This window comes from Levilactobacillus angrenensis (genome assembly GCF_003946085.1).
Classification (GTDB): Bacteria; Bacillota; Bacilli; order Lactobacillales; family Lactobacillaceae; genus Levilactobacillus; species Levilactobacillus angrenensis.
Map to the genome: position 1 here is coordinate 1 of NZ_RHOB01000014.1, position 57,671 is coordinate 57,671.

General features: G+C 51.1%; 51 protein-coding genes. 14 read left to right on the plus strand and 37 right to left on the minus strand.

What is annotated here, in order from left to right; genetic code table 11:
* The first annotated feature begins 173 nt into the window (after window positions 1–173).
* The 3 genes from EKM83_RS09065 (at window position 174) to EKM83_RS09075 (ending at window position 1,362) form a co-directional block, all read left to right on the plus strand.
* The gene (locus tag EKM83_RS09065) at window positions 174–485 is read left to right on the plus strand and encodes a helix-turn-helix domain-containing protein (protein ID WP_125576650.1); all 312 of its coding nucleotides are present in this window, start codon (window positions 174–176) and stop codon (window positions 483–485) included.
* A 360-nt stretch (window positions 486–845) separates the two neighbouring features.
* The gene (locus EKM83_RS09070) at window positions 846–1,088 is read left to right on the plus strand and encodes a type II toxin-antitoxin system RelB/DinJ family antitoxin (protein ID WP_125576652.1); all 243 of its coding nucleotides are present in this window, start codon (window positions 846–848) and stop codon (window positions 1,086–1,088) included.
* Window positions 1,081–1,362 carry a type II toxin-antitoxin system YafQ family toxin gene (locus EKM83_RS09075; RefSeq protein ID WP_125576654.1) on the plus strand — a complete coding sequence of 94 codons (282 nt, stop codon included), beginning with the start codon at window positions 1,081–1,083 and terminating at the stop codon, window positions 1,360–1,362. Before EKM83_RS09070 ends, EKM83_RS09075 begins: the two co-directional genes overlap by 8 nt.
* A 144-nt stretch (window positions 1,363–1,506) precedes the next feature.
* On the opposite strand, the gene EKM83_RS09080 is transcribed toward EKM83_RS09075, so the two are convergent.
* The 3 genes from EKM83_RS09080 to EKM83_RS09090 are packed head-to-tail and all read right to left on the minus strand — an operon-like array spanning window position 1,507 to window position 3,395.
* The gene (locus EKM83_RS09080; protein ID WP_125576656.1) at window positions 1,507–2,349 is read right to left on the minus strand and encodes a hypothetical protein; all 843 of its coding nucleotides are present in this window, start codon (window positions 2,347–2,349) and stop codon (window positions 1,507–1,509) included.
* 31 nt (window positions 2,350–2,380) lie between these two features.
* On the minus strand, window positions 2,381–2,812 hold the full coding sequence (locus EKM83_RS09085; RefSeq protein ID WP_125576658.1) for a hypothetical protein: 432 nt from the start codon (window positions 2,810–2,812) through the stop codon (window positions 2,381–2,383).
* 13 nt (window positions 2,813–2,825) lie between these two features.
* Window positions 2,826–3,395 carry a hypothetical protein gene (locus EKM83_RS09090; RefSeq protein ID WP_125576660.1) on the minus strand — a complete coding sequence of 190 codons (570 nt, stop codon included), beginning with the start codon at window positions 3,393–3,395 and terminating at the stop codon, window positions 2,826–2,828.
* 177 nt (window positions 3,396–3,572) lie between these two features.
* Here EKM83_RS09090 and EKM83_RS09095 point away from each other — a divergent pair, with 177 nt between their 5' ends.
* Complete coding sequence (locus EKM83_RS09095; protein ID WP_125576662.1) at window positions 3,573–3,884, plus strand: helix-turn-helix domain-containing protein; 312 nt, start codon at window positions 3,573–3,575, stop codon at window positions 3,882–3,884.
* Here EKM83_RS09095 and EKM83_RS09100 read toward each other — a convergent pair.
* Entirely contained in the window at window positions 3,879–4,106 is a 228-nt protein-coding gene (locus tag EKM83_RS09100; protein WP_125576664.1) for a hypothetical protein, read from the minus strand. The genes EKM83_RS09095 and EKM83_RS09100 overlap by 6 nt on opposite strands.
* A 374-nt stretch (window positions 4,107–4,480) precedes the next feature.
* Here EKM83_RS09100 and EKM83_RS09105 point away from each other — a divergent pair, with 374 nt between their 5' ends.
* Window positions 4,481–5,392, plus strand: a complete 912-nt coding sequence (locus tag EKM83_RS09105; RefSeq protein WP_125576666.1) for a metal ABC transporter solute-binding protein, Zn/Mn family — start codon at window positions 4,481–4,483, stop codon at window positions 5,390–5,392.
* Window positions 5,393–5,725: 333 nt separating this feature from the next.
* Here EKM83_RS09105 and EKM83_RS09110 read toward each other — a convergent pair whose 3' ends face one another.
* From EKM83_RS09110 to EKM83_RS09120, 3 genes are all read right to left on the minus strand, one after another.
* Window positions 5,726–6,136, minus strand: coding sequence for a hypothetical protein (locus tag EKM83_RS09110; protein WP_125576668.1), 411 nt, complete (start codon window positions 6,134–6,136; stop codon window positions 5,726–5,728).
* A 535-nt stretch (window positions 6,137–6,671) separates the two neighbouring features.
* A complete protein-coding gene (locus tag EKM83_RS09115; protein WP_125576669.1) occupies window positions 6,672–7,217 on the minus strand; it encodes a hypothetical protein in 546 nt (181 codons plus the stop codon).
* Between the two features lie 240 nt (window positions 7,218–7,457).
* The gene (locus tag EKM83_RS09120; RefSeq protein ID WP_125576671.1) at window positions 7,458–7,994 is read right to left on the minus strand and encodes a hypothetical protein; all 537 of its coding nucleotides are present in this window, start codon (window positions 7,992–7,994) and stop codon (window positions 7,458–7,460) included.
* A 447-nt stretch (window positions 7,995–8,441) separates the two neighbouring features.
* Here EKM83_RS09120 and EKM83_RS13350 point away from each other — a divergent pair, with 447 nt between their 5' ends.
* Complete coding sequence (locus tag EKM83_RS13350) at window positions 8,442–8,771, plus strand: helix-turn-helix domain-containing protein (RefSeq protein WP_164505637.1); 330 nt, start codon at window positions 8,442–8,444, stop codon at window positions 8,769–8,771.
* A gap of 161 nt (window positions 8,772–8,932) precedes the next feature.
* Here EKM83_RS13350 and guaA read toward each other — a convergent pair whose 3' ends face one another.
* The 4 genes from guaA to helD form a co-directional block, all read right to left on the minus strand.
* A complete protein-coding gene (guaA, locus tag EKM83_RS09130) occupies window positions 8,933–10,474 on the minus strand; it encodes a glutamine-hydrolyzing GMP synthase (RefSeq protein WP_382337441.1) in 1,542 nt (513 codons plus the stop codon).
* 121 nt (window positions 10,475–10,595) lie between these two features.
* Window positions 10,596–11,186 carry a hypothetical protein gene (locus tag EKM83_RS09135; RefSeq protein WP_125576676.1) on the minus strand — a complete coding sequence of 197 codons (591 nt, stop codon included), beginning with the start codon at window positions 11,184–11,186 and terminating at the stop codon, window positions 10,596–10,598.
* A gap of 11 nt (window positions 11,187–11,197) precedes the next feature.
* Window positions 11,198–12,121: a type I pantothenate kinase gene (gene coaA / locus EKM83_RS09140; protein ID WP_125576678.1), complete on the minus strand. Its 924-nt coding sequence runs from the start codon at window positions 12,119–12,121 to the stop codon at window positions 11,198–11,200.
* Window positions 12,122–13,073: 952 nt separating this feature from the next.
* Entirely contained in the window at window positions 13,074–15,368 is a 2,295-nt protein-coding gene (gene helD, locus EKM83_RS09145; RefSeq protein ID WP_125576679.1) for an RNA polymerase recycling motor HelD, read from the minus strand.
* A gap of 579 nt (window positions 15,369–15,947) precedes the next feature.
* Between helD and EKM83_RS09150 the strand changes: the two genes are divergently transcribed.
* Window positions 15,948–17,804 carry a cation:proton antiporter domain-containing protein gene (locus EKM83_RS09150; RefSeq protein WP_125576681.1) on the plus strand — a complete coding sequence of 619 codons (1,857 nt, stop codon included), beginning with the start codon at window positions 15,948–15,950 and terminating at the stop codon, window positions 17,802–17,804.
* Between the two features lie 78 nt (window positions 17,805–17,882).
* The gene (locus EKM83_RS09155) at window positions 17,883–18,539 is read left to right on the plus strand and encodes a histidine phosphatase family protein (protein ID WP_125576683.1); all 657 of its coding nucleotides are present in this window, start codon (window positions 17,883–17,885) and stop codon (window positions 18,537–18,539) included.
* Between the two features lie 736 nt (window positions 18,540–19,275).
* On the opposite strand, the gene EKM83_RS09160 is transcribed toward EKM83_RS09155, so the two are convergent.
* The 11 genes from EKM83_RS09160 to EKM83_RS09210 form a co-directional block, all read right to left on the minus strand.
* Complete coding sequence (locus EKM83_RS09160; protein ID WP_125576685.1) at window positions 19,276–21,327, minus strand: alpha-glucosidase; 2,052 nt, start codon at window positions 21,325–21,327, stop codon at window positions 19,276–19,278.
* Window positions 21,328–21,337: 10 nt separating this feature from the next.
* Window positions 21,338–22,663 (minus strand): hypothetical protein, encoded by a 1,326-nt coding sequence (locus EKM83_RS09165; RefSeq protein WP_125576687.1) that lies wholly within the window; start codon window positions 22,661–22,663, stop codon window positions 21,338–21,340.
* Window positions 22,664–22,666: 3 nt separating this feature from the next.
* Window positions 22,667–23,335, minus strand: a complete 669-nt coding sequence (locus tag EKM83_RS09170) for a transaldolase family protein (protein ID WP_125576689.1) — start codon at window positions 23,333–23,335, stop codon at window positions 22,667–22,669.
* 17 nt (window positions 23,336–23,352) lie between these two features.
* Complete coding sequence (locus EKM83_RS09175; RefSeq protein ID WP_125576692.1) at window positions 23,353–24,783, minus strand: glycoside-pentoside-hexuronide (GPH):cation symporter; 1,431 nt, start codon at window positions 24,781–24,783, stop codon at window positions 23,353–23,355.
* Between the two features lie 12 nt (window positions 24,784–24,795).
* Entirely contained in the window at window positions 24,796–26,163 is a 1,368-nt protein-coding gene (locus EKM83_RS09180; protein WP_125576694.1) for an aldehyde dehydrogenase family protein, read from the minus strand.
* A 942-nt stretch (window positions 26,164–27,105) separates the two neighbouring features.
* Window positions 27,106–28,065 (minus strand): ABC transporter ATP-binding protein, encoded by a 960-nt coding sequence (locus EKM83_RS09185; RefSeq protein WP_125576696.1) that lies wholly within the window; start codon window positions 28,063–28,065, stop codon window positions 27,106–27,108.
* Window positions 28,065–29,165, minus strand: coding sequence for an ABC transporter ATP-binding protein (locus tag EKM83_RS09190; RefSeq protein WP_125576698.1), 1,101 nt, complete (start codon window positions 29,163–29,165; stop codon window positions 28,065–28,067). The genes EKM83_RS09185 and EKM83_RS09190 overlap by 1 nt, the downstream gene beginning before the upstream one ends.
* 13 nt (window positions 29,166–29,178) lie before the next feature.
* The gene (locus tag EKM83_RS09195; RefSeq protein ID WP_125576700.1) at window positions 29,179–30,204 is read right to left on the minus strand and encodes an ABC transporter permease; all 1,026 of its coding nucleotides are present in this window, start codon (window positions 30,202–30,204) and stop codon (window positions 29,179–29,181) included.
* Window positions 30,205–30,215: 11 nt separating this feature from the next.
* Window positions 30,216–31,145, minus strand: a complete 930-nt coding sequence (opp3b, locus tag EKM83_RS09200; RefSeq protein ID WP_125576702.1) for an oligopeptide ABC transporter permease — start codon at window positions 31,143–31,145, stop codon at window positions 30,216–30,218.
* Window positions 31,146–31,345: 200 nt separating this feature from the next.
* The gene (locus tag EKM83_RS09205) at window positions 31,346–32,974 is read right to left on the minus strand and encodes a peptide ABC transporter substrate-binding protein (RefSeq protein ID WP_125576704.1); all 1,629 of its coding nucleotides are present in this window, start codon (window positions 32,972–32,974) and stop codon (window positions 31,346–31,348) included.
* Between the two features lie 761 nt (window positions 32,975–33,735).
* Window positions 33,736–35,361, minus strand: a complete 1,626-nt coding sequence (locus tag EKM83_RS09210; RefSeq protein ID WP_125576707.1) for a peptide ABC transporter substrate-binding protein — start codon at window positions 35,359–35,361, stop codon at window positions 33,736–33,738.
* 338 nt (window positions 35,362–35,699) lie between these two features.
* Between EKM83_RS09210 and hflX the strand changes: the two genes are divergently transcribed.
* Window positions 35,700–36,977, plus strand: a complete 1,278-nt coding sequence (gene hflX / locus EKM83_RS09215; RefSeq protein ID WP_125576709.1) for a GTPase HflX — start codon at window positions 35,700–35,702, stop codon at window positions 36,975–36,977.
* A 122-nt stretch (window positions 36,978–37,099) separates the two neighbouring features.
* Here hflX and EKM83_RS09220 read toward each other — a convergent pair whose 3' ends face one another.
* The 9 genes from EKM83_RS09220 to EKM83_RS09260 all read right to left on the minus strand — a co-directional run bounded on the left by EKM83_RS09220 (window position 37,100) and on the right by EKM83_RS09260 (window position 43,989).
* On the minus strand, window positions 37,100–37,756 hold the full coding sequence (locus tag EKM83_RS09220; protein WP_125576711.1) for an amino acid ABC transporter permease: 657 nt from the start codon (window positions 37,754–37,756) through the stop codon (window positions 37,100–37,102).
* 18 nt (window positions 37,757–37,774) lie between these two features.
* On the minus strand, window positions 37,775–38,413 hold the full coding sequence (locus tag EKM83_RS09225) for an amino acid ABC transporter permease (protein WP_125576713.1): 639 nt from the start codon (window positions 38,411–38,413) through the stop codon (window positions 37,775–37,777).
* On the minus strand, window positions 38,410–39,246 hold the full coding sequence (locus tag EKM83_RS09230; protein ID WP_125576715.1) for a transporter substrate-binding domain-containing protein: 837 nt from the start codon (window positions 39,244–39,246) through the stop codon (window positions 38,410–38,412). Before EKM83_RS09230 ends, EKM83_RS09225 begins: the two co-directional genes overlap by 4 nt.
* Before the next feature lie 21 nt (window positions 39,247–39,267).
* Complete coding sequence (locus tag EKM83_RS09235; RefSeq protein WP_125576717.1) at window positions 39,268–40,008, minus strand: amino acid ABC transporter ATP-binding protein; 741 nt, start codon at window positions 40,006–40,008, stop codon at window positions 39,268–39,270.
* 578 nt (window positions 40,009–40,586) lie between these two features.
* The gene (locus EKM83_RS09240; protein ID WP_125576719.1) at window positions 40,587–41,525 is read right to left on the minus strand and encodes a DUF6681 family protein; all 939 of its coding nucleotides are present in this window, start codon (window positions 41,523–41,525) and stop codon (window positions 40,587–40,589) included.
* 20 nt (window positions 41,526–41,545) lie between these two features.
* Window positions 41,546–42,085 carry a hypothetical protein gene (locus EKM83_RS09245; protein WP_125576721.1) on the minus strand — a complete coding sequence of 180 codons (540 nt, stop codon included), beginning with the start codon at window positions 42,083–42,085 and terminating at the stop codon, window positions 41,546–41,548.
* Window positions 42,086–42,159: 74 nt separating this feature from the next.
* Window positions 42,160–42,618 carry a Fur family transcriptional regulator gene (locus EKM83_RS09250; RefSeq protein ID WP_125576723.1) on the minus strand — a complete coding sequence of 153 codons (459 nt, stop codon included), beginning with the start codon at window positions 42,616–42,618 and terminating at the stop codon, window positions 42,160–42,162.
* A gap of 383 nt (window positions 42,619–43,001) precedes the next feature.
* Window positions 43,002–43,577 carry a nucleoside/nucleotide kinase family protein gene (locus tag EKM83_RS09255; protein ID WP_125576726.1) on the minus strand — a complete coding sequence of 192 codons (576 nt, stop codon included), beginning with the start codon at window positions 43,575–43,577 and terminating at the stop codon, window positions 43,002–43,004.
* Entirely contained in the window at window positions 43,567–43,989 is a 423-nt protein-coding gene (locus tag EKM83_RS09260) for a bis(5'-nucleosyl)-tetraphosphatase (RefSeq protein ID WP_125576728.1), read from the minus strand. Before EKM83_RS09260 ends, EKM83_RS09255 begins: the two co-directional genes overlap by 11 nt.
* 793 nt (window positions 43,990–44,782) lie before the next feature.
* Between EKM83_RS09260 and EKM83_RS09265 the strand changes: the two genes are divergently transcribed.
* From EKM83_RS09265 to EKM83_RS09275, 3 genes are all read left to right on the plus strand, one after another.
* Window positions 44,783–46,174, plus strand: a complete 1,392-nt coding sequence (locus EKM83_RS09265; protein ID WP_125576730.1) for an APC family permease — start codon at window positions 44,783–44,785, stop codon at window positions 46,172–46,174.
* Window positions 46,175–46,735: 561 nt separating this feature from the next.
* Window positions 46,736–49,177 (plus strand): Xaa-Pro dipeptidyl-peptidase, encoded by a 2,442-nt coding sequence (locus EKM83_RS09270; RefSeq protein WP_125576732.1) that lies wholly within the window; start codon window positions 46,736–46,738, stop codon window positions 49,175–49,177.
* Between the two features lie 492 nt (window positions 49,178–49,669).
* The gene (locus tag EKM83_RS09275) at window positions 49,670–50,581 is read left to right on the plus strand and encodes a proline-specific peptidase family protein (RefSeq protein ID WP_125576735.1); all 912 of its coding nucleotides are present in this window, start codon (window positions 49,670–49,672) and stop codon (window positions 50,579–50,581) included.
* A gap of 146 nt (window positions 50,582–50,727) precedes the next feature.
* Here EKM83_RS09275 and EKM83_RS09280 read toward each other — a convergent pair whose 3' ends face one another.
* On the minus strand, window positions 50,728–51,324 hold the full coding sequence (locus EKM83_RS09280) for a L,D-transpeptidase (protein ID WP_125576737.1): 597 nt from the start codon (window positions 51,322–51,324) through the stop codon (window positions 50,728–50,730).
* 99 nt (window positions 51,325–51,423) lie between these two features.
* Complete coding sequence (locus EKM83_RS09285; protein WP_125576739.1) at window positions 51,424–52,977, minus strand: ABC-F family ATP-binding cassette domain-containing protein; 1,554 nt, start codon at window positions 52,975–52,977, stop codon at window positions 51,424–51,426.
* Window positions 52,978–53,161: 184 nt separating this feature from the next.
* Between EKM83_RS09285 and EKM83_RS09290 the strand changes: the two genes are divergently transcribed.
* Window positions 53,162–53,545 (plus strand): VOC family protein, encoded by a 384-nt coding sequence (locus tag EKM83_RS09290; protein WP_125576741.1) that lies wholly within the window; start codon window positions 53,162–53,164, stop codon window positions 53,543–53,545.
* Window positions 53,546–53,560: 15 nt separating this feature from the next.
* The gene (locus EKM83_RS09295) at window positions 53,561–54,262 is read left to right on the plus strand and encodes a CPBP family intramembrane glutamic endopeptidase (RefSeq protein WP_125576743.1); all 702 of its coding nucleotides are present in this window, start codon (window positions 53,561–53,563) and stop codon (window positions 54,260–54,262) included.
* A gap of 124 nt (window positions 54,263–54,386) precedes the next feature.
* On the opposite strand, the gene EKM83_RS09300 is transcribed toward EKM83_RS09295, so the two are convergent.
* The 4 genes from EKM83_RS09300 to EKM83_RS09315 all read right to left on the minus strand — a co-directional run bounded on the left by EKM83_RS09300 (window position 54,387) and on the right by EKM83_RS09315 (window position 57,477).
* On the minus strand, window positions 54,387–54,677 hold the full coding sequence (locus tag EKM83_RS09300) for a helix-turn-helix transcriptional regulator (protein ID WP_164505640.1): 291 nt from the start codon (window positions 54,675–54,677) through the stop codon (window positions 54,387–54,389).
* 145 nt (window positions 54,678–54,822) lie between these two features.
* Window positions 54,823–55,593 (minus strand): ABC transporter ATP-binding protein, encoded by a 771-nt coding sequence (locus EKM83_RS09305; RefSeq protein WP_125576748.1) that lies wholly within the window; start codon window positions 55,591–55,593, stop codon window positions 54,823–54,825.
* Complete coding sequence (locus EKM83_RS09310) at window positions 55,523–56,491, minus strand: ABC transporter permease (protein WP_125576750.1); 969 nt, start codon at window positions 56,489–56,491, stop codon at window positions 55,523–55,525. Before EKM83_RS09310 ends, EKM83_RS09305 begins: the two co-directional genes overlap by 71 nt.
* Before the next feature lie 17 nt (window positions 56,492–56,508).
* The gene (locus EKM83_RS09315) at window positions 56,509–57,477 is read right to left on the minus strand and encodes an ABC transporter substrate-binding protein (RefSeq protein WP_125576753.1); all 969 of its coding nucleotides are present in this window, start codon (window positions 57,475–57,477) and stop codon (window positions 56,509–56,511) included.
* Between the last annotated feature and the right edge of the window lie 194 nt (window positions 57,478–57,671).

A 57,671-nucleotide genomic window follows, 5' to 3' on the forward strand; every position in this document is an offset into this window, starting at 1 on the left:
AGTTTAATGTTTATAACGAGAAGTCTCTGAAGCGGATCCACCGAGGGTTCAAAGGACTCCAGGACACCTTGAAAGCATCATTTATTTAAGTTAGATACATATTATATGTACGAAGGCATTTCATTTACACAAGATTCTTGACGCTACCGCTATTCTGTAACGAGGGTGAACATATGAGCATTGACTTCTTCGGCGAACGGCTAAAAGCTGTCCGTAAATCAAAACGCCTGACACAGTTAGATTTATCCCAACGATTAGAAGTAAGTAAGGGCACAGTTTCTGCCTATGAACAGGGACTGTCCTACCCCTCGTTGGAGACATTCGTTAAAATTTGTGCAATCTTAGACACTTCTGCCGATTATTTACTGGGGGTCTCCGACAATCTCCCCTTCAAGATGGGCGGACTGACCGACTCACAAGTCGAAAGTATCTTACAATTTGTTTCGCTGATTGAACGGGCGAACGAGATTACCCATGAACAGTGATTATTCACCGAGACCCAAAAACACGACTACCTTTGATGGCGGTCGTGTTTTTTATTGTTATCCATGGTCTTCTTGTGGCTCAACACCACTGAACGTATAGGTATTCGCCTTTTCATTGGCAACCCCTTATACACCCGATGCTTGCAATTCCAAATATCCAGCCATTGATAGCTGCAGTGGTGTTGACCATCGCCGGAATTGCCGACACGACGGTTGTGACTCCCAGGACAGTTACCATGAACCTGTCTACGGCAATCAGTTCATTGAGCTTGCGCCGATATTTGCCTCCACAATTCTAGGATGGTAAATTTTCGCTTTTTATGGTACCATATGGTACCATAAAAAGCGGAGGTGTTAGCTATGACTAGCCAAGTGCATTTTAGAATGGACGATAAAGAAAAAAAGGAGTTTGAAATTGTCCTTAAACGTGTGGGTTTAACTCCTGGAGAAGCTTTTCGTATCTTTGCAAAAAAATCCATTGAAGCGGGAGGAATCCCGTTTGAAGTATCTCAACCCACTCCACGGTTGGAAAAAGCGATGAAGAGCCAAGATTACGTTGAATTTAATGATCCTGAGAAAGGATTGGACTGGTTAAATGACTGAATTTGTTTATAAACCTGCTTTTGAACGTCAATTTAAAAAGCACTATAAGACAATTTTAAAAGGCGGCCGTTATAAAAAAGAAGATTTTGAAGCTGTTTACCGTAAACTATTACGAGACGAACCGTTAGAACCGCATTATAACGATCACCCTTTGGTTAATCGAAAACCAGAGCGTGATTTACATATCAAGCCTGATTGGTTATTGGTCTACAAATATGACGGTGAATTCGTACGCTTTATTGACACTGGTTCACATTCAGATCTTTTTAACTAACAAAGCAGGGGCCATTTGCTATAAATGTTTCGCTGATTGCACGGGCTAACGAGATTACCCATGAACCGTGATTATTCACCGAAACCCCAAAACACGACTACCTTTGACGGCAGTCGTGTTTTTTGCTATCTATTTTCTTCTAAATCACTTCACATGCACCGACTTAGTAGCCGTCACCCGAGAAAAATGACCGTGTACATAGTGACCAACGGTGGCGCTCACTCGCTTGGCCTTAGGCGCGTAGATTTTCTTGCTGAACTTGTGTGCCTTCAGCTTGGCGTAACGTGTGCCCTTGTAGGTCTTGATCTTAGCGTAGTTGGCCTTCTTGCTGAGCTTGACTGTTCCCTTCACTTTCACGTACTTCTTCGAGGCCGTCTTCTTCGCGGCCAGCTTCGTGATTTTACTCTTCACTCGGGGAACTCCTGTCACCTTATGTGGCCGGATGTCGGCATTAAAATATTGCTCAAAGTAGTCGCCAAAATCACTAATGACCTCCGAGTCTACCTTGTTTTTACTGATTTGCTGATCAGCAGTATCCGGATATTCACTAAGCACATCTTGGTACATGGGTTCTAAGCGCCCTCTAAACTGATTGTAAAGCACCAGCATCGCGCGATAGTCTTTCTTAAATGCCGAGGTGACCTGTCCTTTCCGGCCCAGTTCACTCACAGCATGAGACGCCAGCGACTGCATGATCTGGGTGAAATACGCTGACATGGTCGCGCCATACGCGTTCACCGGCTTCTTCTCCATCCGCTTGAAGAATGCGCCATTAATCTGTCGCTTGACTGCCGGGCTGGCCTGCTTGACCGCCTTCTTAGCGGCCTTTTCGTCAGCCTTAAACGTTTGGTAGCTGATCGGTGCTTCCTCCAGGTTTTCGGCCTGGGCTGTGATAGTCAACGTGGGGATGGTCGTGGTGACGACCCCGCCGAGTAAGACGCTACTCAGTAGGATGGTCGTGGCTTTGCTGATCCAGTTAAATGACATACTTGTCTCCTCCTAAATAAAATGGTCTACGTTACTTGTTAATTCTGTGGTAATAAGCTTTGTGCGTGAAGGATTGAGTCTTCGATAGCTTTAAGCGGTGATGGCTGAACGTCTTGAGATAATAGTGCACGTGTTTGCCGGAACGGGTAACGCTCTTAACTTCATAGAGGTGCGCACTTAGCTTGCGTGCTGGCACCCGCCACTTTAGTAGAATCGGAATCTTCCGCGTAACTTTCTTGTTCGCGTGGTATGTACGGTATTCATCACTCATGAAATCTTGGGCAATGTCCAGTCGGTGCAAATGATTGTTGACCTTTTTGGTTCGATAAGCCCCTCTAATCTGCTTGGGCATCTTCTTTTGCCACTTGACTGCGGCATTAGCCGTCACTGGTGCGTTCAGAAAGCCGCCGCCCATCATGACTAAGGTGATGGCGATAACAATTGCGAAAAATCTTTTCTTCATAATCTAATTCCTCCTATAGTGATTGATCTTGCGAATCTGAATCAGCAATAAACGTGCCATCCTCACGATAATTAAACGTATAGCCCTCTGGTCCCAGAATCATCAAGTACCGGCCAACGCCCAAAATGACAAACCAAATGGCAAAGGTCCATAAAATAACGTGCCCGAAAATTTTGAACCCAATCTTCATGCCAGCCGCGTCACTCTTGATGGCGTTTTTGGTTTCGCCAAAAGATTGTTCGTGGCTTCGCATGTTCGCGTTAATCATGCGAACTGCCCGGAACTGGGCCTTGTGAAAATCAGCAGCCTGCATTTCCGCGACGTTGTCGAAGATCCCCTTGGCCTGCCGTCCGTGTTCCCACTCGCGGATGACCAGGAAACCGTTAGCCATGGGGTAAAAGATGGCCGCCTGAATGATGACCAGGTACCAGTAAAATGGCATTTGACCGCCCACAAACATTTGCTTGCTCAAGTAAGCAAAAGCTACAGCAGCAAAGATTGAAATGGCGTACCGGGTCACCCAGAAGCGGATATTCAAGCCAAAGTATAGTTGCTTAAAGATATCCAATATTTTTTGAATCATCAAAAATCCTCCTTATCATTTTTCACTTACGTCAATATAAGTGATGCTAATCTAAAGTATACCGCAGTCAGTGATTATTTTCCTTATTATTAATAAAATAGCATCTTTTAATCTCTGTCAAAGATAAGATTCCTCCATTATGGTTAGCTTTAAGACCACAATAGGAGATAGCCAACCATGCAAAATGTTATTAGTAAACTGGTCCATCAGAAACGACAAGCTTTGGACTTAACCATTGAACAACTAGCCGAACGAGCTGGCGTTTCCGTCAGTTTAATCTCACGAATCGAACGTGGTGAACTGACAAATATCAGCGTGAACAAGCTGCAGGCGATTGCCACTGCGCTGCATCTCACCCTCGGCGACTTTTTTGCCAATGACCCGCTGACCGGCGCGCACACTTTGGACCTCATCGCCTATCTCAAATCCCTACCAGAGGCGCAACGCGAGGTCATCGCCGAAAGTATCTTGAAGATTCTCAAGCTATAGCCGATACTTCTGAACGATCAGCTCAGCGACTTCACTGAGTGTCCGGTCCTGCGCATAGGCCTGATACTCAGCCACCAAGTCAATCGTCCGGGTCGGCAACTGGATCTCAAAAATCCGAAATCGGTGATAATCCAGCCGGTGGTCCGTCCCCCGGTCAATCAGAAACTTCAGATCCTGCAAGCACTGCAGGCGACTCAACAATGGATTATCCAACTTTTCCATGTGCTCATCACTCCCAAAAAAATAAGCTAGCCTCAACCAAATTGGTTAAAGCTAGCTTACCGCCGTTTTTAAATTAAAAAAAGACTTGTATTCAGGATGAAATTAATTTTGTATATTTAATTAAGTGGTGCATATAAATTAATTTTAACATGCCTGTCAAGTCCCCCACAGTTTGGATACCAGGACAGCTACTAGCCGGGAAAACTCGCTAGTAGCTGTCCTTTTGACTACAAACTGGCTTGGATGGCTTTTCATGTAGATTTGACTGGCGCTGACCATTATCAGTGAAAATTATCCTTGCCAAATGAAAATAACTTCTGTAATATCTAAATGGTAACCATTACTATTTAGATATTAGAGGAGAGAGAGTAAAGATGTCCCGTTTTAAACGATTTACATTAACCACCTTTGCCCTGGGCTTGTTATTACTAGGAGCCACGGCCTGTAGCCCTACCCAGCCGCAGACGACCACCAGCAAAACCAAGCCGATTCACGTGGTGGCCAGTCTGGATTTTTATGGCGAAGTCGCCCGCACTGTTCTCGGTGACCACGGTACTGTGACCACCATTATCAAGAGTTCGGGCATTGACCCCCACGATTTTGAACCCACCCCCAAAGATGCTACTGCGGTTGCCCGCGCCAACGTGGTTCTCGGTAATGGTCTGGGGTATGACGCGTGGCTTTCCAAGCTCGTCAAGAGTCATCACCATCAGGCGCAGTTGATTCGCGTGGGTGAGGACGTCATGGATAAAAAGCTGGGAGCCAACGAACATATTTGGTACGACCCAGAAACGATGGCGCGGACGGCGACTTATCTTGCTCGGCAATTTGGTAAACGTGCCCCCCGCTATCGGGCAACCTATCAACGCAACGCCGCGGCCTATATCCGCCGCCTCGCACCGCTGCAGGCGCAAATCAAATCCTTAAAGCAACACAGTCAGCAGCAACGCGTGGACGTCAGCGAACCCGTCTTTGACTACGCCCTCACGGCGCTCGGTTACCGACGCAACAATCAGCAGTTCGCCCTGGCCATTGAGAATGGCACCGACCCTGCGCCCACGGCTGTTAAACGTCTTCAGGCTGATCTCCGCCACCGACGGATTGCCTTTCTAGTCAACAACCAGCAGACCAGCAATAAGACTGTTCAGGCGATGGTCCACCTCGCCAAGCAGGAACAAGTCCCCGTTCTAAACGTGACTGAGACCCTACCACAAGGTAAAACCTACCTGACCTGGATGCAGGGACAGTACCGTCAGCTGGCTACCATTCAACGGCAAGCTAAATAACTCATCTGCGTAGCAAGCAACCTGCACGAAAATAATCACAGCTTTATAAAAAAGGTAGGTTTCTCTGCAACCACAGAAAAAACCTACCCTTTTTATCGCTATAACGTTAATTGATCATCAACAAAAAAAGAATTGCAATCGCAACCCTTCTATGACTCATCTCCACAAGCGTGGGGCAAGTAACATTAATATAACCTATTACAGTTATAGTATAGGGTCATCCCCACATACGTGGGGCAGATACTCAAGTCAAAAGTGTATATTATCATATTTTATAAGTAATATCAAGCCTAGACATTATTCTTCTGCCACACTTAATGCACTTGATCTTACTTACAAACATAACCCGGAAAGTAACTCGGTTTGACCAATAACCTCGTACGGGTTATTGCGTTCAAAAACTTCTTGTGGAGTCCCTTGGGCGTTGATTTGTAAAATAATTAGGTCATTGGTCACCGTTACGGACTGAAACGCATTCGTATCAGCCGGTTGGCCATAACGATTAGGTTTCCATGTTGGATATAAGGTGTATGGCCCAATTTCAATCATCGTTAACGGAAAGTCGGTCAACTGCTTGATGAGCTCAGTCGTGCTTAATTGATGCAACGGGTCACGACTCGTCAAACCATGACGCTGCATTTGTAAAGTAAAATCTTGAGTTCGGGGGTCAACCGCCGTTAAGGCTAGCTGACCGGTGATGGTCAATGCGGTATCACCATCATCCCATAAACGACATTTATTCATAACTAACAGTCCAATCTATAGGTTTGGCTATCAGGTGTCACACACTTGTGGCACTGACGACTGAATAACGTAATCGACTGAATAATCGATTACATGAGTGAAATGGGGTGTGGGGCGATTAGCCCCAATTTAGCGATTTGCGTAGGCAAATCGCGGGCCTAAAATGACTCTCCCAGAAAATGGTCGGTTTTAGGTAGACCCCCATTACTAGCTATTGTAGCGGGTGAAATGGAAAAGAACAAGGTGGTTGGATTAGGTTCGTTGAATGGTGAGCTGGTCACTGAAATGAGTAGGTTGCCATTCGTCTAAGTATAATTATCATTTTTTTGATTAATAGACATGACGTAACTGTTTAATTAAATTGGTCGGCTGAAACATAGGTAAATAGGGGTGTGGGGACGAACTTTGTCCCCAATATGTAGCGATTGGCGTAAGCCAATCGCGAGTCCTCACTAAAAGAACGATAACTCTTTAATGAGGTGATGAGACATGAAATATAAGTCAGAAGTAGTTGTTTACTTTGACTTATAAGATGTTATTTGAAAAATGCCTTATTGGTTTCCAGAAATGGTGCAGGGTTACCAAGGGCATCAGTAGCACCACCATCGACTCGATTTCGATAATTCGTGCGACCAGCTTTATTTAACGTTCGATACCATGTGTCAAAATCCGCATCAGTATGCTTAGTGGCTTTATACGTTTTAACCGGCTTCATGTCCGTTAATTTTACCCAGCCACCCTTATGCTTCTTCTTGGTAATCGGCGTCATGTAATAATAGACCATCCAGTTACCCTTGTGTTTGATTTGCGTAATACTGGTGCGAACCCACTTGTTCTTCTTATAATTCTTTAAATAATGGTTAGTTTTGAGCTTAATATTCGTCGCCTTGCCGGTCATCTTATAGGTTTTGCCCTTGGCATTCTTGACCCGATACTTGGCATGGTTCCAAGTCTTCGTCTTATAAATCCGGCTATACCCAGTCTTTTTAGCTGCAGAAGCTTCCACAACTGGTGCAACCGTACCCCCAATCATTGTTAAGGCCATCATCGCGGCCACAAGCATTCGATTCATTTTCATCATTTTAAAGACTCCCTATCTTTTGACCCGGGTTACATTTTCCTACCCGTGGTCTTAATTTTTTCTTTTACATGAATTAAAAGGGGCTTGGGGATGGGCTTTATCCCCAAGCGGGCCATAACGCAAGGCGTTTGGCCATTTGGTGGAGATGGGGTATGGGGGTTTACCCCCAATGGGCGGCCGCGTTAACGGCCGCCTCCCCGTCACTAGGAACTGTCCCAAAGTAACATTGTCACTCACCTCTTAACGCTTTAAGCGCCGATGCCCAAAGTCTAACCATACAACACGAAAACTTGGAACGCTCGCCATGGTATTATAGCGTAATGTCACAATGTCACCGACATTGACATCAACGGCATGCGCATATGCGGCGGGAATTTCATACTTCTTAAAAGGCGAAACTTTGATTAACGGTTCACCCGTTACGGTCGTATCCGCATACAATTTGTAATTACGCAATTTAACGGGTACTTCAATATCGCGATACTTACTTGGCCGTGGATTTTCGGGCCGATTGTGTGAGAGGATAATTGGATTGTTGGGTTCTGTCATATCATAACGGACTTCATCTTCATGGGTTAAATGATTTTCTCGAACTTGATGTTCAGTTAAGGTCACCCGGCGCTCGGGTCCTGTGACGGTGCCTTTGGCCGCCCCGGTCTGCATGACTTGTTGACCAATTAACTCACCACTTACTGTACAAACACCAGCGTTGAAATAATCTTGTCGATAATTAGGGCCACAATGTATTAATAAATGCGGCCCAAGCAGCCTGATCATTTACGCCTTTTATAAGTTTCAGTGCCATTACCGTATTTCCGGCGGCATTAGACAACCCAACACCTGGGTCATCTACGTCTACCCCTTTTACTTGTCTCACACGTGCTCTAAGACGCGCTTTGGTAGTTCCAAGGAGCTGGGCAAGCGTACTATGAGTTTAGTCCTTCCGTTCGATACATATGTATATATACCGCAAGTACATCACCCATCATCGGCCAAACGAAATTGTCATTAGTCTTCGTTTTACTATTAATGACATTCATCACTAATCCCCTCCTTTATTCAAGACTACTTCTAAATCATAATTTAATTGAGGTAATAGTTCAATTAGATTTTACCATATTAGGCTTATTAGTCAGCTTTAATATAAATAATAGGACCAAAAGTACTGTTTCCTTCTTTCCCGATAAATTAACCTTGGTATGTATAGGTAAAGGAGGTACTACATTGGCTTCAGATATAGGACATCAGGTTGCTTCTCGAATTCTTCAGCTGCGGCAGGCTCAAAAAATGACACAAGAACAATTAGCAGAATGCGCAAATATCGATGCTTCCGTAATCTCACGAATTGAGCGAGAATCAAGGACAAATATTCGTCTCGATACATTGAATAAAATTGTTGAAGCTTTAGGTACTAATTACGAAGCAATGTTTTCTTTTACCAATAGTGACTGCGTAAGAGAAAGAATTCAAAGCAAACTTGATCTCATTAAAGACGATGATACGTTAAGTACAATTGAAAAGCTTATCGACCTTTTAACAGCCTCAAAAAAATAGTTCTAACGTCTCACCAAAAAACACGATTACCAATTAAGGTAGTCGTGTTTTTTGGTGGGGATTTTGGTGGGGAACCATGTAAATCCCCACCAACTTAAGTCCTTTTATAACAACCAAAACGCTGTTAAATCAGCATTACGGCTTCAAGTTTTCTATCTGTATTATTCCCATTCAATAGTCGAAGGCGGCTTACTCGTCACATCATAGAGGATGCGGTTCACGTGATCCACTTCGTTTACGATCCGCACGGAGATCTCTTGTAAGACGTCCCACGGAATGCGGGCGAAGTCGGCGGTCATGCCGTCGATGGAGGTTACGGCGCGGATACCCACGGCGTAGTCGTAGGTCCGGCCGTCACCCATGACACCGACACTCTTGATGTTTGGTAAGACCGTGAAGTATTGCCAAATGTCGCGGTCGAGGCCGGCCTTTTTGATTTCTTCTCGCAGAATCAAATCACTATCGCGAACAATTTGTAACTTTTCTGGGGTGATTTCGCCTAAGACCCGAATCCCTAAACCAGGGCCGGGGAACGGTTGACGCCAAACCAAGTCGCTGGGCATCCCCAGCTTTTCACCCAGTTCACGCGCTTCATCCTTGAACAGGGACCGTAATGGTTCGATCAATTGGAAGTGCATGTCTTCGGGCAAGCCCCCGACGTTATGGTGAGACTTGATGGTTTGTGCCGTATCAGTCCCACTTTCGATGACGTCGGTGTACAGGGTCCCTTGGGCCAAGAAGTCGATACCATCGAGCTTTTGGGCCTCGTCGTTAAAGACTTGGATGAACTCGTTACCGATGATCTTTCGTTTCTTTTCAGGTTCGGTGACGCCGGCCAGCTTACTTAAGAACCGGTCCTGCGCGTCGACCTTGACGATGTTCAAGCCGAACTTGCCTTCCAGGCTATCCATGACTTGTTTGGCCTCACCTTTACGCAACAGACCGTGATCAACGAAGATGCTGGTCAGCTGCGTCCCGATGGCCTTGTGCAAGAGCACGCCCACCACGGAGGAGTCGACCCCACCGGACAAGCCGAGGAGCACACGTTTGTCACCGACCATCTCGCGGATGTGGGCAATTTGCAAGTCAATGAAGTCGTCCATTGACCAGTTGGCATCTGCGTGGCAGACGTCAAAGGCAAAGTGCTTCAAAATGTCGTTACCATATTCCGTGTTGCGGACTTCCGCGTGCAATTGAATGCCGTAGAAGTTCCGGTCAACGTCTTGCATGGCCGAAATCGGACAGTTTTCACTCGTTGCCACGCGTTCAAAGCCATCTGGCACTTGGGTGACCAAGTCGCCGTGGCTCATCCACACCGTTTGTTGCTTCGGGGTGCCCGCAAAGAGCTTGGCATCATCGCTTAACACGGTGATTTCTGCCCGTCCGTACTCCCGGTTGTCGGCGGCTTCAACTTTCCCGCCGTCCAGGTCGTAGGCCATCAGTTGCATGCCGTAGCAGATACCTAAGATTGGAATCCCTAACTTGTAGATCTCAGGGTCAACGTTAAAGGCCGAGCTATCGTACACACTGTTTGGTCCCCCGGAGAAGATAATCCCCTTGGGGCCCCAAGCCTTGATTTCGGCGGCACTCATGGTGTGCGCCTTTAATTCAGAGTAAACGCCCATGTCACGAATCCGGCGCGTAATCAATTGATTGTATTGACTTCCGAAGTCCAAGACGATGATTTTATCGAATTTGGACATATCAACGTTTGCCAAGCCATTCACCCTTCCTTTTCTTTTCAACATTGGTTATATCATACAGATTTCTGCCACGCTGGTCAATGCCAATCGGGCTAAATCGCACCAGAATCAGTTTACCCAGTTAGTCAATTACGGGCGTCAGCTTTAACCGCAAATGGTAATAGGTCTGGCGATCTAGTCGGCGGCGCGCCGTGGCCACGAAGCCAAATTCCGCGGCCAACTTAGCCAGCGCGCTACCGGGGCGCACGTCCATGGCAATGACGGGAGCGCCATTCAACCGGGCCCGGTGAATCGCATCGCCTAGCAACCACTCGTCGAACCATTTCTGCTGGTAGGTCTTGCCCTTGGAGCGGTTGCGGACAGTGAGCAAGTCCAGATACCACTCGTCGGGTAACGCCCGCGGGGTCACGACGTCTTGTTGGGGCGGCGTGAGTTGTTGGCGGTCAAACAGATTGGCCCACCGATTGTCCAGCGTCCGTTCGACGGCGGCCGGGTAGCCATACGCCACCCCCACCGCGACGCCCTGGTTTTGGTAAACGCGAGCCTGCGGATAACCGTAGCGAAAAGCCGGTTGATGGTAGCCGACGAATAACATTTGTGATAATTGTTCCTTACTGACGCGGCGTAACCGGCGCAACTGCCGGCGTTCCAGTTCATGGAGCACCAACAGCGCCACGGCATCCGCATCGACACGCGTCGCATCCCGGAGCACCGTCTCACCCCCTAGTATTTCCGCAGCAGCAACCGGTCGATACGGTGATGGAACGTCTTGTGCAAAATCATATCCGCTCGGTTGCGCGTTGGCAAAATGTATTCTTCCAAATTTTTTAAGTCGATGTCACGCCAGACTTGCTTGCCTTTAGCAATGGCCTCCTCGTGACTAACGATGGTATACGGATAATAGTAGTTGGTCGGGTCTTGAAAGGCCGTTTCTAGCAATAACTCGAAGCGTTCCAAAAACCAGCTTTCAATCAGCGTCGGGTCAGCGTCAACGTACAACGAGAAGTCCGTGAAATCACTGACATAAATTTGTTCATTGGTCGGCAATTGCAGGGTATTGATGCCTTCCACGATCAAGACATCCGGGTGCACGATGTACTCAAACTGGTCAGGCACGATATCGTAGACCTTGTGCGAGTACACGGGGGCCTTAATCAGCTCCTGACCGGCCTTGACGTCGTTTAAAAACTGAATCAGGGCCGACATGTCATAACTCTCCGGGAAGCCCTTACGCGCCATGAGATTGCGTTTCTTCAGTTCCTCATTGCTGTACAGGAAACCATCGGTCGTAATCAGCTGGATGCGTTTGCCCTCAAAATAGTGATTCAACAGCACTTCCAGCAGGCGAGCGACGGTACTCTTGCCGACGGCCACACTCCCGGCAATGCCGATGATAAAGGGCACCCGCCGCGGTCGTTGTTGTAGGAAACTGGCCTTGTCGCGCTGCAGCTGACGATAGTGGTCGAATTCTAAGTGTAATAAATGCACCAGCGGAATGTACACGTCTTGAACATCTTGCAGGGAAATGCGGTCGTTGAATGCCTTGATCTGCCGCAAACTCTCCTGGGTCAACGGCAACGTGGCATCGTCGGAAAAAGCCCGCCATTGCGCCCGGGTAAATGCATTGTAATTGATGGGATCACTCATGGAGACACCTCTACTTTGATTTTAAATATCACGCTCGTTGTGAGCCATCTCCCGGGCCGGAATCAGCACGGCACCGGGGAAACGTCAACCAGTTGTGGTCCACAACGCTTGACACAATTAAGTCCTATTATACCGCAGATAAGGCCACGACCAAATAAGTTTTCAGCTGGGGCGTGGTGGTGTGCTGGCCGCCTACCGTTCGTCAACTATGGGACTGATGACGTAAAAATTAGTCGTTTATAGCATCCTAGTGAGGACTGGCCGCCTGCCGTCCACCAACTATGGGTTGGAACGCGGTGGGCGGACCGGACCGAGTCTGAGAAACGGTCTCGGCCTCGCTTTGAGCCGAAAACCGCGTCTCAAAGACGCCAGTTTGCTAAGCGGTGAGAATCGCACCGCTAAGTAAACTCCCACGGCTGAACCCATATTTGGCGGACTCTCGGCTTCAAGTGTGTATGCTAGTAACGATTGGTTTAGCCCCAGCCAGCAGTTGATTTAGCAACTAGTCTTGAACTAACACAATATTGCTGATAATCGTCACTCCTCGCCGGAGGCAGCCAGGGTGGAGCCAGCTGTGACAACGGTGTTGGCTGAGGTTTTGTCTCAGCCTACAGCGTGGGACGACTTGGGAGACTGGCGGGTTTTGCCAGGCTTCAAAGCGAACCGGAAGCCCGTTCCTCAGGCTGGAGGTGTTCCCCATAGCAGGCGGAATCCTGGCTGACGCAGGCCCTGGTTTCACTAGTTCTGGTGGACAAAACGCTGTCGCTCCGGGAGTCAAGACATTAATTCAACTTTCAACCTTTAGTAGTTACACAAAAGGAGTAGCCCAGTCACTAGCAATCGTGACCATAAGCTACTCCTTGAAAATGATTATTTTTTGTCGCTTAGCGTGCCAACTCATCTCTAGCGAACGGCAAAGCGGCCAGCCGCCACAATGTTACAGGCACCTGGTTTAAACCATCTCATACTCATTTTCCGGTACGTCATTCAACAGTGGTGACAGCTCGCCCACGCCAATCACGCTCAGGCGATGCATTGCCCGGGAACAAATGGTGTAGAGCAACTGCCGTTCGTCTTCGGCGTGGTACCGGCTGGCTGAAGCGTGCCAGACGATGACACCGTCGAATTCCAAGCCCTTGGCTAAGAAAGACGGAACCACAATGGTGCCCGGGGCCAGGCGTTGGTTTTCGGATTGAATCAGCGTGACTGCGACCCCGGCTGCCTTCAAGCGTTGCGTCAAGTCGCGACAATCGGCCAAGTCCTTGCCGATGATGGCCGTCGTTTCGTCCTCTTCTTCGTTTTGCTTGATTTGGGCGATCACCTTTTGCAGCGCCGCCTCTTCGTTTTCCGCGACTGCCATGGTGGGCAATTCACCCTCACGCGCAAAGGCCGTGACCGCTTCCCCGTTTTTCAAGATGTGCTTGGTGAAGTCGGTGACCTGTTGCGTAGAACGGTACGACTGCGTTAACTGAACGACCCGCGTTTTGTCGGGATCGAACATGGTGCTCAATTCCTGCAAGAGCGTGCGGCTATTTTCCTTGGTGAAAATGGCCTGGTTCAGATCCCCTAGCATGGTGAACCGCGCCCGTGGGAAGCTGAACTTCAAGAAGGCCAATTGAAAGGCGTTGTAGTCTTGAATTTCATCCATGAAGACGTAACGCATGTCGCGTTCGCCGGACTTACCGGTCATCTTATCGTACAAATACAGGTACGGCGTGGTGTCGACCAGCTGCATGTGGTGATCGCGTAATTTGGCCACGGATTCTTCCACACTGGCGTTCCAATCGGCCACCGTGATGTGGTAATCGCTCAGGTCAATGCGGTTGGGCATGTCGCGCAACATGTGAACGTATTGGTTATTAATGCTCAAGAACCGTGCCCGCACGATGGCCTTACGAATGGGTTCAAAGGCCTTCATGACAATCTTACGCGACAAGAATTGCGTTTCCTTTTCGGACGAATCGAACTCCCGCGGGTCATCCCCGTAGAGCGAATCCAGCTCTTCTTTACTCAGGTCCTGAATAGCGTCTTCCACCCAGCGCGTCTTCATTTCACTACTGATGCGGCGGTTCAAAATACGAATCAGCGCTTCCTTAGTGGCCTGCAGGCGGTTCCCCAGGTGGTAGTTGCGGTTGAAACTGTAATAGATTTCTTGAATTTTTTCTTTCGTGATGAAGATGTCGCCTTGGAACTTGATGTTTCGGAAGACCATGTCGTTACCTTCCAAATGGTCCGCGTAAGCCGTGACGGCGTCGAAAAAGGCTAGACTCCCCTTCATCTGGTTGATTCTCTTTTGGGCGGGAGTGTTGGTTTCGCCAAAGCGCTGGGCCAACGTTTCCACCTCAATCTTCGGCAGACGACGGCCAGCGTATTGGTAGTAGGTCATTTGGACCATGTTGTGCTCACCCAATTCTGGGAGCACCTGGTCGATGTAGTCGTTAAATAATTGGTTGGGCGAGAAAAGCATGACTTGCCCGGCGTTCAAATGCCCCCGGTACCGGTACAGCAGAAACGCGACTCGTTGTAAAATAGCCGCCGTCTTCCCGGATCCCGCGGCCCCCTGCACGAACAAGAGGTCCGAGGCGGTGTCTCTGATGATTTGGTTTTGTTCCTTTTGAATCGTGGTGACGATGCTCTTCATTTTAGTATCCGAATGCTCGCTCAAAGCGGATAGCAGCATTTGGTCAGTCACGGTCTGGTCGGTATCGTAGAGGGTCACAATCGTCCCGTCTTCGATTTGAAATTGTCGTTTTAATTTCACATCCACCGTCTGTTCGCCATCGGGTGTCTGGTAGCTGACATTGCCCAGCTCACCATCGTAGTAAATGCTGGAGATGGGCGCCCGCCAGTCATAGATGAGGAAATGGTCGGGTGAATCGGAAAATGACCCCAGCCCGATGTAAATGGTCTCGACCTTGGCCTTGGGGCCTTCTTGAAAATCGATGCGGGCAAAATAAGCCTTCTTCTCCAGGCGCTGCAACGTACTCAGTTCCGTGGTAGCGTGTTGCCAACTGTTCTGCCGTTCGGCCAACAGCTGTTGTTGCTGCCGCACGGACAGGGCGGTTTCCAGCAAGCCTTCGTAACTATCCGTCTTGATGCGCAAATCGTTGACGAAGTTCTTGCGGATTCCGGCTTCGTCACTTTCGGCAACGTCGATCCGTTCCTTAGCTTCCTTTTCGGCGGTCTTGATCTTTGCGACCACCGCGTCTAAATGTTCTTGCTCGTGGGCCTTGATTGAATCTGGCAAGCCAATCCCTCCTCAAATAACTGGGCAAACTACCCTGCTGCGAATTATCTTTCTTGTGCTAAAACACGATTGTTCGCACCGGCCTCCTTGCCGTTCGCGCGCACCAGTTGCCTGCGGCTGCCAGGGGTTCCGCCTGCTATGGGGGACACCTCCAGCCTGAGAAACGGGCTTCCGGTTCGCTTGAAAGCCTGGCAAAGACCGCCAGTCTCTCAAGTCGCCCCACGCTGTAGGCTGAGACAAAACCTCAGCCAACACCGTCGACACAGCTGGCTCCACCCCTGGCCTCCTCCGGCACGATTGTGCATAACCATAACGCTAGTCAAAACACTGTTAGCTGTCACTAACTGCGGTCAGATGACAACGTTGCCAATCGTCCAGTTTGATAGAGTTGCTAAACACCACTATCAGAGCCAATGACAACCAAGTCGTGACAGTGGCAGTAACCCGTTTTAGCACAATAATTCGACTTACCATTCTACACTCATTCAGGCTATAAATAAAGTAAAGTGCCCGTCGTTAAATCACTTATTTACCAGCATCTTTGCTATAATGGAGGGGACTTTTTGCGGGGGTGATTCTATGGATCAATTTTCCTTATTAATTATTTTAACTGCCGCCCTGGTGACGCCGCTGGTGATGGCCAAATTCAAGCTGACCGTCCTGCCGACCGCCGTGGTGGAGATTCTCGTGGGGATTCTGTTGGGGCCGAGTGTGCTCAACATCGTTCACACCAATTCAACGCTATCCTTACTGTCGAACACCGGGGTGATTTTCCTGCTGTTCCTAAGTGGGATGGAAATCGACTTCAGCCTGTTCAATCGGCGTCAAAAACCACAGACGCCACTAGCCGCCAAGGTGGCGGGCAGTGCACCGAAGTATTCACCTGTCTTTTTGGCGGTCACCAGCTACATCGCTATCATGGTCACATCGCTGTTACTGGGCTTTATTTGCCAGTGGACCGGGCTGTTCAAGGATCCATGGTTAGCGGCCATCATCTTCATGACCATTTCGCTGGGCATCGTGATCGCCACGCTCAAGGAAAAGGAGCTGTTGAGTAAGCCCTTTGGCCAGACCATCTTGCTAATTGCGGCGCTAGGTGAAATCGTACCGCTGTTTTCCCTGACCGTCTACGCCTCGATTTTTGGCAACAACAGTCAGTCCTTATGGCTCCTATTACTGGTCTTCCTAGCGGCCGGCGTCTTATTCCGGCGGTTCAAACCGTTCTTTACCTTCTTTGAAAGCATCAACAAGTCCACCACCCAGCTGGACATTCGACTGGCCTTCTTCTTGATTTTCAGTCTGGTGGTCATCGCCGAGTCCGTGGGCGCCGAAGGGATTCTGGGAGCCTTCGTGGCCGGCATCGTGATGAAATTACTGCAACCACATGAAGACACCATGGTCCGCTTAGATGGGATTGGCTACGGCTTTTTCATCCCCATCTTCTTCATGATGAGTGGCGCCGAGCTGAACCTGCGCACCTTGCTGGCGGATTCGGCGACCCTGCTGCTGATTCCCGCCTTCTTCGTGGCCTACCTGCTGGCTAAGGCGGCCGTTTACTTCGTGTTACGTCTACGTTTCAAACGGGGCAACGCCTTTGCCGGGACTGCGATTTCCGCCGCCACCATCACTATGGTCTTGGCCGTTTTGCAAGTCGCCAAATCAATGAAGGTCGTCACCAGTCAACAGTCTGGTGCCTTCTTGTTGGCGGCCATCCTGACCTGTGTGTTGGGACCATTATTATTTAACACCGGCTACTCCGCCGAGGCCGAAGACTTGAAGAAGTCAACGGTCCACTTCATCGGTACCAATTTGCTCACGGTGCCCGTCGCCCAACAGCTAGCCGATAGCTGGTACGACATCACCATGTACACCGACAAGCCCGCTAATTTTAAAACGTACAACTCTGAGGTCAACGCCAAATTGCTGGATTCTTTGGACACGGACGCCGTCGAGGCCCAAGACGCCTTTGATGCTGACATCGTCGTCCTGGGGCATTTCAACGCTACCAAAAATTACGAGCTGGCCAAGGCGGCCAAGGCCTACGGTGTCAAACGCGTCATCGTGCGCTTCGAGGACCGTAACGTATTGGACGCCCGAGAAGACGAGCTGACCGACCTGGGCATCGAGGTCTATAACACGCCCAACGTCAACATTGCCATGCTCCGAAGCCTGATTGAAGCCCCAACCACGCTGCGCTTGTTGACCGCCTCCACCTCGGCCGTCTACGAAGTTGCCCTGCGTAACCGGCGCTACACCGACCAGGAAATTCACAGCCTGCCATTCGTCCAAGACATCACCATCAGCCAAATTTTCCGTGAAGGCCACTTTGTGCGGCCAACCGGGAGTACGACCTTAAAATTCAATGACCGCATCATTTTCACCAGTAGCCCCGAAACTGCTCGTGAAATTCGGCGCGAACTAGGCATTCTGAATTAGAACTGTTACACTGGTGAAGACCGTTTAAACGAGCAAGAACCGGACTGATTTCCGGTACCCAGCAAAGGAGAGAGAGAAATGGCAACAGTTGAACTTTATTTGGTGCGTCACGGCCAAACGTATTTAAACAAGTACCACCGTATTCAAGGTTGGTCCGACTCCCCACTGACCGCTAAGGGAATCGCCGATGCCAAACGTGCCGGCGAGCGGTTAGCGAACATCAAGTTTGCGGCAGCCTACGCCAGTGATACGACTCGGGCCCAAAACACGGCCAAAAACATCTTAGCCGCCAACCAGGCCCCCGTCGCACTGACTACGGAACCCGCCTTCCGCGAAGAAAACTTCGGTTATTTCGAAGGCCTCGATACCGGGCTGACCTGGCACACGCTGGGCACGCCGGTAGGTCTGGATTCCTTCAACGCCATGATTGCCAAATTGACGATTGAAAAGACCAAGGACATGTTCCACGCCCAGGACCCCTTCGGTGACGCGGAAGACAACGCTGCCTTCTGGGACCGGGTCCAACCGGGACTGGATCACGCCATTGCGGCGGCCAGTGACGGTGACCGCTTGTTGATTGCCACGCACAGTACGACTATCCGCAGCATCGTGTCCAAGTATTCAGACATCGACGTCTCCGTGCCGGTCGACAACGGTAGCATCACCAAGCTCACCGTGACTGATGGCCAATACAAAGTTAATTATTACAACAACACAACGGGTAAGGTGAAATAGCCTGACCGTTGCGTAAAACGAGATTGGGACTGGGTCCTGGTCTCGTTTTTTGTTCGTTCACTAAAGATAGAAATCACCTAGCACCAGGCACCTTATGACGTCAAGACTAGTCGTTTACCGCCTCGCCGCGTGAACTGGCCGCCTACCGTCCGCCAACTATGGGTTGGAACGCGGTGGGCGGAATCTCTGGCTGACGCAGGCGCCTGATTCCACTAATTTTAGCGGATAGATCATCGTTGTTCTGAGATTCAACACGTCAATTTTACTTTTAGTATTTTTAGTTACTCACAATTACTAACGAAATCCAAGGTCAATCTGTAACCCCTGCAACGAAAACTTTCATGAAATTCTTAGCTTTCTCAAGTTCCCAGTGATTACAATTATTTTTGTTAAGCCTTCCGTTTAGTCTGGCGCCCAAAATGTGCTATATTAAGGGCATAGCAAAAGCCGGTGCTGTAACACCGGCCTTGCAAGCCGCTTTGTGAGCGGAGACAGTTACGACAGATGAGTCGCCCGACTATCAGAGTAGATGGGGCGGCTTTTTAATTACCGACGATCGTCGTGATGACGATCGATTAAAATCATCAATGTGGCAAATGCCAGCATCCAAGACAGCATGTCAAACACACTCACGAACTGTGAAACCTTTCCTTAGATTTTTCGACAGTCCCCACGCGCAAAAGCACCTACCCCAATCATCGGGTAGGTGCTTTTAGTCGTTCATTTTTAATTGAATTCAGTCCTGAAACCCCGCAAACAAGTTCGCAAAGGTACTGTCGGCGCGGTAGAACACTGGTGGCATCCCCACCGGTGCTGCGACCGTGACCGTTTGTTGGCCGTCGAAGCGCTCGCCGCTCCACAGATGGCACCATTCACCACCCGGCAAGTAAAGCTCACGCGTCGTTTGGTTCGGCGCCAAGACAGGCGCTACCAGCAAGTCACTGCCGAGCGTGTAGCTGGTCTGATTCTCCCAGGTTTGCGCGTCTTCTTCATCGCTGAGCACCAGCGGCCGCATCACCGGCAAGCCGGTGGCAGTATTTTCCTGCATGACTGCTCGCAGATATGGCGCTAACTGGTGATGGACGCGGGTCAACCGGGCCACTTGGCGTATGGTTGCCGTGTCATCATAGTACTGGAAGTTTTCATCCGGCCGATTGCCTTCGTGAGTCCGCATGACGGGCGTAAACGCGCCGAGTTCCAACCAGCGCAGCCACAGCTCCTTGGTCCGGTCGTTGCCAAACAAGCTGGTGTAACCCCCAATATCTGGGTGATTCAACCCGTTACCGGTCAAGCCGGACGTCAACATTCCCGTCAACGCGGATGGTAAGCCGTCGTCAGGGGTCCAGTCAACGCTTTGGTCACCAGCCCACAGTAGCGGCGCATAGCCTTGCGTGCCGGCCCCACCCGCGCGGAAGAACGGGACGACCTCGCCCAATTTGCCCGTGTGCTCGAGGGCATCGCGGTTGAGCTTGGCCCAAAGCACCGGCCACTGGTTGTGCGCCAGCATGGGGTCGGCCTTGCCGTAAAGTTGGACGTCTGTCGGCAAGTATTCACCGAAGTCGGCCATCCACCCACTCATGTCAAAGTCGATCAGGCGTTGTTCCACAATGCCTTGATACCAACTGTAAGCTGCCGGATTCAAGAGGTCCACGACCCCACAGTTGAATTCACCGAAGTCGACCAGATAGACGCTACCATCGGCCTGAGTGGCCAAGTAACCAGCGTCGCGGGCCGTTTCAAACAACGGACCATCGTCGACGACGTAAGGATTGATGTAGCCCAGGAAACGAATGCCCTGTTGACGCCAGTCCTTGATCAGCTGATCCAAGCCGGGATAAAAGTCCTGGTCCCAGTGCCAATCCCAATGCAGGCGTTTGCCAAAGCTGGTGATCAGCGGGCCTTCCCAGTCCTGTAGCCATACGCCGGCCACGTTGATGCCCGCGCGTTGGGCCGCAGCGACGCGTTCCCGGACTACCGCCGTACCGCCCTGTAAACCCAGCACGATGCCGTCGCCCAACCATTCGGGCAAGACGGGTTGCGTGCCGAACCAGTCCTTGGTCAGCCGAACTAAACCAGCCAACGTCGGTGCTGAAGCCAGCCAAACGGCCGTCGGAATCGCCCAGTCACTGAGCTCCGTGTAGCGCTGATCCGTGAAGTCCAGCACTGCGTAAGCCGTCGTATCCAAATGCACTAGCTGATGCCGGCTCGTCAGGTACGTGGCCTGCGGGTAATTGGACGTGTAATAGTCCCCGCCCCCGCCATTGTTGCGGTCGGCGGCTTGGGTGATGGCCGTTTGCTTATTCCGGCCGATACCGGGTTCGGAAGTCCAAATCGGGAACTTCCGCCCCGCCAAGTTGAGGTAGCTCATTTGCTCGCCCCCACCATAGAACCGGTCGCTCGGTTCGGCCACTAACCGCAACCAAAAACGATTGAGGTTAGCCGCTAAGGGGGTAAATTGCAAGCGCCAGCTCCGGTTCACGTAGCGCAACGTCACCCGTAAGTAACTGGGACTAGCGCTCGCCGGGGCCAATTCTAATGTCGCCGAATTGGGGGTACTGGCAATTTTTTTCACGTAGGGTAAGCCAATCCGCTCCACTTGGGTATCGCGGAGTTGGAAGTTCCCCTGATTCATTTTGACTTGGCTCTGCCCTTCCCCGACCGCAATCGCCGGGTGCTGGGGCGTACTGTGCAGGCTGGCATCGGGCTGATGGGCCCACCGTAAGGACCAATCCGCTGTCTCCGCCGCATCGCGCACGCTCAGGTGATCACCGTCTAAACAGATTTGCATACCGAACCTCCTAGTATTGGGTCACTGGTAACCGCAGCCATTGCCCCAACCATTTGATGGCCGTGGTGTAATCGCCGTAGACCAGCGCAAAATGCGATTCGGCACCGCTTTGCGCCAGGTCGTTGACCAATTCGGTGATTGGTAAGTCGACTTGGACCTTGCCAGAAAAGCCGTTGTACTGGTTTTCAACCGGCAGAGCCTTGCCGTGAATGCTGATCAAATGGTAACCGTCAGTGTCGTAGTGGACCCGCAACAACGTGACTTCGCCGGGCTTCAAGGAGCCGTCGACACTCACGCCGATCTTGCGGTTCGGGTGAACGCCCGCCGTGGCTGGGTAATCCGGATTAGCCAGGTCATACGGCCCGTAATCATGCCAAATGGTCAGGCTGTTGTCGGCCTCATCCAAGCGGCACAGGTCGCCTAAGAAGACTGGCTGTTGATGGCCGTTCAAGGCTTGCAGGGCGTACATGGAAACGGCCCCGTGGATATCGCCTTCCTCGGCCACTGGTGTCTTTTGGTTGGTCAGTTGTGAGAAGACGCCACCCGGTGCACTGTCGAATTTTTCAAAGAAGTCTGGCCAGCACCGTGAGGCAAATGCGCCCAGCCCATCGGCCGCCACGTGGTCTTGCATGACCGTGACGTATTGCGCCATCTTAATCGCCCGCGGATCGGCAGGATCCAGGTCTTTCAAATGGTCTTGCGCGTAAGTCAATTGGTCCTGATAAGCGGCTGGCTTTAATTGGGCCGCCGTCTTAAAGGCTTGATCAATGCTGTAGTGCTTCAAAGAGACCCCGAGTTGGTCCCGCAGTTCTTGCGGATTGGTCCCAGAGAAATTGAAACCAGGTGGGAACGTCCCTACGACCCCGACCGTCAAGTGTTGCAGGTCTTGATAGGCGTCGACTGAGCTGATAAATTGCCGGATTGCCTTGGCCCCGGCTTCCTCGTCCACGCCACCAATGAATTGTTGGTAGACTTGGCCGTGCATGTGCAGGTAGTTGGCTGTACTCAACAGTCCCGTCATGGCGTTTAAATGCAGCCAGCCGTGAACACTAGGTTCCTTTTCAATCAATAAGAAAATCGGGACTGAGTAGCGCTTGACCAATTCCGTCACGAACTCTTGGCCGGTAAAGGTCAGTTGTTGGAAAATGATGGCCGTCGGTTCCTCTGCCAGATTTTCGATGAAGTCCAGCAGTTCATCTGGTTCGCCTAAAGGCGCTTCGGGGGCCACGATGTCGGGCGCAATCAGTTGGAGCGTGGCCAGCGTGGTTTCAAAGCGTTTCTGCGCCAGTTCGGCGTCAAACTTCCGCCGAACGACGGGAATATAGACTAAACTCATGGCCTACGCCTCCTTTGGGGTATTGTCCCAGGCGTCTTGGAATCGTTTCAACCCGAGATCGGTGTAAGGGTGGTAGAAGCTATCACGGTAAACGTCTAAGCCAGCCGTCACGATGTCTGCCCCGGCCTTGGCCGCTTCGACGATCTGATGACCACTGCGGACGGCGGCCACGATGATTTCCGTTTGGTAACCGTAGTTGCGGTAGATCTGCGCAATGTCCTTGACGTAGCCCATGCCGTCTTCACCGTTGAGTTCTTTCCAGTTGACGAATGGTGAAGCGTACTTGGCACCGATTTTGGCTGGCATGATGGCTTGCGCGGCAGAGAAAATCAGCGTCACGTTGGTCCGGATGCCCTCTTGTTCCAAGTGGCGAGCGGCGATGATGCCGTTTTCCGTAGCGGGAATCTTGATGGCAAAATTGTCTGAGAACTGGTGAATCTTTTCCGCCATGGCAATCATGTCGGCTGATTCCGTCAAATGCGGATTGATTTCAATTGAGATGGGGAAATCTGGCTTGTCGGCCGCAAAGTCCGCCAAGTTTTGCACGGCGACCATGAAGGGTTGACCGCTAGCTTGAATGTGCTTGGGATTCGTGGTGACCCCGTCGATCCCGTAATTTTCATAAGCATAGGTAATTTCATCCATTTTGGCACTATCTAAAAAATATTTCATCGTTCAATGACATCCTTTCAGTTTTCCACAGAAGTAGCTTCAACCACGGCATCCTTGTCGCGGCGCTTGAGCAATTGCACCAAGACCTCATGGTAACGCTTTTCAGTCAGCGGGTAGAGGTAGTGCATGATGATCACCGTCATGATAGCCATGGCAGCTGAGTAGAAGAACATCAGCCCCCGAATTCCCATCAAGGCCGTGGCGGTCTGTTGTTGGTTCGGCACGTAGCCGACCCAGGTCAAAATAATCCCGGGAATGAAGCCGGCAATGGCCTGTGATAATTTCCGGAAATAGGTAAAGGCCGAATAGACCATCCCTTCGGAACGAATCCCACTTTGCCACTCGCCGTATTCCACACAGTCGGAAACCAACGCCCAGTTCAAGGCACTGGTGAACCCGTTCCCTAAGTAAGCGATACTGGTGAAGATGACCAGCAGCAAGGTGTTGCTGGCAAAGAAGAAGCCAAGAATATCGGCAGTGGCCCAGATGACACAGCCCATCGAATAAACGGTCTTCTTGTCAAAACGCTTGGTCAGCAGCGGCACCAAAGCGACGGCGACAAAGACCATCCCGATACTAAAAAAGCCCAGGTAAGAAACCGCCGTGTTGTCCTTCAAAATGTATTCACAGTAGTACACCTGCACGGCCAGCTTGAGGTTAAAGGCCGAGAAGGTAAAGAGGTTCACGATACACAACGTGACCAGCGGCCGGTTCTTCAGTAAGGCCTTGAAACTCTTCTTCAAGTCTTCTTTGGTGGCCTTAGGCTTCGGCGCTTCCTTGTAGACTTCCTTGATGTTGAAATAAGAAATCCACTGACAAGCGACCCCGACCACGGCAAAGCCAATAACCGCGACCGTGTAGCCTTCATGGTCGGTCGGCAAGAGGTTCACGATAGGCATGAACCCAATCGTCGCCAGCATCAGCCCCAGGTTGGAGCCGGCTTGCCGGAACGAAGCCAGTTCGGAACGTTCCTGACTATTCCGCGTCATCGTGGGAATCATGGACCCAAACGGCACGTTAGAAATCGAGTAGACGGTCCCGAAGATCATGTAGGAGATGTACGCCCAGATCATTTTCCCCGTGACCGAGAAGTCAGGCACGGAGAAGTTAGCAATCAGCAGTAAGGCCAGTGGAATCGCGGCCCAGAGAATAAAGGGGCGGTACTTCCCGCGCGACCCAATATTTTGCCGGTTGTCGATCCAGGTCCCCACGCTCATGTCCATGAACGCGTCCCAAACCTTGGCAACCAAGAAGACGGTCCCAGCTAACGCAGCCGGTAGCTGCAAGACGTCAGTGAAGTATTTCAATAAGTACAGTTGGCCCATGTCAAACAGGAAGTTGTTCCCAACATCCCCGATGGCATAGCCAATCTTGTTACGAAGCGTCGTGGTCCGGGGAGCGACCTCTTCGGTAAACGTTTCCGTGGTACTTGCGGCGTTGTCACTCATACAACCGCCTCCTTATTTAGGGTACACAACGATCTTGGCGTTCATAAATTCCATGATGCCCATATCGCTCATTTCACGGCCGTAACCTGAATTCTTGACTCCGCCGAATGGCAGTTCAGGAATCCCGGTCGACCCTTTGTTGATAAAGACTTGACCAGTCGCCATCCGACTCGCAACGCGGTGGGCCCGCTCTTCATCAGCGGAGAACACGGCACCAGCGAGGCCAAATGGCGTGGCGTTAGCAATTTTCACCGCTTCGTCGTCGGAATCGACCACGTACAGCTGAGCAACGGGACCAAAGAATTCTTCTTGACTGGCCGGATTATCTGGCGTGATATCGCCAAGTAACGTCGGCATGAAGCCCGTTGCGTCACCCACGGGACCACCAGCGACAAGGGCGGTCGCCCCGTGTTGCACGGCGTTATCGACCTGTTGGGCCAACTTTTCTTGACCGCGTTTAGACGCCAATGGTGCCAGCGTGGTCTTAGAATCCATCGGGTCACCCACAACCTGCGCGGTAAAGATTCGCTTAAGCCCCGCAACAAATTCATCGGCGACTTCGCGGCGAACGATAAACCGCTTGGCGGAGGTACAAGTTTGTCCAGAATTCCGTAACCGGGAAATAGCAGCTTCTTGAATCGCGTTGTCCATCTCGGCATCGTCTAAAATCAGGCAAGCATCACTACCGCCCAACTCCAACGTACTCTTAGTCAGATTTTGCCCGGCCAAGCCCGCCAATTGACGACCGACTGGTTCGGATCCGGTCACAGCCAAACCTTGGACCCGGGAATCTGCAATCACCCGTGCCACTTGGTCATGGGTCAAGCACAGGTTCTGGAAGGCCCCCACTGGCATGCCCGCCTGCCGAGCGGCTTGTTGAATCAAGTCGGCACAACCGGCAACGGAACTGGCATGCTTCAAGATGACGGGGTTCCCTGCCAGATAATTGGGTGCCAACACCCGAATCACTTGAGTGTACGGGAAGTTCCAGGGTTCCACGCTCATGATGATCCCGGTTGGGGCAAATTCCAACTGGGCGTGCGCGTCGTTTGGCCCGTACACGTAAGGCTTCGGCGTCAAGAAGGCCGCGCCGTTGTTGGCGTAGTAGCGGGTAATATTGGCCGCCGCATGGGATTCGCCCTGCCCTTCCTTGAAGAGTTTCCCCATATTGTGGGCCGCCTCTTCCGCAAATTTGTCGGCTTCATCGTCGAAAATCTGCGCTAATTTTAAGAGATGTTGTGCCCGTTCAAAGCGGGTAGTTGGTTGTTCCTCGAAGTATTGCGCGCTCGTAGCCAAGGCTTGGTCAACCTCGGCGTCAGTTGCGTCAGGATAAGACCGGTATTCGGCGCCGGTCAATGGATCGATTACACGGTAAGACATAGCAGACACCAATCCTTTCAAAATTCGAAACTATCCCCATTATGCGAGTTGAATTTGTGAAAATTGTGAAGATAAATCCAATATAATGTTAAGGAATCTTCACATTTGCTTATGAAAGCTTATCGTGAACTTAAGGCAACCCTAATGTAAGCTTAAATGCGGTTTGTCAGTAATGAAAGCGGTGCTAATTCTCGTACCCAGTGAATCAGTCTGCCCATGACCTTTATGCAAAAGCCGAACTACATTGGCCTATTCACCGGTCACCTTGTGCACGTTTTATCATGTCGGTGGCGACTGATGATGTAAAAATTAGTCGTTTACAATTTCGTAGTGTGTACTGACCGCCTACCGTCCCCCAACTATGGGTTGGAACGCGGTGGGCGGACCGGACCGAGCCTGAGAAGCGGTCTCGGCCTCGCTTTGAGCCGGAAGCCCACGTCTCAAAGACGCCAGTTGTCTAAGCGGCATGAACCGTGCCGCTAAGGCAACTCCCACGGCTGAACCCATACTTGGCGGACTCTCGGCTACAAGTGTACGTGCTAGTGAAAGTTGGCTTAGTTCCAGGTAACGGCTGATTTAACAACTAGTCTTTAATTAAGACAAGGTTACTGATCATCGCCAACTCGCCGGAGGCAGCCAGCTGTGTCGACGGTGTTGGCTGAGGTCTTTTCTCAGCCTACAGCGTAGGGCGACTTTGGAGACTGGCGGTCTTAGCCAGGCTTCAAAGCGAACCGGAAGACCGCCCCTCAGGCTGGAGATGTCCCCCATAGCAGGCGGAATCTCTGGCTGACGCAGGCTCCTGGTTTCACTAATTTTAGCGAATAGAAGACCGTCGTTTCAGGGACTATTGCATTAATGCTACTTTCAACCTTTAGTTGGCACTAAAAAAACGAGGACCCCCAGGCAATGACTACCTGTTGGTCCTCGTTTCATTCAATGTTTTTACTTACGAATCAATGACGCTTCGTGCGCGCGTTGCGTATACATGTCGATTTCGTCGTCAGCGGCGCGAACCCAATGACGGGGTGAAATTTCGACGAGCTTGCGTTTCTTGCCGTCATTTTCACCGCTACCATCGTAGGCAATCTCTTCTCGGGTCCGTTCAAACTCTGGATCAGGGACGGGTACGGCTGACAATAGACTCTTGGTGTAGTCATGCAGTGGGTGAGCGTAGATTTCGTCAGAGTCGGCGATTTCTAGCATCCGGCCATAGTGCATGACGCCGATCCGGTCAGAGATGTACTTGACCATCGACAAGTCATGGGCGATGAACAGGTACGTTAAGCCCTGTTCCCGCTGGAGCTTCTTCATCAAGTTAACGACTTGGGCTTGGATGGACACGTCCAACGCAGAGATTGGTTCATCGGCAATCACGAACTTGGGATCCACGGCTAACGCCCGGGCAATCCCGATCCGTTGCCGCTGTCCACCGGAGAATTCATGCGGGTACCGACTGGAGTGGTCCTTGTTCAACCCAACCGTTTCCAACAGGTCTTCCACCTGCTTGGTCCGGTCGGCGTCGTCCTTGGCCAAATGGTTGATGTCGATACCTTCCGCCACGATATCCTTGACCTTCATCCGCGGATTCAATGAGGCGTAAGGGTCTTGGAAAATCATTTGCATGTCCTGCCGGAACTCGCGTTGGTCGGCCTTGCTGGTGAAATTATCCACGTTCTTGCCATTGAATAAAATCTCACCGGCGGTCGGCTCGTACAAATGGATGATGGCCCGGCCAGTCGTGGTCTTCCCAGAACCAGATTCGCCAACGAGACCAAACGTTTCCCCCTTGTAAATATCAAAGGAAATGTCATCAACCGCGCGGACCTCATCGGCCTTACCCACGTTGAAGTACTGTTTGAGGTGCTTGACCTCGAGGATTTTTTCGGCATTTTCGTAATCCATTATTGCTGTTCCTCCTGTTCTTCAACTGGGACGCTTGGCCGTTGCTTGGCGACCAAGTCTTTTTGCATCGCAGCGTATTTCTTTTGCCGCGCAACGATTTGTTCTGGTGGCGTCACCTTAGGCGCATCCGGATGGAGCAACCAGGTTGCCGCATAGTGGGTGTCAGAGACCTTGAAGAACGGTGGTTCCTGTTCGGTGTCAATCTTCAAAGCATAGGCGTTCCGAGCAGCAAAGGCATCCCCTGCTGGCGGATCCAACAAGTCCGGTGGCGTCCCAGGAATCGATGGCAACTCGTCACCGCTGGAATCCAGTGTGGGCATGGAGCTTAACAGGCCCCACGTGTACGGGTGCTTCGGGTTGTAGAAGATTTCATCCACGGTCCCGTATTCCACGATTTTCCCAGCATACATGACGGCGACCCGGTCGGCCATGCCAGCCACGACCCCCAAGTCATGCGTGATGAAAATGATCGACGTGGAAATCTTATCTTGCAATTCCTTCATCAGGTTCAAGATCTGCGCCTGAATCGTCACGTCCAAAGCAGTCGTGGGTTCATCGGCAATCAGAATTTCTGGGTAGTTGATCAACGCAATCGCAATCACGATCCGTTGCCGCATCCCCCCAGAGAATTGGTGCGGGTAATCATTGATCCGGTTCTCCGCATCCGTGATCCCGACCAACTTCATCATTTCTAAGGCTTGGGCCAATGCCTTTTCCTTCTTCATCCCCTTGTGGACCATCAGGGGTTCGGCGATTTGCTTACCGATCCGCATGGTGGGGTCCAGTGAAGTCATTGGGTCTTGGAAGATTTCGGCGATGTCTTGGCCCCGAATACTTTCCATTTCTTGATCAGTTTTTTTCAGTAAGTCTTGGTCCTTGTACATGATGGACCCGCTGGTAATGTCAGCGTTCCGGGCATTCAAGCCCATAATCGTCCGGGTAGTTACGGATTTACCGGAACCAGATTCCCCGACGATGGCCAGGGTTTCCCCTTTACGAAGGTCAAAGCTCACGTTCCGGATGGCCTTAACGTCACCGGCATACGTTTTGAAATTAACCTGCAGGTTGCGTACTTCCAAAATATCTTTTTCGTTCTCCATGACGTTAGTTCACCTACTCTTTCGTCCGCGGATCAAAGGCATCCCGTAAGCCATCACCTAAGAGGTTGAAGGCTAACATGATGATGGACAGAATCAACGCTGGCCACCACATCTGATAAGGCAGGAACTGGAAGTTCTTTTGCCCATCGTTTAACAACGTCCCTAGTGAAGCCTGTGGTGAGGAAATCCCAATCCCAATGTAGGATAAGGTGGCTTCAAAGAAGATGGCGTTGGGGATCGTAAACATCGTGTTGATGATGATCACGCTGGAGAGGTTCGGTAACAGATGCTTGAAAGCAATCTTCATCGGTCGCTCACCCAGCGTTCTCGCCGCGAGAATATATTCTTGTTCCTTAATCTCCATGGTCTGCGCTCGGACGAGTCGGGCCATGTTGACCCACGACGTCAGCGCGATGGCAATGATGATCGACGTCATCCCGGGTTTTAGAATCAAAATCAACAGGACGATGACAACTAGGTTAGGAATGGACAGGATGATTTCAATGATCCGTTGCATGATCGTATCAATGCGACCACCCTTCCATCCCGAGAACATCCCGTACGTTACCCCGATGGTCAAATCAAACAGGGTGGCCACTAACGCGATGATCAAGGAAATCCGTGTCCCGTAAAGGACCCGTGAGAACAGGTCCCGACCTAAGTAGTCGGTCCCCATGATATAAAATTTGCTGGAAGCCCCAGCCTGCTTATAAGCGTCGACTCGTTCGCCCGCTTGAACCAAGGTCCCGTTGAACCCGTTGATGTTCACACCGGGAATCTTCGATGGTAAGTTGGCGTATGACGGGTTCACGGCATTGGGGTTGTGTGGTGAGACCACCAAGGACCCAAAGGCCATGATGAACACGATGGCCAGCACGATCAAGGATACCCAGGCACCCTTGTTCTTCTTCAACCGCCGCCAAGCATCTTGAGCGAACGTTAAGGAAGGCGCGGCAATCTTTTCGCTATCGAGATTCGCCCGATCATCGCTGGAAATCCGCTTAAAGCTATCTTCAGGGAGTTTAACTGTATCTGCCATTTATTTACCTCCTAGTTAGCCTTGCCTGTGATCCGAATCCGTGGGTCAACGATTCCATAAAGGATGTCGGTGATCAACAGAACGACACAGAGCATGAATGAATAGATGATGGTCAGGCCCATGATGGTTGGGTAGTCGTTCGTCAAGACGGACTTCACGAATTGTTCCCCAATCCCCGGGATCGAGAAGATGTTTTCCACAACCATTGACCCAGTCATGATGTTCACGGCTAACGGTCCCACAATCGTAATCAACGGAATCAAACTGTTCCGTAGCGCATGGTGGTAAATGACCCCCGTGCGACTCAGCCCCTTGGCCTTGGCTAGCTCAATGTAATCCGAACTCAGCACGTCGACCATTTCCGTTCGGACGAACCGCGCCGACTCGGCTAACGGCGTCGCTCCTAACGCAAGGGTTGGCAACACCGTGTAGATGAAGCCGCCCCATTCGGCAATCGGGAACCAACCGAGCTTCAACCCCAGGTAGTACTGGAGTAAGACGGCCAAGACGAAGGATGGGATGGAGATCCCTAAGATAGACACGATCGTTGCCGTGGTGTCGACCCAGGTATTTTGCTTCATGGCCCCAAAGGCCCCCACGATGATTCCTAAAATGACCCCGAAGATCATAGCCTGCAGCCCAATCTGCAGGGATGGTCCGATCCGACTTGAAAGCAAGTAGGAAACGGGTTGGTCACTAAATTGGAAAGACGTTCCGAAGTTACCGCGGACAGCCCCTGCTAAATACAGCAAGTACTGTTGCCAGACTGGCTTATCCAAACCATATTGTTCGTAGATCAGCGCAATCTGACTTTTGGACAACTTAGCTTGGTTGGTCAGTGGCGTCCCAGGTAACAACTTCATTAGGAAGAACGTCACGGTAATAACGATGAATAAGGTCAGGATCAAATAAAAGATCCGCTTTGCTAGGTACTTTGCCATTTGTTTACCTCTCAATCAGTAGACTTATTCGTTACCGTTAAGTTGTTAAACTTAACAAGAACTCCACAAAAACAACAAGATGATAAATGATTGCAATAATATCGAAAAGTAAGGACCAACTCGCGTTAATCCTTACTCCCCGATAAAGCTTATTATGTCAGATTTGCACCTGACGAGTAATAACTGAATTAATTCGTGGCTTACTTGGAAATGTAGGCTTGACTGAAGTCCCAGTTAGCGCCGGTTGGGAAGTAGATCAATCCCTTAACGTTAGACTTGACCAGTTGGGCTTTCCCTTGTTGGTAAATTGGGATGATCCCTTGGTCATTCAAGATAGCCTTTTGGGCACCAACCATGTCGTTCCAACGAGCAGCGGTGTTGTTGGCATCCTTACCAGTTGCGGCAGCGACATCCTTGTCGTAAGTCTTAGAAGCCCATTTCCCGTTGTTGTACGAGTTGTCAGAGGTGAACAGAGACAGGAAGGAAATTGGGTCTGGGAAGTCAGCGCCCCAAGCGGAAACAACGGCGTCGAACTGACCATTTTGTGACCGGCTCAACCGCGTCTTGAATGGCAAGTTACTGTTGGTAACCTTGATGTTGCCTAACTTCGCCCATTGACTTTGAACGAATTCGGTAATGTTCTTACCAGCTGGCGTATCATCAGCCATTAAAGTGAAGGAGTAACTTGAACGACCGGTTTCCTTCAAGGCTTGCTTCCAAAGCTTCTTGGCCTTGGCCATGTCTTGAGAAGTTGCTGAAGGAACGGCGGCGTCCGTGTTGAAGTCCTTACCCTTGTAAGAAGCTAAGCCCGTTGAGACCAACCCTTTAGCAGTGGTTGACCCATCGGCCAAGACCTTGTTGACGAATTGGTTCCGGTTGATAGCCAGTGATAAGGCTTGACGAGCCTTCTTGTTCTTCATCATGGAATCTTTCTTTTCGTTCAATTCGATGTAGAAGGTCGAAGCACTCTTCCGTTCAACGTACTGCTTAGAGTTCTTGTAGTTCTTTGGTTGTTGCCCACTCAGGTAAGTTGCATCCAGCTTGCCACTTTGGTACTGGCTCAAAGCCGTTTGAGGATCCTTCATTGTTTTGAAGTTGATCTTCTTTAGTTTAACATTCTTCGCGTTCCAGTACTTAGTGTTTTTACTCATCGTCCAGTTATCGGACGTCCCAGTCCAGTATGTTAACTTAAACGGACCGTTGTAGACGTTCTTCTGGGCGTTTGTTGCATAACCCTTGCCGTACTTTTGAACGACTGACTTGTTTTGCGGGAAGAACATGGGACTCGCTACCAATGAAGGGAAGTAACTAGTGGCCTGCGTTAAGGTCACAACCACTTTGTATTGGCCAACTGCCTTAATACCTAAGGTTGAAACGGCCTTCTTCTTGTTCATGATGGCGTTGGCGTTCTTAACCGGCGCGTACATGTAAGCGTATTGTGAAGCGGTCTTAGGATTGACGGTCCGTTGCCAGGCAAACACGAAGTCTTTAGCGGTTACCTTATCACCGTTACTCCAGTTAGACTTCCGGAGATTAAACGTATAGGTCTTCCCGTCCTTAGACTTGGAGTAGCTCTTAGCAACCCCAGGATGAATGGAACTGTTCTTGCCGATCCGTAACAGACCTTCACCGGTGTTGTTCATCGTTTCCCCAGAAACAACGTCCGTTGCGGTTGATGAGTCCATGGAAGGTAATGCGGAACTTTCCATCCAATTTAACGTTTGCTTGCTGGCTTCGCTGGAACTGCTAGATGACGACCCACACGCTGCGAGCAAGACTGCCGCGAATGTCGCCACCGTTCCTAGTTTGACTGCCGAATTGATTTTCATTTTAAATCCAACCCCTCTTAGTTGTTGTTTGCGAAATAAATTGACAACCTCAAATTTGATATTGCAATTGTATATTAGAAAAAGATTAAAATCAATAGGAATGGCTAATTTATTTTAAATAATTTTATAGAAACGCTGCTATGACGGGTATATAAATTAAAAATTAAAATCTGATGTCACATTTAGTCAGCCGAAAACTCACCTGTTTTGTATACCATATACAAGAAAATGGCATAAAAATTAACTCGCTACTCACTGATTATTCAGTAATGGTAGCGATTACCAACGTGGGTAAATCGGTTTATGAGAATTGGGCGAGGAACTTGGGGCCAATAACGATCAATCTGATGCGCCAAAATTGACCGTTATTGGCCCCGTCACGCCGACTTGTGAAATTCTCCGAGTCATTAGCCACCCCTCCCACTGAATGCCGCTGACAGCCCCTTTTTCCGCGACGACTAGGCAAGCAAAAATGGCATCCCCACTTTTTTCATGGGAATGCCATTTTGAGTTACGGGTATTCTAGAGCTGCGTGTCTGTAAGGCTTCGTCGTGCGTGCTGTCCACCTTACCGTTCGTCGAAGACAATCGCCTTCACCGGCAACCGTAGCCAAGTTGACGAATTGGCCAGTAAACCAATCGTTATTGACTAGCATCCTTGTAGCCGAGAGTCCGCCAGTTCTCGCTGTGAAGCCGGTCCCCATAGCAGGCGGAACCCTTGGTAGCCGCAGGCGACTGGCTTCCGCAATCTGCCCTTCAACTTTACTTGCTAATGTAAGCCTTGCTGAAGTCCCAGTTCGAGCTGACTGGGAAGTAGACGATGCCCTTGACCTTGGACTTCATCAGTTGCGGCTTGCCACTCTGGTAAACCGGGATGATGCCTTGGTCCTTCAATAAGACCTTCTGGGCGTCGATCAGGTTTTGCCAACGAGCAGCTGGCTTGTTGGCGTTGGTCGTCGTGGCTTCCTTAACCAGCTTGTCGTAAGTCTTGTTCGACCATTTTCCGTTATTGTAGGAATTGTCTGACGTGAACAATGACAGGTCGGTGATTGGGTCTGGGAAGTCAGCGCCCCACAGCGTGACGACGGCATCGAATTGGCCAGCAGCTGACCGTGACAACCGCGTCTTGTATGGCAAATTAGAATTGGTGACCTTGAAATTAGGTAGCTTAGACCACTGACTCTGGACGTATTCCGTCGTACTCTTACCTTCGGCGGTGTCATCAGCCATCAGCGTCAGCGAGTAGCTCTTGCGGCCAGTCTCTTTCAATGCCTCGTTCCACAGCTTCTTGGCCTTGGCAACATTGTGTTCCGTCGCGGCTGGAATCGAGCCTTCGGCAGCAAAGTCCTTGCCATCACGTACGGCTAAACCTGCCGTAACGATACCGTTGGCGACCTTAGAGCCGTTGTCTAAGACCTTGTTGACGAATTGCTTGCGGTTCAAGACCAGTGACAGAGCTTGCCGGGCCTTGACGTTACGCATCATGGAATCCTTCTTCTCGTTTAATTCCAAGTAAGCGACCCGTGAACTGTTACGGGCGTGGTATTCCTTAGAGTTCTTGTAATTCTTCGGTTGTTGCCCACTCAGGTAAATGGCATCCAGCTTCCCACTTTGGTATTGGCTCAACGCCGTTTGCGGATCCTTAACGGCACTGAACTTGATGTGCTGGAGCTTTACCGACTTGGCGTTCCAGTACTTGGCGTTCTTGGTCAACGTCCAATTATCAGAGGTCCCAGTCCAGTAAGTCAGTTTGAACGCCCCGTTGTACACGTTGTTCTGGGCATTGGTGGCGTACTTCTTACCGTATTTTTCAACGACGCGTTGGTTTTGCGGGAAGAATGCGGTTTGCGCGACTAAGGTTGGGAAGTAGCTGACTGGGTGAATCAAGGAGACTTGAACCTTGTAGTTGCCTAGCGCCTTGATGCCTAGCTTAGAAACGGCCTTCTTCCCGGCCATAATGGCGTTGGCATTCTTCACGTCCGCGTACAGGTAAGCGTACTGCGACCCTGTCTTGGGGTTCACAGTGCGTTGCCAGCCGTAAACGAAATCTTTCGCGGTGACCTTATCGCCGTTGCTCCAATTGGATTTTCGGAGATTAAACGTGTAAGTCTTCCCGTCCTTGGACTTGGTGTAGCTCTTGGCCACCCCTGGATGGGTGCTACTGTTCTTGCCAAATTTCAACAGGCCCTCACCCGTGTTGTTCAGCGTTTCACCGGACACCACATCCGTCGCCAGCGAATTGTCCATCGTCGGCAATGAAGAAGACTCCATCCAGTTTAACGTTTGGTCCTTGGCTTGACTCTGACTCGACGAGGTCCCACACGCTGCTAACGCTACCGTTGTCAGCGCGGCGACCGTCCCTAATTTTAACATCGACTTTACCTGCATACACGACCGACCCCTCTAATGAGTTTGTTTAACCAATTGGTTATTGCTGACAACTATATATTAAAATTAAATGAGAATCAATACCAAATCTTAATTATTTTAAATTTACCGGCTCACACCACCAACTAGGCAACTACTGGTCCAGCTTGAATTGGCCCACGACACTGTCACTCATCCGCCGGTCACTAAAAATTCTCATTGTATTATCATTTACCCAACTTAACGATTCACCAGCTCATTAATTTTCTGAAAACTGCCGGTCAACGCTGGCTAATCCTGCAACGTTTGCCGGCCGGCATGTTATACTTGGCACATAGACTTTAAAGGAGGGTGATCTTTTGGAAGAAACCCCACGAACACCAGTCATCACGATTGGCTTAAACGCCGGTCAGGCCACCTTCGGCTACTCGATGACTGAACTGAAAAACTTGGTGGAGGCTAACAACATGACGGTGGTTGAAGAGATTCAGCAATCACTGCCTAAGCCTAACCCGGGGACTTACTTCGGGACAGGGAAAGTCGAAGAGCTGGCCACCATTGTTGCCGACGATGGCGTCGATACCATCGTGGTCAACGATGAGCTAACTCCCAGTCAGATTCGGAACCTCGAGGCGGGCACCAAAGCTCGGATCATGGACCGAACTGGTTTGATTTTGGAAATCTTCGCCAACCGGGCCCAGTCCCGTGAAGCCAAGCTCCAGGTTCAACTGGCCATGTTACAATACCAACTGCCCCGGCTACACACCAGCGCTTCCCAACGGCTGGACCAACAAACCGGTAGCGGTGGCGGCGGTGGCTTCACCAACCGTGGTTCTGGTGAATCACAAACCGAAATGAGTCGTCGGACCATTCAACGATCGATCAACCACGTGAACCACGAACTCAAGGAAATCAACCAAGCAGCGGCCACCCAACGGGCACAGCGGGAACGCAATGAACTGCCTTCCGTCGCGTTAGTCGGTTACACCAACGCCGGCAAATCCACGTTGATGAACGCACTGGTCCGTGAATTCGGCAAGAGCGAAGAAAAACAGGTCTTCGTTAAGAACATGCTGTTCGCCACGTTGGATACCAGCGTGCGTCAGCTGACCTTCCCCGACCAAAAGAAGCTGCTATTGAGCGACACGGTCGGCTTCGTGAGCCAACTGCCAACGCAGCTGGTCAAGGCCTTCCGCTCCACGTTAGCTGAAGCTGCCAACGCCGACCTCTTGATCCAAGTTGTCGACTACGCTGACCCCAACAAAGAAGCCATGATGGCTACCACGGAACAGACGCTGGAAGATATTGGTGTCACCGATGTACCAATGATCACGGTCTTCAACAAGGCCGATTTGACCGACGCCCATTACCCGAACCGGGTTGGCGACCAGTTGATTCTCTCCGCCATGGATGCCGACTCCATCGACGCATTGGTGAAGGCCGTTAAGGAAAAAGTCTTCCACAATTACGTGACGGCCAACTTCCTGATTCCGTTCGCCGACGGGGATGTCGTGGCCTACATGAACGACCACGCCAACGTGCTCGACACCAATTATGAAGCAGACGGTACCGCGCTCAAGGTCGAGCTCCAGTCCGCTGACTTCGACCGCTTCAAGCAATACGTTGTTACGGAATAATTATGAACTTAGCCACCCGCTTTTTCTTGCGGGTGGCTTTTTTGCTATCTTCCTTACCAGTTGCCAAAAAACGCCCAGCCATTTCACAACGAAATGACTGGGCGTTTTCGATTTAGCTAAAATTAGGCTTGGCGCTTCTCCAGGTAACGGGCGAGCACGGACAAGCAGTAACAAACGATAAAGTACATCAGCGCAATCGCCACGAACATCGGAATGATGTAGTTGGTGTTTTGGCCGTAGATAATCTGTGAGCGGTACAACATTTCTGGTAACAGGATAATCGTTGCCAAAGACGTGTCCTTGACCAGCGAGATGAACTGGCTAACAATCGCCGGAATCATCTTGACCATGGCTTGTGGCAACACGATGTACCACAGGCCTTGCCAGTAGGTCAGCCCATTAGCGCGGGCCCCTTCCATCTGGCCGGGGTCGACGGCTTGAATCCCGGAACGCACGATTTCTGCCAGCATGGTCGATTCGAAAATCGTCATGGCTAAAATCGCGGCCGGAATAATTTCTGGTTTGACCCCCAGGTTGGGTAACCCAAAGTAAGTAAAGAACAGAATCAAGATCAGCGGTAGGTTCCGGATGATATCGATGATCAACCCTACGATGGCTGATAAGTATTTAATCTTCACGTACCGAATGACCCCGAGAATCGAGCCGATAATAAAACTCCCAATGATAGACACGATGGAAACCAGAATCGTGATTCCTAGCCCACCGAACAGGTAGCGTAAGTTATCTGGGGAGTAGGCATCAATAAAGTTTTGTAACATAATTTATTCTCCTCCCCTTTAAGCTAACCGCTTTTCCAAGTAGCGCATGTAGTAACTGATGGGCATGGTGATGACCAAATATAAGACCCCGACCGCCGAGTACGCTGCAATGGTTTCCAGCGAACTCGAGGCGATGACGTTACCTTGGTACATCAAATCAAAACCACCCACGAAGGCCAACGTTGAGGAGTTCTTGACCAGGTTCACGAACTGGTTACCCAGTGGCGGAATCACGTACCGAAAGGCTTGGGGCAAGATGATGTAGCGCATGGCTTGCCAGAAGGACAACCCGTTGGAGCGGGCCCCTTCCATTTGCCCCGGGTCAACGGATTGAATCCCAGCGCGGACCGTTTCAGCGATAAAGGCCGACGTGTAAAGCGTCAGGCCAATCGTGCCGGCCGTGAACCCGTTCATCTTGATGACGTACAGCGGGAACACCACGTAGAAGAACATCGTGATGACCAGCAGGGGGATGTTCCGGAAAATTTCAATGTAGACCCGGGCAATGCCGCGGGCAACCTTACTGGGTGATTCTTCTAACAGGGCAAAGAACGTCCCGAGAATCAAACTGAAGATCAAGGCAAGAATGCTACAAAGCAGCGTTTGGCCTAACCCATAAAGTAAGGTGCCACCGTAATCTGAAAAGATATGAATCATTCTTTAGCCGCCTCCTTGTAGTCAAAGCCCTTAACGTTGTGGAACCACTTGTGCAAGAGCTTGTCGTAGGTACCGTTGTCCCGCAACTCGGTCAATGCCCGATTGGTTGCGTTTCTAAACGGCGTTTGGTTCTTGTCCATCGCAATCCCGTATGGTTCGGAAACGAACGTCCCGCCGGTAACTTCATAGCCCGGGTTTTGGACGGACATCCCGTACAGGATCCCATTATCGGTCGTCAACGCTTGGCCTTGACCAGACTTCAAAGCCGTCATGGCTTGCGCGTAGTCGGTCAGTTGTAAGACCTTGGCGTTGGGCGCGACCTTGGCCACGTTTTCCACGGAATCAGATCCCACGACCCCGAGGACCGTGCCCTTTTCACGGTTCAAATCTTTGACGTTTTTAATGCTACTGCCGCGCTTGACCAGCAGTGATTGGCCAGCGTAGAAGTAGGTATTGGAAAAGGTGACTTGCTTGCGCCGTTCCGGCGTATTGGTCATGGTCGCAATGATGGCGTCGATGTTCCCATTTTTCAGCATCGGCATCCGGGTCGAACTCGTGACCTGAATGAACTTGGCCTTGGCGTCCTTGCCCAGCATTTGCTTGGTCAATGCCTTGGCTAAATCAACTTCAAAGCCTTTGATTTTCCCATCCTTGGTGTCCAGCAACCCAAACAAGCGGGTATCCGCTTTGACACCCCAAGTGATTGTCTTGGATTGCTTGTCCGTCTGATACACGTTGCGTTCAGACAGCGGCTTGCTGCCACACGCACTGACGATTACTGTCAAAGCAACCAGGGAGAGTAGCAGGCCCAAACTGCGAATTAATTTTTTCATCGTGAGCATCCCTCCCTGTGATTAATGTGTCAAAATCTTGCTTAAGAATTGCCGAGCCCGTTCGTTGCTTGGCTCGCCATCGAAGAACTTTTCCTTGGAATCGTCTTCCAAAATACGGCCGTCTGCCATGAAGATAACTCGGTTAGCCACTTCACGAGCAAAGCCCATTTCGTGGGTCACAATCAGTGACGTCATACTGGAGTCCCGGGCAATGGTCTTCATAACGTTCAACACATCGTCGATCATTTCAGGATCCAAGGCACTGGTTGGTTCGTCAAACAAGAGACATTTCGGCTTCATCGCCAGTGAACGAGCAATGGCGATCCGTTGTTGTTGCCCCCCGGAGAGTTGCGACGGCATCTTGGGTGCTTGGTCCGCCAATCCAACCCGGTCTAGCATTTCCATGGCGACCTTTTTGTTTTCGTCCTCATTCCGGTGCAACACGATCCGCGGTGCTAACATGACGTTTTCCAAAATCGTCTTGTTGGCGTAGAGGTTAAAGTGTTGGAACACCATCCCCACGTTCTTACGGATCCGGTTCATGTCCGTCTTAGGATTGGCCAGGTCTTGGCCGTTAACGATCAATTGGCCGTGACGAATCTGTTCCAACCCGTTGACGGTCCGAATCAAGGTCGACTTTCCAGAACCAGACGGCCCAATCAGCACAACCGTTTCACCGGCGTCGATTGTTAAATTAATATTGTGCAGCGCGTGGAAATCGCCGTAATACTTTTCCACGTTGTGAAATTCAATCATTGACATAAGTATTCCCTCCACTAGTGATTTTTTGCCGTGCTTGCGGCGACTAGCGCCCCATCCAATCCCGTGAGACTGGATTTTAAAGTGTCTAAAGTAAAGTTTAAACCAAAAAAATTACCCGGTCAAAATAAACAGCTTTACACCACCCACTCCTACGGAACGTTTTGGGGGTCAAAGGTTAGGTATACCACGGGTCCATCTGACCTAAAAAATTTTTTCAACTGTGGTTAACCGATTGGTGCCGACTAAGCCAATCTTTCAGCGCCACAACCATTTTACCCGGCGAGACGATTTTTCCTAAAATTCATCCATTGGGGGTGACAAACGCCGGTTGGATTTCGTTAGTAAAGATAAAGGGGTGTCGCGTGACGAAGAGCTAGTCGCCTTACCGTTCACTGGATATGGGATGAGCCAAAGAATAGCCTCACTAAACAAAAAAACGCCAACCCAACAAAGAGCTGACGCAATTACTTTAAGATTGCTTGACGTACACTATTGTCCCCACCGACTTGGCGTACGCTCACTAGCCAGTGGCAAAAGAAGAACTATCGTTAGCGAGCTGGAGGCGACAGGCTTATCTACTAGTGATGATAACGCGATGTCCGTGTCATAGGTTCGTCACTGGTGGTTGACGTGGCGTCATAGCGGGCCTGGCGACTGGTCCCAGTCGTCGTGGTGCCACGAGTATCGTAACGGTCCGTTGTCGGCCGGTCGTCATGGTGTTTGTACGCCAGCTGAACGGCCACTTGGAAATCATTGGGCTGTTCGATCAACGACGTACGGCCCAAGACTTTAAATGGTCCACCGACCAACGTGGCGTTGGCCAGATACAGTTCAAATTGGTCCCGTACATCGGCAACATTTTGTAACCCCACCGTGCTGACCACGCCGACCCGTTGCTTCTCCGCTTGATTGATGCCGGCGTAGACGACCAATTGCTGGCCTTCCGTTTGCATTTCAAAGTAAGGAATCAACACCGCCGGACCAGAAGCGTAGACTGGTTTGCCCGTCTTGCGCGTTTGTTCCATGATTTCGCGGTCACCCAAGCCAGAGTAATCCAGTTGGAGCAGTTGGTTTTGTTGCAAGCGTGTGGCCAAGTTTTGCACGTTACGCGCATCACTGTCACTGGCCGTTAATTTCCCGGGTAATATTTTCTTTTCATCGAAATACCCGTTGGCCGGAATGTTGCGACCGCCGCGTGCTGTGGGCTGGTTGGCCTCTTCGGCTTCCTTGGGCTTAATGTGCAGCCATTTTTCAATCTTCGGTGAGATGTCGAAAGGTGCCTTTTTCTCCGTGAAATAGTACACCGTGTTCAAATAAACAAAATATAGCAGAATCAGTGCAACTAACAGAATCAATAAGCCCCAGAATGGGTGGCCATTTTGGAGGTACCGGAACCCGATGTAAAACAAGTACAGGTCCCCCAAAGCGCCAATGATGACGTAGATGCGGTTCTTAATTTTAGCGTTGACGTTGATGTAACCTAAATAGTGGTTGACCATGTCAAGAAAGCTTAACATTGTCGGTCCCCCTTCCTTCGTTATTGATCCGAGTCATTGGTGGCGCCGTAAGTCGTGTGACTGTATGTGTTCGTCCCGTTATCATCGGTCGTGTCGGCCGTGTCATTTTCTGTATCGGCCGTACTGTTGTCAGTCGTGTTGTCGTCATTAGTCGTGGCTGATGAACTGACCGCACTAGAAGACGTCTTCTTTTTCTTGGACGTAGTCGTGCCAGTGCTACCAGTCGTTCCCGCTGTGTCGGCGGTACTAGATTCAGTCGATGACGTTTTCTTAGCGGAAGAACTTTCCGTATCCGTGGATGAACTGTCTGAAGACTCATCACTACTGCTGTCAGAGCTATCCTTAGACGAATCTGAATCCTTCTTCTTGCTGTCGTCGCTCGCCTTCTTCGAATCACTCGAGGACAAGTTGCTGACTAACGATGAACTGGTATTTGAGACTCGTGAAGCCCCTTCATCGGTCTTCGTGACGGTGTTCGTCACCACATTGGTTGCCCCGAGAGCGAGTGCCATCGACACAATTGCGAATGGCGTAATTAAGGGTGGTGTGCGATACCCCATGCGTCATTCCTCCTTCCGTTTACCTAACTGACCCTATTGTCGCATAGGAAACTCAAAAATCTGTCAAATTTCTCTTAATTTTTCACTAAGTCTTGTTCCTGAACACCGGCCGCTTTACACTCAGCGCATAAGCCGTAGAGTTCAAAGCTGTGTCCCGCGATTTCACAACCAGGTAACTGGTCGGAGAAAAAGTCCATCGGGCACATCTGTAGTTCAATCACCTTGCCGCAATTTTGGCAGACAAAATGATGATGGTGTTGATGGTGTAAATCACACTGGTATTTGACCCGGGCACGTTCCTGTTCCGTATTCTGTTCCACGATGCCAACTTCCTCGAATTCCTTCAAGTTGCGGTACACCGTGTTATGACTCATCCCCGGGAATTCCGTGCGCATGTAAGCGTCGACGGTCACCACATCGGTGTAATGGGCCTGGTTCGTCAACAGGAACTCTAAGAGCGCGTGCCGTTGCTTGGTCATCTTTAACTTATTCTTCTTTAAAATCGCTACGGCGGTACTTAAAGATTCTGCCATGATGGGTGGCCTCCTTGGGTTATTTTTTTCAAACGGTTAAACATTGTTGCAACACTTATTGGACTGGCCGCCTTACCGTTCATTGATCCATGCCTGCATCAGCCAGGGGGTCCGATTGCTATGTTACTGGGAAGCACACTATAGCCGAGAGTTCACTAGCTAGGCGTTCAGCCGTGGGAGTTCCCTTAACGGCACGGTTCACGCCGGTTAGGGAACTGGCGTCTTTGAGACGGGTTCTTCGGCTCAAAGCGAGGCGGCGAGACCGCCCTTTGGCTCGACCCGTCCGCCCACAGCGTTCCAACGCCTAGCTAGTGAACGGTAAGGCGGCCAGCACAAATAACGTTGCCGAATTCCCTGTTAGTTTAGCATACTTACTGCGAAACTCAACTATCAATTGCCTCGTCGCGTTGCAGTCGCGTCATCAAGTCGTCTAATTTGATCTGCGTTTGCTGCCAATCGTCGTTGTTGAGCTGAATAGCTTTGCCCCGTAACGCCAGCGGCATGGTCAAATCACGCCGGTATTCGGCGCTGGCTAGACGTTGGGCCATCATGTGTTGGTCATCGCCGCGTTTACTCAGTCGATGAGCCAATTTATCCGGCTGACTCACCGTCAAAAAGATGATGACGGCTTGGTCGCCCAACTCCTGAGCATAGGTGATGGCCCCCGCACTATCTAACACGATGGCGTCAAACGGCGCCCGTTGGAACCCCCGCGCAAGGCCCTCTTTCGATGAGCCGTAGTGGTACCCGGCGTAGACGACGGATTCTAGGTAATGATTTTTGGGAAAACTCTCGGGCGTTTCAAAATAATAATCGACCCCGTCGACTTCTCCCTGCCGTGGTGGGCGGGTGGTGTGGGTGATGACTTTGGTGACCGGGTAGTGAGTGACCAGGTAATTTTGCACCGTGGTCTTACCCGTCCCGGTGGCGCCGGTAATCACGAGAACTTTAGGCGTCATGGTGGTCCTCCAAATAGGTGTTGGCTTGGTCCAACAGTCCTTTCAAGTTGTCATAGCTGAGCGTTTGCCGTGCTGTCGGATAGTCGAACCACCCAAACTCACTGATTTCTGCTACCTGACGCGTGATTTGGCTGTCGGCAGGAACCAACGCCGTGTACAGCACTACATGCTTGTGGTGGCCATTAGCCATGTCGTAGTCCAAATCGGCGTGAAATTCTGGATTGATGGCGACCACTAATTGGGTCTCTTCGCGAATCTCACGAACTGCCGTAGCGATGTCACTTTCGTCGCCTTCCACGTGTCCCTTGGGGAATCCCCAAAAGTCGCTGGTGGCACTCTTTAATAGTAGATATTGGATCTGATCATCGACCAACCGGTAAACGACCGCTCCACTAGCATTTTCGGTAATCATGTGGTGTTTCCTCCTCGAATTTGACTAAACTCCTTCTATTCTAAATCGAAACACTGGGTAATGGGTAGGATTTCACTCTCTTTTCGCGGAAAATGCCACGAACTCTCATTGACTTTTAATTTAATCTTAGGGTACACTATCTGCAACATCACCATTTCGCGGGAAAAACCGCCTAAAGTGCTGAAACCTGCGGCCACAATGTGTATTATCAATGTATGGGCTCCTGCTTGTCAGTCGCTTGTCAGTTTGCCTTACCGTTCCGCAGTTGGTACTAGCCGCCTTGCCGTTCGCTAAATCCGAGCTGGAACGCGGTGGGCGGACGGGCCGAGCCAAAGAGCGGTCTCGACCCCTCGCTTTGAGCCGCAACCCACGTCTCAAAGGCGCCAGTTCCCTAACCGGCTTAAACCATGCCGCTAAGGGAACTCCCACGGCTGAGCTCAGATTTAGCGAACTATCGGCTACGTTAGTGGTCATCACCCACGCTGGTCGGACCATCAGCTAGTTTACACGGCTGAAACGCTTATGCCAACCGACTTAACCTAACGGTATGAACATCCACCATATTAGCCGGGAGTGAAGCGAAATCTAGGCTCAGCCGGGGAATTTAGCAGCGTCTTTTGCTGGTAAATTGGTGACTTTGAGACGGTGTTCTTCCGGCTCAAAGCAAGGCTTGAGACCGCTTCTCAGGCTCAAGCCGTCCTCCCCCAGCGTTCCAGCCTAGACTTTCGCGTAACGGTAGGCGACCAATGTGGCCCAGATTTTCTGTTTCATCTATTATATTAGGAGGCTTTTTATGGGACTTGCGCGTATATTTCGTCGCGAACGCTTAGATAACTACCTGCAAAGTGACCAACACTTTGCCAAAACAATGACGGCTAAGGACCTGATGTCATTAGGGATTGGGGCCGTCATTGGGACCGGGATCTTCATTTTGCCCGGGACCATCGCCGCGCAATACAGTGGCCCAGGCATTGTTTTATCCTTTCTGATTGCCGCCATTGTCTGTTCCACCGCCGCCATGTGCTACGCCGAATTTGCCTCCGTTTTGCCGGTCGCGGGTTCTGCTTATTCTTACGGTAACCTGGTCTTTGGCGAGATTATCGGTTGGGTGCTCGGCTGGGCGTTGATTCTTGAATACGTCCTGGCTGTCGCCGCCGTGGCCAACGCGTTTGGCGCTTATTTCAAATCATTTCTGGCTGGTTTCAACCTCAACTTGCCCAACGCCATCACCGGTCCCTACGACCCCGCCCACGGTACCTACGGCAATCTGATTGCCATTCTGGTGGTCTTCTTCATCAGTTGGCTGTTAAACCGCGGGATGCGGGAATCCATGCGCATCAACAATGCCATCGTCATCGTTAAAATTGCCATTATTATTCTCTTCGTGGCGGTCGGCATTTTCTACGTGCGGCCGAGCAACTGGCAGCCGTTCGCACCATTCGGGTCTAAAGGGATTCTGCGGGGCGCCTCGACCGTGTTCTTTGCTTATTTAGGGTTCGACGTGGTCTCCGCGTCCGCCGCTGAAGTCAAGAATCCCAAGAAAAACATGCCCATCGGCATCATCGGCACGCTCATCGTGGCTACCGTGTTGTACATGCTGGTCGCCATCGTCTTGACCGGGATGGTTCACTACACCCGCTTAAACGTCGCTGACCCCGTGTCCTTTGCGCTCACGTTGGTCCACCAAAACTGGACGTCTGGCATCATCTCACTGGGTGCGTTGGCCGGTATGTTTACCATGATGGTCACCATGATCTACAGCTCATCACGCCTGATCTACTCGGTCGGCCGCGACGGCTTGTTGCCGAAGTTCTTGGGTAAAATCGACGACCAAACGGGAACGCCGCAACACAGTCTGGTCGTGGTGACCATTGTGATTGCTTTACTGGGCGGTTTCGTTCCGCTGGCCCAACTGACCAACCTGGTCAATATCGGGACATTAGTGGCCTTCCTGTTCGTGTCATTTGGTATCTTACGGCTTCGGCACTTACCGGACTTGCCGCACAACACCGGCTTCCAAGTCCCGCTGTACCCGTATTTGCCGATTCTGTCCGGGCTACTGTGCTTTTACATGATGCTCCAACTGCCAGCTGAAACGTGGATTGCCTCGTCCATCTGGTTTGCGTTGGGCCTGTTGATCTACTTCGGCTACGGCCTCCGCCACAGCCGGCTCAACGACCAGTAACGTCGTGCGCGTCGCCTGCGGTCGCTGGGGATTCTGCCCGCTATGGGGAACACCTGCAGCCAAAGGACGGGCTTCCGGTTCGCTTGGAAGCCTGGCTAACCCCGCCAGTCTCCCAAGTCGTCCCACGCTGTAGGCAGAGACAAAACCTCTGCCAACACCGTCGACACAGCTGGCGCCATCCCCAGCGGCCTACGGCTATTGACTGGTCGTACCGGTAGACCTCTTAACTGGCGTGTTTTCGTAACAATAGCGACCGCAGCTTGCACCAAATTGCTTTGGCTGCTAACCCCCACCGTAACCGCAGTTCGCCAAATATGGATTCAGCCGTGGGAGTTCCTTTGGCGGTGGTTTTTACCGCTTAGGGAACTGGCGTCTTTGAGACAGTGCTGTTCTGGCTCAAAGCGAGGTCGAGACCGCCTTTCGGCTCGACCGGTCCGCCCACCGCGTTCCAACCCATAGTTGGCGTACGGAGGTGGCCAGTCCCATGTCATGTCTCCCAGGTAAACCTGTTTTTCCAAGAAACGTTGATTTCAAATAAATTGATAAGGTAGGCGAAGTTTTATGCGTAACCAACAATTTGCCATTCGGCCCACAGCACCCGCTCAGGCCCTTGACGAACTTCAACGGATTCACTTTTTAGATGAGAAAAATGCTGACCTGACCACTCCTAGTCAGCTACTACGTGACTTTTATGACCGGAGTTGGCCGGAATTCAAGACGCCCGACGTCATTCACCAACAACTGGCCAACCTGATGGCAACACCAGCTGCCGATGGCTGGGAGTTTCTCAGCCATCATGACAACGTTCCCGTCACGGTCTTTTACAATCTGGCTTTACAACGGTTGGGGTTTGCCGTCGACCTCGACTTCACCCTAGCCGACCCGCTGGCCGCCATGGCGAAGATTCAACTGCCAGTTGCCGACCACGCCGAAGCTGATTTCACCCTGGCCGAATTGAAACAAGCCTGGTATCAGCTGTTGACGACCCACTCCAAAAACGGGCAGACCTTCTTGGATCAGCTGACCACCCACGGCTATTTCGAACCACTCGTGCACGACCCCAACGTGGAAAAGCCGCTGATTTTTAACGGCAAATCTCAGGCCGTCTTTGACACGACGCAACTGATTCGTGAAGTCGTCTACGTCGAAAGTTCCCAAGACACCGACCATGACGGCCAACGAGACCTGTTGAAAGCCGAAATCATTCGTCCCGCCGAAACGGAAGCTGGCTTGAAGGTTCCTGTCCTCTACACCGCCAGCCCCTACAATCAAGGGACTAACGACGAGGCCGGTGACCACATGATGCACAAGGTCAACGTGCCGCTCCAGCCCAAACAGCCTAACGACGCGACCTTAACCGACGTGACCGCCCAACCGGATACCACCCCGGTACCAGCACCCCGGGCCGTCACAGCGACGACCAAGGAAGCCGAACAAACCTTTGCGCGCGAGCAATCCTACACGCTTAACGACTACTTTTTAGCCCGGGGATTCGCCGCGGTTTACGCCGCGGGAATTGGGACCCTGGATTCTGATGGTGTCCGGACGACCGGCGACCCTGAGGAAACGACCTCGACGATTGCCATCATCGAATGGCTAGCCGGCAACCGGACGGCCTTTACCAGCCGTGCCGCTACGCAAGCCATCCCCGCTTGGTGGAGCAATCACGCGGTGGCCATGACCGGCCGTTCTTATTTGGGCACGCTGGCCACCGCCGCCGCAACGACTGGCGTGGCTGGCCTCAAGACCGTCATTTCCGAAGCCGCCATTTCCAATTGGTACGACTACTACCGTGACGGCGGCCTGGTCATCGCCCCCGGCGGTTTTCCCGGTGAAGACGCCGACGTCCTGGCCGAGGAAACGTTTAGCCGGCAACTGCAGGCGGGGGATTACCACCGCATTCAGGCAAAATGGCAAGCTGACCTCGCTGCCATCACCCACGACCAAGACCGCGTCACCGGGAACTATAACCGTTTCTGGGATGCACGCAACTACCTGAAGAATGCCAAGAACATCAAGGCCGACTTACTACTGGTCCATGGGTTAAACGACTGGAACGTCAAGCCCCGCAACGTCAACAATCTTTGGAATGCCGTGCGCGATTTGCCGGTCACAAAGAAATTGATCCTCCACCAAGGCCAACACATCTACATCAACGCCTTTCGCTCGATCGACTACACCGACATCGTCAACCTGTGGCTGACCCACGAACTGTTGGGCGTCGATAACCAAGCCGAAACGTTGTTGCCCAACGTCATCATTCAAGACAATACGCAACCGGAAACTTGGCACGCCTACCCCGATTGGGATGCCCCGACCAACCCCACGCGCAGCTACAACTTGCAACACGACGAGCTGGTCGATCAACAAACGCACGAACCATTGCCATACGCCACCAGCTTCAGCGACCAGTTACCCGTCGAACAATACAACCGCTACACGCACAACATCGCTGCTTGGCAAAACGACCTGCTGGGTGACAAGCACAATGCCATGTTTAACCACCGTTTGATTTTCAAATCCGCGGTCTTAACCGACGACTTATTGTTAGACGGGAAGCCCGTCGTTGACCTGCGTGTGGCCGTCAATCAGCCCGTGGGGATGTTAAGTTTCCAAATCGTGGACTACGGCGATGCCAAACGCTTGGGCGTCTCCCCCACCATTTTGGCCCGCAAGGCTCTCGACGAAGGTTACCGTTGGCGCGAAGACGACCTACGCGAATTCCAGCCGGCCGCAACGACGCCGTTTAAGATGATCACGAAGGGTCACCGTAACCTGCAAAACCGGACCAATGCTTATCACGTTGATGAGTTGAAGCCCAATGCATTCTACGATTTAAGCGTGACACTCCAACCAACGCACTACCGGTTATTGGCCGGCCATCAGTTGGGGTTGGTCATCTACGCGACTGACTTCGGCATGACCGTCCGCGGTAACCAGGACCTGCAGTACTCCATCCAGCTCGGCGATTCCGCCCTGCACCTGCCTTACTTGGCGGAATAGTTATGGCAACACAACACGTAGCTGTCCGCCTACCGTCCGCCAACTGTGGGTTGGAACGCGGTGGGCGGACCGGACCGAGCCTGAGAAGCGGTCTCGGCCTCGCTTTGAGCCGAAAGTCACGTCTCAAAGACGCCAGTTGTCTAAGCGGCATGAACCGCGCCGCTAAGACAACTCCCACGGCTGAACCCATATTTGGCGGACTCTCGGCTACAAAAGTGTTTACCAACAACAATCGACTTAAACCTCGGTAGCAGTTAACTAGTCAACTGACTCCTGGCTGACTAGTGGGCAGAACATTCCCGCTCAAAGCGTCAACGCATTAATTAAGCATTCAACTCTCATCTATCCAACATAGCCGTTGATGGTAACAACCGAACTTAGCCGGAGAAGGCCAGGGGCGATATGGTTAGCACTAGTCAACGGTTAAGTGTTTAGAAATATAGCTAACAGTGATAAACTATTAGTAACTCATTAGAAACGGGGGAATTTGACATGAAGCAAGGTACCACGATCATCACCTTAGACAACGGTTACCACCTTTGGACCAACACCCAAGGCACTGGTGACATCCACCTGCTCGCCTTACACGGTGGCCCTGGTGGCAACCATGAATACTGGGAAGACACGGCCAAGCAACTCGCCGCACAAGGCCTGAACGTTCAAGTCCACATGTACGACCAACTGGGTTCTTGGTACTCCGATCAACCCGACTATAGCGACCCTGAAATCGCTAAGAAGTATTTAACTTACGACTACTTCTTGAACGAAGTCGAAGAAGTTCGGCAAAAGCTGGGCATCGACAAGTTCTACTTGATTGGCCAATCTTGGGGTGGCGCATTGGTTCAAATGTACGCAGCTAAGTTCGGCGAACATTTGAAGGGCGCAATCATTTCCTCCATGGTTGATAACATCGACGAATACGTTGAAAGCATCAACCACATCCGGGAAACGGCTTTGACCGCTGACCAAGTGGCTTACATGAAACAAATCGAAGCCAACGGCAACTACGACGATCCGAAGTACCAAAGTTACGTGGACATCTTAAACGATGGCTACGTGGACCGGAAGAAGCCCGCTGCCATTTCTCATTTGATCAGCACCATGGCGACCGACGTTTACGGTGCCTTCCAAGGTGACAACGAATTTGTCATCAAGGGTAAGTTAGCCGAATGGAACTTCCGTGATCACTTGAAGGACATCAAGGTCCCAACCCTGTTGACCTTTGGGGAACACGAAACCATGCCACTAGCAACTGGCAAGAAGATGGCTGAGTTGATTCCACACTCCCGCTTCGTCACAACGCCAGAAGGTGGCCACCACCACATGATCGACAACGCTCCGGTTTACTACGATCACTTGGCAACCTTCATCCGCGACGTGGAAAACGATAATTTTAACGCTTAAGCGGGTGGGATAACAGGCAGTTAGCCGGTTCCATTATTCAAATAGACACACTAGAGTCTGGGATGTTTTATCTCAGGCTCTTTTTGTGACGAAAAAAAGAGCTGAGACAGACGCGTCTCAACTCTCTTAACTGATATGCTTCAAAACTAGTGAACGACAACTTTCATTCCGTAAGGCACGTGGTTATAAACCCATTTGGCGTCGGCCACCGACAAACGAATACACCCGTGAGAAGCAGCGGTCTTACCTAATTCCTCAGCTTCACTCTTGATGTAATTGCCATTTTGGTCGGTCGGCACACTGTGGAACAAGTAAATCCCATGGTCCTTCCAAGAGACCCAATATTTGGCCCCTTCACCAGAACTTTGATTGTAGAAGAATTTTCCCCGTTCCCCCTGGATTGCGTACGTCCCGTGCGGCGTTTTATTTTCCTTGCCCGTCCCCGTGGAGCAGTACATGGTGTAGAGCACCTTGTTATTGCCATCACGGATGTAGACCCGTTGCCGGTTGGTATTGACATCTAACCAGGCATTCGGGTGCTGCTTGAGGTTCGGATAAGGCTTGTCTTCCGACGATTTACGCCAATTAATTGTATCGGCCTTGGCCAGATTGGCTTTCTTCGTCGTCTGACTGGTGGGTTGACTCGTTTGCGGTGTTGTGTGGCCTTGAATCAAGCGGTTGACCCCAACCGCCGCAACAATGACCAACGCGATGACCACGAGTAACTGTCTTAAACGTCTCATACTCTGCCATCCTTTTTGAAATTTTCCTAACTATGACTACTGTAACGGATTTTTCTGAAAAAGGAAACGCCTTTTACCAAAACGTAATCTCCATGCAATCTAGTTTGCAGAATTCCTTAAGCTCAGCTTCTCAACGTTCAAAATCTTATCGACCAAACCGGTGTAGAAACTGGCCTCATGACTAACGATAATCGCATTGCCCGGGAAATTCAAGATAGCTTGCTTCAAAGCCTGCTTGGTTTCGTCATCCAAATGGTTGGTCGGTTCGTCCATGATCAAGAAGTTGGCCGGTTCAAATTCCATCAGCGCTAGCTTGACCTTGGTCTGTTCCCCACCAGAGAGCTCACCGATGGGCTTCATGGCGTTGGCGGAATCTAACCCACACTTCGACAGCTTCGTGCGAATCGCCTTTTGCGGCAACTTCTCGTACTTGGCTTGAATGATTTGGAGCGGCGTTTGTTGGTTATTGTCCCAAACCAAGTCCTGACTGAAGTAACTGATCCGCGCGGACGGGGAGAAATGGGCTTCCCCACCCTTGGCCTTGAGGAGTCCTAAGATCGACTTGATCAGCGTTGATTTCCCGACCCCGTTGAACCCGGTCAGCCCAACTTTTTGGTCGGTCGTCACGGAGAACGTCACCGGCTTCAGTAACGGCCGGTCATACCCGACGGACAGTTCATCGACCACCAAGGCATTTTGCGACCCCGTTTCCTGATAAGGGAAATCAAAGTGGGCTTGCACGTTGGTCGAAGGCGGATCGACCCGGTCCATCCGATTGAGCATCTTTTCTCGTGACTTGGCCATGGTCGACTTGGACCCGGCCTTGTTCTTGCGGATAAAGCGTTCAGCCTTTTCAATCACGACCTGTTGCTTGTCAAATTCCCGTTGTTGGGCCTTTTCCCGTTCACCCCGTTGGCGCATGGCTTGCTTGAAGCTACCCCGGTACTTGGTGATTTGGCCAAACGCCACGTTGATGATACAATTCGTCACGTTTTGCAAGAAGTCGTAATCATGGGAAATGATCAAGGCAGCCCCGTCAAAGTTGTTCAGGTAGTCTTCCAACCACGCAATGTGGGCAACGTCCAAGTAGTTGGTCGGTTCGTCTAGTAAAATGACATCGGGATTTTCCAGCAACAGCTTGGCCAAGATAATCTTGGACCGTTGCCCCCCGGACATCTTGGCAACTTCGTGGTCGCGGCCAATATCGTCTAAGCCTAACCCGGAGATGACCCGTTCGATTTCCGTTTCCACGTCGTAAAAGTTACGCGCGTCCAGCTCTTCTTGGATCCGGCCAGCCCGTTCGAGCAGCTTGTCTTCCATTGTTTCCGCGTATTCGGTATACATCGCCGTCATCCGGTCATTCATTTCGTACAAGTCAGCGTAAGCCGTATGCAGAAAATCGATCAACGTCATGCCGTCTGGAATATCGGCATACTGGTCCAAATACCCGATATGCGTTTTCTTTTGCCATTTCACGGACCCCGTTAACGGGAGCTCCTGGCCGGTAATAATTTTAATTAAGGTTGACTTCCCAACCCCGTTTTGCCCGACGACACCCATGTGTTCGCCTTTTTCTAGGGTAAAACTGGCGCCTTCGTAGAGCTTCTTATCTGCGAAGCTCATGCTGAGGTCGTCAACTTCTAATAGTGGCACTGTTTGTCCCTTCCCTTCTTCTCTCAAGCCGAAAAAAGCCCCGACATCGTCAAGGCTTTAGCTAAACCTATATTAGGTAGTAACTTACCACGAAAACCGGGGGTTCGTCAACTTCCTGGCCTAGGGAACTGGCCCTAAACTATGCTATAATGGTTAAAATTTATGACTAAAGGACTGACACTTAATGAATATTCGTAACATCGACCACCTCACCTTAACTGTTAGTGATGTGGAGCATTCCGTGCGCTGGTACCACGAGGTCTTTGACCTGCCTATCATCGAATTTGACGACGGCCGCCGCGGTGTGAAGCTGGGCAAACAAAAAATTAATTTCCAACAAAGTGACCAGCTCCATTTACCCGTAGCCAAGCACCCCACGATTGGTGGCGCCGACTTCGCCATCATTGCGACTGATCCGCTGGCCAACATCCTTTCTCACCTGACCAACTACGCGGTCGAAATCGTGGATGGCCCCGTGACCAAGCAAGGCGCGCTCGGCCCAATGACGTCAGTCTACGTCCGCGACCCTGACGAAAACCTGATTGAAATCGGCAAATACGACAAGTAGGAGGCGGACCCGTTCATGACTAAATTGACCCAACTGTTGGCGGCCGGGGGCGACTGGCTGGTGCGGTGTCTCAAGTGGATCGGCTTTCTGGCCATCTACCTGGTCGACACCCTGCTGCTATCCATGGCGACCAGTCAGGCCCACCATCCCCAAGTGGCCACGCGTCTGATTGGGGTCGTCCTGATCTACTCGGCATTTCTGCTTGCCTTCTTGACCTGGCGCTATTGGCAGCAGATCAAGAAAAATAACCCCCGCCACATCGGCAAGACCCGCTTCACCACCAAACGCAGTTGGCAACTGGCGGGACTGTTTATCCTGATGCTGGCGATTCAAATGGGGTGGAACCTGCTGATCAGCGCTCACATTCTGCCCAGTCCTGCCAACCAAACCGAACTCAACGCCCAGATTCTCCAGCTGCCATTTTGGAACCTGTCCTACGCGATTCTGCTGGCACCGTTCGTGGAAGAAATGATTTTCCGTGGCATCTTCTTGAATTACTTCTTCCGGCAAGACTCGCGGGTGATGAACTTGCTGGGGGTCTTCATGTCGGGGATGATCTTTGGCATGATGCACGTGGGAAGCTTCACGCCCACGCTGTTCATGTACGCGGCGCTGGGCTGGATTTTGGGCTTCACCTACCTGAAGTTCCGCGACTTGCGCTACAACGTGACGCTGCATTTTTTGAACAATGCGTTGTCGTTGCTGGCTTACATTTAAAATTAAAACATAGCCGGTACACGTCTCTCTTAGGAGTTTGCGTACCGGCTATTTTTAAACTAACAATGATAGTGCGACCAAGTAGCCAAAATATAAACGACTATTACTTGCTCAGCATATGGTATTACTTCTTTGCATCAAAGGCAATCGTCACTTCTCGATTAGTCTTAAACGCAATCTCACTCACAGTTGCCAGACTAACTGGCGTGATTCCCATTTCAATGTTAGCGATACTAGCTGTCGATTTGCCCACCAATTGAGCGAAGGCTGTTTGGGTCAGTCCCATCTCTTCGCGTAGTTGTCTAACTGCTATGGCCATCGTCAGGTTCAGTCTAGTTGCCGCCATTTCCCGGTTGAAATTAGGGTTACGCTGCCGTAATTTTTTTGCATAGTCATCAATAGATTTTAAGGCCATCTGGTTTGCCTCCATTCGTTTGTGAGCGTTTAATCGCATCATAACAAGCCGCCTGGAACATGTCATGCCAGACGTCTGAATTTTCGTAGCCACCCATCAAAAAGACCACTCCAAAAATATTTAGGAGTGGCCTTTATTTTATACTTCACTCTGCAAACAACGCCATCAGCTCCGCCTGTTTCAAATTGGCCTTTGCCGCCCCGCGGACGTCGAGCTTGATCTGGCCGTCTTGGACCATGACCAGGCGATTGCCATAGGTCAGCGCATCACTCATTTTGTGGGTAATCATCATCGTGGTCAATTGGTTCGTCTCGACGATGGTTTGGGTCAGAGCCATGACTTGGCGACTGGTCTGGGGGTCCAGCGCTGCCGTGTGTTCATCCAGCAACAACAGGTCCGGTTGACTCAGCGTGGCCATCAACAGGGATAATGCTTGTCGCTGCCCGCCTGATAAGTATTTGACCTGGGTCGTTAAGCGGTCTTCCAAGCCCATGTTCAAAGGTCGCAGCAAGTCTCGATACGCCGCCGTCTGACTCGCTCGGCGATAACGGTGCAGGCTCATACTGCCGGTGTGCTGCTGCGCCAGGGTGAGGTTTTGGGCCACACTCAGTTCCCCCGCCGTGCCCAGCTTGGGATCTTGAAAGACGCGCGACAGCCATTTGGCCCGGTACGCCACGGACTTCTTGGTGACGTTGTGGCCCGCCAAGCACAACTCCCCCGCATCAGTCGGGAGCGTGCCCGCAATCGTGTTGAGCAGCGTTGACTTGCCGGCCCCGTTATTGCCGATGACGGCGACGAAATCGCCCGGCGCAATCGTCAGGCTGACATCCTTCAAGACGTGACGCTCATTTACTGTCCCGGGAAAGAAGACCTTCTGGAGATGCTTGACGCTTAAGACTGCTGGTTGTTGACTCATGTTCATCGGCTCCAATCTGTTTGAGGTAACGTTTTAACTGTTGACGTGTCTTGGCCTTGGTTCGCAGAATCGGCAGGCAAATGACTACGACCAGGATGATGGCGGATAAGATTTTCAAATCGTCGACCGGGAAGCCTAAACCCATGGCGACAGTCAGTAAGAAACGGTAAATTATGGCGCCCACGACCATGCCGCTGAGGCGAACCCACATCTGCCGGCCGTGCAAGAAAATCTCACCGACCAAGACGGAGGCCAACCCAATCACGATGGTGCCAATGCCCATCCCAATGTCGGCATAGCCGTTGCTTTGGGCAATCAGGGCCCCAGACAAGGCGATACAGCCGTTGGAAACCATGTAGCCCAGAATCACCATCCGGTCTGTGTAAATGCCGTTGGCCGCGCTCATGGCCGGGTTATCCCCGGTGGCCATCAACGACAAGCCCAGCCGGGTCTTGAACAGCCAGATCAGTAGCGCCATCACGACGCCGGTCACGACCAGCCCCACCACGATGGTCTGCACATCACTGGACCAGGCGACAGGGAGGTAGTTGGTCAAAACCCTTTGCGTTAGGAGCGGCACGTTGGACTTGCCCATCACGTGCATGTTGATGGAGTACAGGCCGGTCATGGTCAGAATCCCCGCTAACAGCGAGGGCATGTGTAGCTTGGTGTCGAGCATCCCTGTGACCCAGCCCGCCACACAGCCGGCGAGAAAGCCCAGTAGACTGGCAACCACGGCCGATTGGCCACTTAACATGGCGCTGACGGTCACGGCGGCCCCCAACGGAAAACTCCCCTCGGTGGTCAAGTCGGGAATATCTAAGATACGAAATGTCAGGAATACCCCAATAACCAGTGGCGCCCACAATAATCCCTGCCCAATACTAGTGATTAACATAATTGGTGACTCCCTTCTTAAGGTTCTTGGATTTGACTAGCTTTCAAGCCGATAGCCTTGGTGTTGGCCCGGTTGATGTACAAGTGTAGTTGCTTAGACGTTTGGACCGCCATAGTTTGCGGCTTTTGGTGATTCTCTAACACGTTGTAAGCCATCTTCCCGGTCTGCTTCCCCAGGTCGTAGTAGTTGATGCCGTAAGTGGCGGTACCGCCGTCCTCAGCCATTTCGATCGACCCGGTGACAACTGGTAACTTGGCCGCTTTGGCTTTGGCACCGATGGTCTTCATGGCACTGGCCATCAGGTTATCAGTTGGCAAATACAGGCCAGAAACTTTGCCCGTCAGGCCGGCGAGGACGCTGGCGACGTCGTTGGTGCTGGTGGCGCTCACGATTTTCAAGTTCAAATGGTGTTGCTTGGCGTAGGCCTTGGCCAACTTCACCTGGAGTACGGAATTTTCTTCGGATGAGTTGTACATGATGCCCAATGGCTTATTGCCGGTCGTTAGGCTCTTCAGTAGTTTCAGCTGTAGGCCCACCGGCGTTAAATCACTGGTCCCACTGACATTGGTCTGTGGCTTAGCATTGGCTTTGACCAGGCCAGCCGCCTTGAGATCCGTGACCGCCGTAACCAGGGTTGGCGTGCTCGTGGTCTTCTTTGCTAATGCCTGAGCCGCTGGTGTGGCAATGCCGACCAGCAAATTATTTTTCTGTTGGACCAATTGTTGGCTCATGGTGTTCAAATTGGCTTGGTCACCCTGGGCATTTAAATAATGATACTTGACCTTCGTCGACTTGCCGTGGGCCTTGAGTTCGGCCTTCAAACCTGCCTTGAAGCCTTGGCGCGCTTCATCTAGCGAACCGTGTTGGACGACCTGCAGGATGCCGACGTTGAGACTACCGGACTTGGCGCTAGACTTGCTGGAACAGCCGGCCAAGACCAGCCCGAGACCGAGTAACGCGAGACTACTTGCTAATAATTTTTTCATTGTGATTTCCTCCTGTGAGTGGTGCTAATTAAATTTAAGTGGGTAAATCTCACCAAATTTTTCGCAAGTGGCTTGCGTCCAAGCCGCCCTGGCTAAAGCCAGGAAAACAAAAAACACCAGACAGATTCTGAGTAGAATCTACCTGGTGTATATCGGGCCCGATATTTTTCTCCAGATAGATTACCCGTATCTAT

What these genes read in the sequence shown, in the direction of transcription:
- EKM83_RS09065 (WP_125576650.1), top strand. Translation starts at nt 174, where the DNA reads ATGAGCATTGACTTCTTCGGCGAACGGCTAAAAGCTGTCCGTAAATCA.
- EKM83_RS09070 (WP_125576652.1), top strand. Translation starts at nt 846, where the DNA reads ATGACTAGCCAAGTGCATTTTAGAATGGACGATAAAGAAAAAAAGGAG.
- EKM83_RS09075 (WP_125576654.1), top strand. Translation starts at nt 1,081, where the DNA reads ATGACTGAATTTGTTTATAAACCTGCTTTTGAACGTCAATTTAAAAAG.
- EKM83_RS09080 (WP_125576656.1), bottom strand. Translation starts at nt 2,349, where the DNA reads ATGTCATTTAACTGGATCAGCAAAGCCACGACCATCCTACTGAGTAGC.
- EKM83_RS09085 (WP_125576658.1), bottom strand. Translation starts at nt 2,812, where the DNA reads ATGAAGAAAAGATTTTTCGCAATTGTTATCGCCATCACCTTAGTCATG.
- EKM83_RS09090 (WP_125576660.1), bottom strand. Translation starts at nt 3,395, where the DNA reads ATGATTCAAAAAATATTGGATATCTTTAAGCAACTATACTTTGGCTTG.
- EKM83_RS09095 (WP_125576662.1), top strand. Translation starts at nt 3,573, where the DNA reads ATGCAAAATGTTATTAGTAAACTGGTCCATCAGAAACGACAAGCTTTG.
- EKM83_RS09100 (WP_125576664.1), bottom strand. Translation starts at nt 4,106, where the DNA reads ATGGAAAAGTTGGATAATCCATTGTTGAGTCGCCTGCAGTGCTTGCAG.
- EKM83_RS09105 (WP_125576666.1), top strand. Translation starts at nt 4,481, where the DNA reads ATGTCCCGTTTTAAACGATTTACATTAACCACCTTTGCCCTGGGCTTG.
- EKM83_RS09110 (WP_125576668.1), bottom strand. Translation starts at nt 6,136, where the DNA reads ATGAATAAATGTCGTTTATGGGATGATGGTGATACCGCATTGACCATC.
- EKM83_RS09115 (WP_125576669.1), bottom strand. Translation starts at nt 7,217, where the DNA reads ATGATGAAAATGAATCGAATGCTTGTGGCCGCGATGATGGCCTTAACA.
- EKM83_RS09120 (WP_125576671.1), bottom strand. Translation starts at nt 7,994, where the DNA reads ATGATCAGGCTGCTTGGGCCGCATTTATTAATACATTGTGGCCCTAAT.
- guaA (WP_382337441.1), bottom strand. Translation starts at nt 10,474, where the DNA reads ATGTCCAAATTCGATAAAATCATCGTCTTGGACTTCGGAAGTCAATAC.
- coaA (WP_125576678.1), bottom strand. Translation starts at nt 12,121, where the DNA reads ATGAGTGATCCCATCAATTACAATGCATTTACCCGGGCGCAATGGCGG.
- EKM83_RS09150 (WP_125576681.1), top strand. Translation starts at nt 15,948, where the DNA reads ATGGATCAATTTTCCTTATTAATTATTTTAACTGCCGCCCTGGTGACG.
- EKM83_RS09155 (WP_125576683.1), top strand. Translation starts at nt 17,883, where the DNA reads ATGGCAACAGTTGAACTTTATTTGGTGCGTCACGGCCAAACGTATTTA.
- EKM83_RS09160 (WP_125576685.1), bottom strand. Translation starts at nt 21,327, where the DNA reads ATGCAAATCTGTTTAGACGGTGATCACCTGAGCGTGCGCGATGCGGCG.
- EKM83_RS09165 (WP_125576687.1), bottom strand. Translation starts at nt 22,663, where the DNA reads ATGAGTTTAGTCTATATTCCCGTCGTTCGGCGGAAGTTTGACGCCGAA.
- EKM83_RS09170 (WP_125576689.1), bottom strand. Translation starts at nt 23,335, where the DNA reads ATGAAATATTTTTTAGATAGTGCCAAAATGGATGAAATTACCTATGCT.
- EKM83_RS09175 (WP_125576692.1), bottom strand. Translation starts at nt 24,783, where the DNA reads ATGAGTGACAACGCCGCAAGTACCACGGAAACGTTTACCGAAGAGGTC.
- EKM83_RS09180 (WP_125576694.1), bottom strand. Translation starts at nt 26,163, where the DNA reads ATGTCTTACCGTGTAATCGATCCATTGACCGGCGCCGAATACCGGTCT.
- EKM83_RS09185 (WP_125576696.1), bottom strand. Translation starts at nt 28,065, where the DNA reads ATGGATTACGAAAATGCCGAAAAAATCCTCGAGGTCAAGCACCTCAAA.
- EKM83_RS09190 (WP_125576698.1), bottom strand. Translation starts at nt 29,165, where the DNA reads ATGGAGAACGAAAAAGATATTTTGGAAGTACGCAACCTGCAGGTTAAT.
- EKM83_RS09195 (WP_125576700.1), bottom strand. Translation starts at nt 30,204, where the DNA reads ATGGCAGATACAGTTAAACTCCCTGAAGATAGCTTTAAGCGGATTTCC.
- opp3b (WP_125576702.1), bottom strand. Translation starts at nt 31,145, where the DNA reads ATGGCAAAGTACCTAGCAAAGCGGATCTTTTATTTGATCCTGACCTTA.
- EKM83_RS09205 (WP_125576704.1), bottom strand. Translation starts at nt 32,974, where the DNA reads ATGAAAATCAATTCGGCAGTCAAACTAGGAACGGTGGCGACATTCGCG.
- EKM83_RS09210 (WP_125576707.1), bottom strand. Translation starts at nt 35,361, where the DNA reads ATGCAGGTAAAGTCGATGTTAAAATTAGGGACGGTCGCCGCGCTGACA.
- EKM83_RS09220 (WP_125576711.1), bottom strand. Translation starts at nt 37,756, where the DNA reads ATGTTACAAAACTTTATTGATGCCTACTCCCCAGATAACTTACGCTAC.
- EKM83_RS09225 (WP_125576713.1), bottom strand. Translation starts at nt 38,413, where the DNA reads ATGATTCATATCTTTTCAGATTACGGTGGCACCTTACTTTATGGGTTA.
- EKM83_RS09230 (WP_125576715.1), bottom strand. Translation starts at nt 39,246, where the DNA reads ATGAAAAAATTAATTCGCAGTTTGGGCCTGCTACTCTCCCTGGTTGCT.
- EKM83_RS09235 (WP_125576717.1), bottom strand. Translation starts at nt 40,008, where the DNA reads ATGTCAATGATTGAATTTCACAACGTGGAAAAGTATTACGGCGATTTC.
- EKM83_RS09240 (WP_125576719.1), bottom strand. Translation starts at nt 41,525, where the DNA reads ATGTTAAGCTTTCTTGACATGGTCAACCACTATTTAGGTTACATCAAC.
- EKM83_RS09245 (WP_125576721.1), bottom strand. Translation starts at nt 42,085, where the DNA reads ATGGGGTATCGCACACCACCCTTAATTACGCCATTCGCAATTGTGTCG.
- EKM83_RS09250 (WP_125576723.1), bottom strand. Translation starts at nt 42,618, where the DNA reads ATGGCAGAATCTTTAAGTACCGCCGTAGCGATTTTAAAGAAGAATAAG.
- EKM83_RS09255 (WP_125576726.1), bottom strand. Translation starts at nt 43,577, where the DNA reads ATGACGCCTAAAGTTCTCGTGATTACCGGCGCCACCGGGACGGGTAAG.
- EKM83_RS09260 (WP_125576728.1), bottom strand. Translation starts at nt 43,989, where the DNA reads ATGATTACCGAAAATGCTAGTGGAGCGGTCGTTTACCGGTTGGTCGAT.
- EKM83_RS09265 (WP_125576730.1), top strand. Translation starts at nt 44,783, where the DNA reads ATGGGACTTGCGCGTATATTTCGTCGCGAACGCTTAGATAACTACCTG.
- EKM83_RS09270 (WP_125576732.1), top strand. Translation starts at nt 46,736, where the DNA reads ATGCGTAACCAACAATTTGCCATTCGGCCCACAGCACCCGCTCAGGCC.
- EKM83_RS09275 (WP_125576735.1), top strand. Translation starts at nt 49,670, where the DNA reads ATGAAGCAAGGTACCACGATCATCACCTTAGACAACGGTTACCACCTT.
- EKM83_RS09280 (WP_125576737.1), bottom strand. Translation starts at nt 51,324, where the DNA reads ATGAGACGTTTAAGACAGTTACTCGTGGTCATCGCGTTGGTCATTGTT.
- EKM83_RS09290 (WP_125576741.1), top strand. Translation starts at nt 53,162, where the DNA reads ATGAATATTCGTAACATCGACCACCTCACCTTAACTGTTAGTGATGTG.
- EKM83_RS09295 (WP_125576743.1), top strand. Translation starts at nt 53,561, where the DNA reads ATGACTAAATTGACCCAACTGTTGGCGGCCGGGGGCGACTGGCTGGTG.
- EKM83_RS09300 (WP_164505640.1), bottom strand. Translation starts at nt 54,677, where the DNA reads ATGGCCTTAAAATCTATTGATGACTATGCAAAAAAATTACGGCAGCGT.
- EKM83_RS09305 (WP_125576748.1), bottom strand. Translation starts at nt 55,593, where the DNA reads ATGAGTCAACAACCAGCAGTCTTAAGCGTCAAGCATCTCCAGAAGGTC.
- EKM83_RS09310 (WP_125576750.1), bottom strand. Translation starts at nt 56,491, where the DNA reads ATGTTAATCACTAGTATTGGGCAGGGATTATTGTGGGCGCCACTGGTT.
- EKM83_RS09315 (WP_125576753.1), bottom strand. Translation starts at nt 57,477, where the DNA reads ATGAAAAAATTATTAGCAAGTAGTCTCGCGTTACTCGGTCTCGGGCTG.